Source organism: Bariatricus sp. HCP28S3_F11 (genome assembly GCF_052065395.1).
GTDB lineage: Bacteria > Bacillota > Clostridia > Lachnospirales > Lachnospiraceae > Allocoprococcus.
Window position 1 is genome coordinate 1 of record NZ_JBQHUC010000001.1, and the last position, 57,671, is coordinate 57,671.

The 57,671-nt window shown below is 45.8% G+C and carries 49 protein-coding genes and 2 tRNA genes (1 of these 51 running past the window's edge); 43 read left to right on the plus strand and 8 right to left on the minus strand.

Translation table 11 applies throughout. The annotated features are described in order from the left end of the window. Positions 1-315 precede the first annotated feature (315 nt). The 8 genes from ACTNBR_RS00005 to ACTNBR_RS00040 all read left to right on the plus strand — a co-directional run bounded on the left by ACTNBR_RS00005 (position 316) and on the right by ACTNBR_RS00040 (position 9,427). Positions 316-1,149 (plus strand): NifB/NifX family molybdenum-iron cluster-binding protein, encoded by an 834-nt coding sequence (locus tag ACTNBR_RS00005; RefSeq protein WP_427806481.1) that lies wholly within the window; start codon positions 316-318, stop codon positions 1,147-1,149. A 155-nt stretch (positions 1,150-1,304) separates the two neighbouring features. Continuing rightward, positions 1,305-2,072, plus strand: a complete 768-nt coding sequence (locus ACTNBR_RS00010; protein ID WP_427806480.1) for an ABC transporter ATP-binding protein — start codon at positions 1,305-1,307, stop codon at positions 2,070-2,072. After that, positions 2,062-4,149 (plus strand): ABC transporter permease, encoded by a 2,088-nt coding sequence (locus ACTNBR_RS00015; protein ID WP_441015860.1) that lies wholly within the window; start codon positions 2,062-2,064, stop codon positions 4,147-4,149. The genes ACTNBR_RS00010 and ACTNBR_RS00015 overlap by 11 nt, the downstream gene beginning before the upstream one ends. An 18-nt stretch (positions 4,150-4,167) precedes the next feature. Next, on the plus strand, positions 4,168-4,845 hold the full coding sequence (locus ACTNBR_RS00020; RefSeq protein ID WP_441015863.1) for a response regulator transcription factor: 678 nt from the start codon (positions 4,168-4,170) through the stop codon (positions 4,843-4,845). Beyond that, the gene (locus ACTNBR_RS00025; protein ID WP_441015866.1) at positions 4,842-5,852 is read left to right on the plus strand and encodes a sensor histidine kinase; all 1,011 of its coding nucleotides are present in this window, start codon (positions 4,842-4,844) and stop codon (positions 5,850-5,852) included. The genes ACTNBR_RS00020 and ACTNBR_RS00025 overlap by 4 nt, the downstream gene beginning before the upstream one ends. 152 nt (positions 5,853-6,004) lie before the next feature. Further along, on the plus strand, positions 6,005-6,328 hold the full coding sequence (locus tag ACTNBR_RS00030; RefSeq protein WP_427806475.1) for a hypothetical protein: 324 nt from the start codon (positions 6,005-6,007) through the stop codon (positions 6,326-6,328). A 325-nt stretch (positions 6,329-6,653) separates the two neighbouring features. Next, a complete protein-coding gene (gene leuS, locus ACTNBR_RS00035) occupies positions 6,654-9,056 on the plus strand; it encodes a leucine--tRNA ligase (protein WP_441015869.1) in 2,403 nt (800 codons plus the stop codon). A gap of 113 nt (positions 9,057-9,169) precedes the next feature. Beyond that, a complete protein-coding gene (locus ACTNBR_RS00040) occupies positions 9,170-9,427 on the plus strand; it encodes a P-type ATPase (RefSeq protein ID WP_427806473.1) in 258 nt (85 codons plus the stop codon). A 47-nt stretch (positions 9,428-9,474) separates the two neighbouring features. Here ACTNBR_RS00040 and ACTNBR_RS00045 read toward each other — a convergent pair whose 3' ends face one another. Next, entirely contained in the window at positions 9,475-10,347 is an 873-nt protein-coding gene (locus ACTNBR_RS00045; protein ID WP_441015872.1) for a DegV family protein, read from the minus strand. 180 nt (positions 10,348-10,527) lie between these two features. Between ACTNBR_RS00045 and ACTNBR_RS00050 the strand changes: the two genes are divergently transcribed. The 3 genes from ACTNBR_RS00050 (at position 10,528) to ACTNBR_RS00060 (ending at position 14,268) form a co-directional block, all read left to right on the plus strand. Further along, positions 10,528-11,097, plus strand: coding sequence for a TetR family transcriptional regulator (locus ACTNBR_RS00050; RefSeq protein ID WP_427806471.1), 570 nt, complete (start codon positions 10,528-10,530; stop codon positions 11,095-11,097). 319 nt (positions 11,098-11,416) lie between these two features. Further along, entirely contained in the window at positions 11,417-13,687 is a 2,271-nt protein-coding gene (locus ACTNBR_RS00055; RefSeq protein ID WP_427819108.1) for an AMP-binding protein, read from the plus strand. 149 nt (positions 13,688-13,836) lie between these two features. After that, entirely contained in the window at positions 13,837-14,268 is a 432-nt protein-coding gene (locus tag ACTNBR_RS00060) for a MarR family winged helix-turn-helix transcriptional regulator (protein WP_441042650.1), read from the plus strand. Positions 14,269-14,457: 189 nt separating this feature from the next. Here ACTNBR_RS00060 and ACTNBR_RS00065 read toward each other — a convergent pair whose 3' ends face one another. Next, positions 14,458-15,042, minus strand: coding sequence for an AAA family ATPase (locus ACTNBR_RS00065; RefSeq protein ID WP_441015878.1), 585 nt, complete (start codon positions 15,040-15,042; stop codon positions 14,458-14,460). 4 nt (positions 15,043-15,046) lie between these two features. Next, positions 15,047-16,102, minus strand: coding sequence for an MATE family efflux transporter (locus ACTNBR_RS00070; RefSeq protein WP_441015881.1), 1,056 nt, complete (start codon positions 16,100-16,102; stop codon positions 15,047-15,049). A 539-nt stretch (positions 16,103-16,641) separates the two neighbouring features. Here ACTNBR_RS00070 and ACTNBR_RS00075 point away from each other — a divergent pair. From ACTNBR_RS00075 to ACTNBR_RS00100, 6 genes are all read left to right on the plus strand, one after another. Next, entirely contained in the window at positions 16,642-17,403 is a 762-nt protein-coding gene (locus ACTNBR_RS00075; RefSeq protein ID WP_427806467.1) for a class I SAM-dependent DNA methyltransferase, read from the plus strand. Between the two features lie 44 nt (positions 17,404-17,447). After that, positions 17,448-18,326 (plus strand): Hsp33 family molecular chaperone HslO, encoded by an 879-nt coding sequence (hslO, locus tag ACTNBR_RS00080; protein WP_427806466.1) that lies wholly within the window; start codon positions 17,448-17,450, stop codon positions 18,324-18,326. Between the two features lie 10 nt (positions 18,327-18,336). Beyond that, positions 18,337-20,247: an NAD(+) synthase gene (locus tag ACTNBR_RS00085; RefSeq protein WP_427806465.1), complete on the plus strand. Its 1,911-nt coding sequence runs from the start codon at positions 18,337-18,339 to the stop codon at positions 20,245-20,247. A gap of 68 nt (positions 20,248-20,315) precedes the next feature. Further along, on the plus strand, positions 20,316-21,674 hold the full coding sequence (locus tag ACTNBR_RS00090) for a spore germination protein (RefSeq protein ID WP_427806464.1): 1,359 nt from the start codon (positions 20,316-20,318) through the stop codon (positions 21,672-21,674). 122 nt (positions 21,675-21,796) lie between these two features. Beyond that, the gene (locus tag ACTNBR_RS00095; protein ID WP_441015884.1) at positions 21,797-23,167 is read left to right on the plus strand and encodes an MATE family efflux transporter; all 1,371 of its coding nucleotides are present in this window, start codon (positions 21,797-21,799) and stop codon (positions 23,165-23,167) included. Positions 23,168-23,186: 19 nt separating this feature from the next. Beyond that, positions 23,187-24,053, plus strand: coding sequence for a DegV family protein (locus ACTNBR_RS00100; RefSeq protein WP_427806462.1), 867 nt, complete (start codon positions 23,187-23,189; stop codon positions 24,051-24,053). A 124-nt stretch (positions 24,054-24,177) separates the two neighbouring features. On the opposite strand, the gene ACTNBR_RS00105 is transcribed toward ACTNBR_RS00100, so the two are convergent. Beyond that, a complete protein-coding gene (locus tag ACTNBR_RS00105) occupies positions 24,178-25,533 on the minus strand; it encodes a sodium-dependent transporter (protein WP_427806460.1) in 1,356 nt (451 codons plus the stop codon). A 333-nt stretch (positions 25,534-25,866) separates the two neighbouring features. Between ACTNBR_RS00105 and infC the strand changes: the two genes are divergently transcribed. The 8 genes from infC (at position 25,867) to ACTNBR_RS00145 (ending at position 31,594) form a co-directional block, all read left to right on the plus strand. Continuing rightward, positions 25,867-26,361 (plus strand): translation initiation factor IF-3, encoded by a 495-nt coding sequence (gene infC / locus ACTNBR_RS00110; RefSeq protein WP_427806458.1) that lies wholly within the window; start codon positions 25,867-25,869, stop codon positions 26,359-26,361. Positions 26,362-26,394: 33 nt separating this feature from the next. Then, the gene (gene rpmI, locus ACTNBR_RS00115; RefSeq protein ID WP_427806457.1) at positions 26,395-26,592 is read left to right on the plus strand and encodes a 50S ribosomal protein L35; all 198 of its coding nucleotides are present in this window, start codon (positions 26,395-26,397) and stop codon (positions 26,590-26,592) included. 32 nt (positions 26,593-26,624) lie between these two features. Next, positions 26,625-26,981: a 50S ribosomal protein L20 gene (rplT, locus tag ACTNBR_RS00120; protein WP_427806455.1), complete on the plus strand. Its 357-nt coding sequence runs from the start codon at positions 26,625-26,627 to the stop codon at positions 26,979-26,981. Between the two features lie 375 nt (positions 26,982-27,356). Then, a complete protein-coding gene (locus ACTNBR_RS00125; RefSeq protein WP_441015887.1) occupies positions 27,357-27,983 on the plus strand; it encodes an HD domain-containing protein in 627 nt (208 codons plus the stop codon). 101 nt (positions 27,984-28,084) lie between these two features. Further along, positions 28,085-29,992 (plus strand): BMP family ABC transporter substrate-binding protein, encoded by a 1,908-nt coding sequence (locus ACTNBR_RS00130; protein WP_441015890.1) that lies wholly within the window; start codon positions 28,085-28,087, stop codon positions 29,990-29,992. Positions 29,993-29,999: 7 nt separating this feature from the next. Further along, on the plus strand, positions 30,000-30,620 hold the full coding sequence (locus ACTNBR_RS00135) for a metallophosphoesterase family protein (protein WP_427806452.1): 621 nt from the start codon (positions 30,000-30,002) through the stop codon (positions 30,618-30,620). A gap of 15 nt (positions 30,621-30,635) precedes the next feature. Further along, a complete protein-coding gene (gene lgt, locus ACTNBR_RS00140) occupies positions 30,636-31,391 on the plus strand; it encodes a prolipoprotein diacylglyceryl transferase (protein ID WP_441015893.1) in 756 nt (251 codons plus the stop codon). Then, a complete protein-coding gene (locus ACTNBR_RS00145) occupies positions 31,388-31,594 on the plus strand; it encodes a maltose acetyltransferase domain-containing protein (RefSeq protein WP_427806450.1) in 207 nt (68 codons plus the stop codon). Before lgt ends, ACTNBR_RS00145 begins: the two co-directional genes overlap by 4 nt. Before the next feature lie 56 nt (positions 31,595-31,650). Here the strand turns inward: ACTNBR_RS00145 and ACTNBR_RS00150 are convergent. Next, positions 31,651-31,735, minus strand: a tRNA-Leu gene (locus tag ACTNBR_RS00150). Positions 31,736-31,888: 153 nt separating this feature from the next. Continuing rightward, positions 31,889-31,973: transfer RNA gene (locus ACTNBR_RS00155), tRNA-Leu, on the minus strand. 283 nt (positions 31,974-32,256) lie between these two features. On the opposite strand from ACTNBR_RS00155, the gene pap reads away from it, so the two are divergent. From pap to ACTNBR_RS00190, 7 genes are all read left to right on the plus strand, one after another. Continuing rightward, the gene (gene pap / locus ACTNBR_RS00160; protein ID WP_427806449.1) at positions 32,257-33,747 is read left to right on the plus strand and encodes a polyphosphate:AMP phosphotransferase; all 1,491 of its coding nucleotides are present in this window, start codon (positions 32,257-32,259) and stop codon (positions 33,745-33,747) included. A gap of 42 nt (positions 33,748-33,789) precedes the next feature. Continuing rightward, the gene (locus ACTNBR_RS00165; RefSeq protein ID WP_427806490.1) at positions 33,790-34,794 is read left to right on the plus strand and encodes a deoxyguanosinetriphosphate triphosphohydrolase; all 1,005 of its coding nucleotides are present in this window, start codon (positions 33,790-33,792) and stop codon (positions 34,792-34,794) included. A 99-nt stretch (positions 34,795-34,893) separates the two neighbouring features. Then, positions 34,894-36,669: a DNA primase gene (dnaG, locus tag ACTNBR_RS00170; RefSeq protein ID WP_441015896.1), complete on the plus strand. Its 1,776-nt coding sequence runs from the start codon at positions 34,894-34,896 to the stop codon at positions 36,667-36,669. A 39-nt stretch (positions 36,670-36,708) separates the two neighbouring features. Next, complete coding sequence (rpoD, locus tag ACTNBR_RS00175) at positions 36,709-37,824, plus strand: RNA polymerase sigma factor RpoD (RefSeq protein ID WP_427806447.1); 1,116 nt, start codon at positions 36,709-36,711, stop codon at positions 37,822-37,824. Positions 37,825-37,832: 8 nt separating this feature from the next. Further along, positions 37,833-38,537: a tRNA (adenine(22)-N(1))-methyltransferase gene (locus tag ACTNBR_RS00180; RefSeq protein WP_427806446.1), complete on the plus strand. Its 705-nt coding sequence runs from the start codon at positions 37,833-37,835 to the stop codon at positions 38,535-38,537. A gap of 12 nt (positions 38,538-38,549) precedes the next feature. After that, entirely contained in the window at positions 38,550-39,320 is a 771-nt protein-coding gene (locus ACTNBR_RS00185) for a Nif3-like dinuclear metal center hexameric protein (protein ID WP_427819121.1), read from the plus strand. Between the two features lie 44 nt (positions 39,321-39,364). Next, the gene (locus tag ACTNBR_RS00190; protein WP_441015899.1) at positions 39,365-41,032 is read left to right on the plus strand and encodes a nucleoside kinase; all 1,668 of its coding nucleotides are present in this window, start codon (positions 39,365-39,367) and stop codon (positions 41,030-41,032) included. 40 nt (positions 41,033-41,072) lie between these two features. Here ACTNBR_RS00190 and ACTNBR_RS00195 read toward each other — a convergent pair whose 3' ends face one another. Beyond that, the gene (locus tag ACTNBR_RS00195) at positions 41,073-42,014 is read right to left on the minus strand and encodes an RluA family pseudouridine synthase (protein WP_427806443.1); all 942 of its coding nucleotides are present in this window, start codon (positions 42,012-42,014) and stop codon (positions 41,073-41,075) included. 17 nt (positions 42,015-42,031) lie between these two features. Beyond that, the gene (gene aroC / locus ACTNBR_RS00200; RefSeq protein WP_427806442.1) at positions 42,032-43,135 is read right to left on the minus strand and encodes a chorismate synthase; all 1,104 of its coding nucleotides are present in this window, start codon (positions 43,133-43,135) and stop codon (positions 42,032-42,034) included. Positions 43,136-43,369: 234 nt separating this feature from the next. Here aroC and ACTNBR_RS00205 point away from each other — a divergent pair, with 234 nt between their 5' ends. From ACTNBR_RS00205 to ACTNBR_RS00255, 11 genes are all read left to right on the plus strand, one after another. After that, positions 43,370-45,259 carry a L,D-transpeptidase family protein gene (locus ACTNBR_RS00205; protein WP_441015901.1) on the plus strand — a complete coding sequence of 630 codons (1,890 nt, stop codon included), beginning with the start codon at positions 43,370-43,372 and terminating at the stop codon, positions 45,257-45,259. A 71-nt stretch (positions 45,260-45,330) separates the two neighbouring features. After that, positions 45,331-46,464: a tRNA guanosine(34) transglycosylase Tgt gene (gene tgt, locus ACTNBR_RS00210; protein ID WP_427806439.1), complete on the plus strand. Its 1,134-nt coding sequence runs from the start codon at positions 45,331-45,333 to the stop codon at positions 46,462-46,464. 110 nt (positions 46,465-46,574) lie between these two features. Further along, positions 46,575-46,853: a preprotein translocase subunit YajC gene (yajC, locus tag ACTNBR_RS00215; protein WP_427806438.1), complete on the plus strand. Its 279-nt coding sequence runs from the start codon at positions 46,575-46,577 to the stop codon at positions 46,851-46,853. Between the two features lie 105 nt (positions 46,854-46,958). Further along, entirely contained in the window at positions 46,959-48,446 is a 1,488-nt protein-coding gene (malQ, locus tag ACTNBR_RS00220; RefSeq protein WP_427806437.1) for a 4-alpha-glucanotransferase, read from the plus strand. Between the two features lie 28 nt (positions 48,447-48,474). Further along, on the plus strand, positions 48,475-49,500 hold the full coding sequence (locus ACTNBR_RS00225; protein ID WP_441016012.1) for a LacI family DNA-binding transcriptional regulator: 1,026 nt from the start codon (positions 48,475-48,477) through the stop codon (positions 49,498-49,500). A 179-nt stretch (positions 49,501-49,679) separates the two neighbouring features. After that, entirely contained in the window at positions 49,680-50,765 is a 1,086-nt protein-coding gene (gene leuB / locus ACTNBR_RS00230; RefSeq protein ID WP_427806488.1) for a 3-isopropylmalate dehydrogenase, read from the plus strand. 65 nt (positions 50,766-50,830) lie between these two features. Then, a complete protein-coding gene (gene ilvD, locus ACTNBR_RS00235) occupies positions 50,831-52,498 on the plus strand; it encodes a dihydroxy-acid dehydratase (RefSeq protein WP_427806436.1) in 1,668 nt (555 codons plus the stop codon). Positions 52,499-52,526: 28 nt separating this feature from the next. Next, positions 52,527-54,218, plus strand: coding sequence for a biosynthetic-type acetolactate synthase large subunit (gene ilvB, locus ACTNBR_RS00240; protein ID WP_427819127.1), 1,692 nt, complete (start codon positions 52,527-52,529; stop codon positions 54,216-54,218). Positions 54,219-54,246: 28 nt separating this feature from the next. After that, on the plus strand, positions 54,247-55,329 hold the full coding sequence (gene serC, locus ACTNBR_RS00245) for a 3-phosphoserine/phosphohydroxythreonine transaminase (RefSeq protein ID WP_441015904.1): 1,083 nt from the start codon (positions 54,247-54,249) through the stop codon (positions 55,327-55,329). A 2-nt stretch (positions 55,330-55,331) separates the two neighbouring features. After that, on the plus strand, positions 55,332-56,492 hold the full coding sequence (locus ACTNBR_RS00250) for a phosphoglycerate dehydrogenase (protein WP_441015907.1): 1,161 nt from the start codon (positions 55,332-55,334) through the stop codon (positions 56,490-56,492). 207 nt (positions 56,493-56,699) lie between these two features. Then, positions 56,700-57,671 carry the 5' portion of a polysaccharide deacetylase family protein gene (locus ACTNBR_RS00255; protein ID WP_441015910.1) on the plus strand. It continues 507 nt past the right edge of the window, so 972 of the gene's 1,479 nt are visible here — the first part of the coding sequence; its start codon is at positions 56,700-56,702; its stop codon lies beyond the right edge, outside the window.

Here is a 57,671-nt window from a genome sequence, read left to right on the forward strand (position 1 = left end):
AAACGTCCGCGACTTGGTACAATAAGAAAGAATCACATTCAGAGCAGTTCTATTTTTTCCAGAACTGCTCTTTTATTATCTGCTCTGAATCTGATACTTTCCTTAAGAATTATAGCAACATATGGATGCGTTTTCAAATCATTTACCTGAATGTGTAAGCATTTTTCAACGGATCAAATCATTTTGATTATAGTGTAATAGAAAAAACACAAGAAAAATGGAATATTAACAAAGAAAGTTCATTTTGCGGTAGAGAAATCCCGGGATTTGTGATAGGATGAATCAGGATGTAAAAAAATACTGGAGGTATTGAAAATGAAAATTGCGGTAACTTACGATAACGGGAATGTATTTCAGCATTTTGGAAAAACAGAAAATTTTAAAGTATATGAAGTAGAAGCGGAAAAGGTTGTTTCCAGTGAAATCATCGCTTCAAATGGTACCGGTCATGGCGCACTTGCAGGACTTTTGGCAGAAGCAGGAATTCATGTCCTGATCTGTGGCGGTATTGGAGAAGGTGCACAGGAAGCACTTGATGAAGCAGGAATTGAAGTAGTATCAGGCGCAGAGGGAAATACGGATGAAGCTGTTGAAGCATATTTAAAAGGCGAACTGATTTCTACAGGAGTGAATTGCGATCATCACGACCATGAAGAAGAACATTCCTGTGGCGGCAATTGCGGAAGCTGCGGAGGCTGCGGCGGTCATCGGGTTATGCTTGAAGGAAAAAATGCAGGAAAGATCTGTAAAGTACATTATAAAGGTACATTCAACGATGGTGCTCAGTTTGATTCTTCCTATGATCGTGGAGAACCATTGGAATTTATCTGTGGAGCAGGCATGATGATCAAAGGATTTGATGCAGCAGTCGTTGATATGGAAGTAGGACAGGTTGTAGATATCCATCTTATGCCGGAAGAAGCATATGGCATGCCGGATCCGAATGCAATTATGACATTTGAGATTGAGCAGCTGCAGGGATCAGAAGATCTTACAGTTGGTCAGCAGGTTTATCTGTCAAATGCAATGGGACAGCCATTCCCGGTAAAAGTAGTAGAGAAAGATGAAAAGACAATTACTCTTGATGCAAATCATGAAATGGCAGGAAAAGAACTGAACTTCAGGATTGAACTGGTTGAAGTAAAATAAGGATGAGAATCGACAGACTGGTCCCAAATTGCGGGATCGGCCTGTCTTTTTTGTGTAAAAGTATCGGAAGCCTGATAACCTTACATTGACTGTAAGTGTTATTTTCTGGCAGCCTATGTTATCATGAAGCCAGAAAACAACAGGAGGTAATTCTTATGGAACCGATTTTGAATATTGAAAACTTAACCAAGACCTACGGCAATGTGCCGAACCAGACCAGGGCGCTGGACGGAATCACTTTTCAGGTGATGCCCGGAGAATTTCTGGGGATCATGGGCAGCAGTGGCTCCGGAAAGTCCACACTGCTTAACTGTATTGCGACGGTGATCAAGCCTACCGGCGGCAGTATCGTGATGGAGGGCAGGAATCTGCAGTCACTTGGCGGTAAGGAACTGGCACAATACCGGGGGAAAACAGTGGGCTATCTGTTTCAGAATTTTGAATTGCTGGATAATCTGACTGGCCGGGAAAATGTCTTACTGCCGACTTCCCTGCATGATGTGACAGAAAAGGAGAGTTCTCTACGTCTGGAGCAGCTTGCGGAATATCTGGAAATTACAGATGTACTGGATAAATTTCCCGCACAGATGTCCGGTGGACAGCGTCAGAGAGTGGCGGCGGCTAGAGCCATGATTCTCCACCCGAAACTGATTCTTGCGGATGAACCGACTGGCGCACTGGACAGTAAGAATGCGAAGAATATCATGGAAAAGCTTTCCGGATTAAACCGGGATGAAGAGGCCACGATTCTGATGGTGACCCATGATTCCAACGCAGCCAGCTTTTGCAAACGAATCCTGTTCATTCAGGACGGGGTGATTTTCCATGAGCTTCGCCGCGGCGATGAAAGCCAGCAGGATTTCTACCAGAGAATTCTGAAAGTCATGGCTCAATTGGGAGGAGGCAGCTTAAATGTTCTCTAATTTAATTCTAAGAAATAGTAAACGCAACCGCAAAAAAAACGGGCTGTTTTTCGGTTCATTGATTATTTCCATTGTTGCTTTTTATATCATCCTTTCGCTCTCCAAACAGGATGTGATGGTCTTTCTTGCGAAAATGGAAAGTGATGCGGTAAATAAATTGTTGCTGATGATTCCGGTTTTCTATGGGATGACGTTGGGAATTCTGTTTTTTCTGATTTATTTTGCCTGTAAATATCAGCTGGAGCGCCGCAGAAAAGAGTTTGGTGTCTATCTGATGATGGGAATGCGGAGAAGTAAGCTCTTTATCATGCTTCTTGCGGAGGATCTTTTGAGCAGTATTCTGGCTCTGGTGATCGGACTTCCGATTGCGGTGCTGCTTTCGGAACTGATCAGTCTGGTTACAGCCAAGCTTGTGGGGATGGGTATCATCGGCCATCAGTTTACATTTTCACTGTCAGCTGTTTGCTTTACCGTTACAGGATTCCTCGTTATCAAGCTGGCGGCGTTTCTGATCCTCAGTGGGAAAATCAGTCGGCAGGAGATCGGCACGCTTCTGGCTTCTTTCTCCGAAAAAGAAAAAAAGCAAAGGCCGGCATTTGTCTATGGGACTTGTACCGTTTCAGGCGTGATCATGCTGGCTGCCGCCTATGCCATGGCGATTCAGGGAATTGCATGGTATGCCCCGGATAAAATGCTCCTGACCCTGCTTCTCGGGCTCTTGGGAACGATTTTTCTGTTCTATGGAATGCGGGCATTGATCGCCTTACTGGTAAAGGCGGGAAAAGCAAATCGAAAACTTCATGTATTTTCATTCCGCCAGATTCAGGAAAATGTCATGCATCAGTCTACCTCCATGGCCATCAGTTCGCTGCTGATTCTGGCAGCATTGTGCTGTTTTGGCGCCGGCATCGGTATTGCCGGTACCAGCCGGCAGGCGGAGGAGCATGTGATGGATTATACATTTCAGGATTATGGTGCAGAGAGTTCACAGGATGCCCTTTCTCATCTGAAGACTGTGCTGAAGGAAAATGATCTTGAAAGTCAATTTTCCCAGCTCTTTGAAATGCGGATCGGCAACGTACGGAATGGGGAGAATGGCAATCATGTGTTTCAAATGGATTCTGTTATGGAGTCTTTGGAAGGTTTCACACAATCCGAGGATCGGGATGTCCTGTTGAACAATCTGGGCTATGTTGATTATCCGTATTTGATCTGTTTGTCAGATTACAACCGTCTGTTGGAGGCCGCCGGTAAGCCTGCTCTGGTACTGGAGGAAAATGAGGCTGCCGTGTATCAGGATTATGATTTTACGACTGAGAGCAGAATGGATATACTCAACCGTATTCTTTCCGAACATCCGGAGACTCTGCTGAATGGTAATTCTGTTTATCTGACCGGCAAGAGTCAGTCGGTGGATCTGGTGACCGACAGGTCGATTACTTTATCGTTTGCACTGATTCTGCCTGATGAGCAGTTTTTACAATATACAAATGGAGAATATGAGGTTTATATCAATGGCATTTTGAAACGGGAAGCAGGAAAGTCCGGAAGCCTGATGACTGCGATTTCTGATATGAACGTACGGTTGGATGAACTTTGCCTTGAAGATATGGGGATTGAGTATGAAAGCTTTCTGCAAAATATCGGACGTCAGCTTTTTTATATGGTTGCGGCCAGCTACATTACCATCTATCTTGCCATTATCTTTCTGGTGGTTGCCAATACCATTATGGGGGTTCAGTTCCTGATGAATCAGCAGAAGACAGGACGCAGATATCAGACGCTGGTGCATCTGGGCGCTACTTATAAAGATATTTGTCTATCTGCCCGGAAACAGATCAACTGGTTTATGGGACTTCCCGTCTTTGTCGCTGCAATCAGCAGTATCTTTGGAGTCAAGGCTCTCTTTGCGGGACTTCTTTCATCCGGAACAAATGGAGCAGAGTGGGAAATGCTTCTGGTGTCTTCCGCTATGATTTTACTGCTTTGTGTGGTAGAATACATCTATGTAACTATAATTAAGCGTTCCAGTGACCGATATTTGCTGACGCTCATGCAGCCGCAGAGAGAAGAATAGCCGGGAAGGAGGACTGTCATGAAGAAAATCGCTGTTGTAGAAGATGAAGTTTATACACGGGAAGAGCTTTGCAATATGCTGGAGAAGGCAGGATATTCTGCTTTGGAAGTGACTGTATTTGAAAATGCCGCAGAGCAGCTGACAGCCCTCGCTCCTGATCTTGTTATCCTGGATCTTAATCTGCCGGAGATCAGTGGATTCCAGATTTGCTGGGACCTCAAGCAGAAAACATCCATTCCGGTTCTGGTCTTGACTTCCCGGGACCAGATGTCCGATGAATTGCAGGCGCTCCGTCTTGGGGCGGATGAATATTTGACAAAGCCCTGCCGCAAAGAGCGGCTGTTGGCCAGAATCGCCAACATTCTCAAACGATTCGAAGGCCGTTCCAATCTTCTGGAAGGGCAGGGATTCTTGTTGGATCGGGGAACTTACACGTTGTACATCAATAACACTTCCGTGATCCTTCCCAGAAATCAGGGTAAGCTTCTGGAAGCATTGCTTGCGGGTGGAAATCAATTAGTGACTTCGAAGCAGCTATGCAGGGCACTCTGGGATACGACGGAGTTCATTGATGAAAATGCTCTGCAGGTCAATTTGACCCGTCTGAAAAAGACGATGGCGAATTTGGGCATGAAGCAGAAAGTCGTGGCTGTCCGTGGATTGGGCTACCGGCTGGAAAGGGAGGATACACCGTGAAACAGTTCTGGAATACGTTAAAACGATATGCCCCGTGGCTCATTTTACTGCTCATTATTGATTCTTTTTCTTCTCTGCTCCTATGGCTTTCCAGTGCACAGGCATTCGCAAGCCTTGTCGTGACGATTGCACTGGCAAGCCTTGTTTTGTTTTCAGTAATCGTTCTGTACGTTTATTTCAAAGAGCAGCATAAACGTGCGATTTTTCGAGCTTTTCTAATGGAACCGGACGAGGTGAACACGGAAAAACTTCTATGTGCAGTGAGTCAGCAGGAGCGGGAACAGCTTCGGGTTCTGGTCTCTGTTCTGGAGAAAAAGCAAAGCCGGATTCAGGAGACTGAGGAAGCCCTCCGGGATTATGAGGAATACGTGGAGGGGTGGGCGCATGAAGCCAAAACACCGCTTTCTTTGCTTACTATGATTTTGGATAACCGGGCCGATGAGATCCCGCCTCCTCTGCACGCCAAATTGGACTATGTGCGAAGTCAGCTTCAGGAGGATATTACCCAGATGCTCTACTACGCCCGGCTTGGGAGCAGCACGAAAGATTATCGGTTTGAGACTGTGGAACTTAGAGATGCCATAGAAGAGGTTCTTGAAGATTATGCACCTTTGCTGGAGGAAAAGCAGTTTCTCATTGAAAACAGATTACAAGACGAAACCGTCTATACTGACCGACGGGGATTTCAATTCATGATTGGCCAGATCATCAGTAACTCCATCAAATACAGTGGAGCTGAGCCGAAACTCACTGTGTCCCTGAAGCACACCGGCGAGACGGATATTTTGACCATAGCTGATAACGGTATTGGGGTTAAGAATTATGACCTGCCCTATATTTTTCAGAAGGGCTTTACAGGGGATTCTACCGACAGCCGGAAGAAAGCTACCGGTATGGGGCTGTATTTGACAAAAAAGATGGCAGATGATCTGAACCTGAAAATAGAGGCTGAATCCCGGTGGGGAGAAGGGGTGACGATTTCGATTGCTTTTCCAAAAGTGAAGTAGATTTGAGCAGTATTGGGGACAGATATGTATTAGAAGAGGAGGATACCTGGTTCGTTTCAATATACAGAAAAGAAGACGGATCTGCGCAATGGGGAGCCTTATGAATTGGAAATTTACCATAAAATGATAAGTTATCTTTAGGACATTGACTTGTGTACCAAGATTATGTGAAAGAACTTTCTGACTCGGAACTGGTTTATATGCTTTCCGGCGGTACAACAAAAGGTGTCCTTCTTTATATCTTTGTAGTTGCAGCTTTGGAGAATGGATTTGACCTTTTGATAGATGAAGTAGAAAATCATTTCCATAAAACATTGGTTGAAAACATAATCAGTTTATTTAAAGATAAGACGGTTAATAAGAAATCTGCAACACTTAATTTAGCAAAGAAAATATTGTATATAATCGTAAACATTATGATAACAGTACAGCGTTTTATCGTGATTACTACGGAGAACGCATTGAATTGCTTGTAGATACAATTAAACGATATAAGCAATTAAAAGGAAAACACCAGAAAGATGAATTCTATCTTGCAGATTTGTTGAAATCATAAATCCAGTAAATGAAATAGGAGATTATATGACGGATGAGTATGCAGTGAGCGGACTCGGTTACTTTTCGCATAGTAGCTAGCATTTACTACACCACTGGTTGATTGCGGCGTTCGGATTTTCGGTTACTTTTCGCATAGTAGCTAGCATTTACTGCTTCCTTATACTGGCGAAATAACATTGACAAACCGTTGTCATTGAATTAAAATAAACCTTTAGAGATAATGTTTGTGGAGGAAGCGCAAAGATGAGATACAATTTTAAAAGGATAGAGCCCAAGTGGCAGGAGCGGTGGGAAGAGAGCAAGATCTTCGAAGCTCAGGACAACAGTGATAAACCAAAGTTTTACGGACTGGTAGAATTCCCGTACCCGAGCGGTGCCGGTATGCATGTCGGACATATTAAGGCATACTCAAGTCTTGAGGTAATCAGCAGAAAGCGCCGTATGGAGGGGTACAACGTACTTTTCCCGATCGGATTTGATGCATTTGGTCTGCCGACGGAAAACTATGCGGTTAAGACAGGCACACATCCGCGTGTGATTACAGATGAAAATATTAAAAAATTCACGAACCAGCTGAAGAAAGTAGGATTTTCTTTTGACTGGAGCCGTGTGATCGATACGACGGATGAGGATTATTATAAGTGGACTCAGTGGATCTTCCTGAAAATGTTTGAAAATGGTCTTGTGTTCAGAGACAGAACGCTGGTAAACTATTGTCCGCACTGCAAGGTTGTTCTTTCCAACGAAGACAGCCAGGGCGGCAAATGTGATATCTGCCACAGCGATGTGGTTCAGAAATCCAAGGACGTATGGTATCTGAGAATCACCGAATATGCGGACAAGCTTCTGGAAGGTCTGAATGATGTGGACTATCCGGAAAATGTAAAGCAGCAGCAGATCAACTGGATCGGCAAGTCAAAGGGTGCGTTCGTGGATTTTGCAATTGATGGATTGGACGAGAAGTTAAGAATCTATACGACCAGACCGGACACGCTCTTCGGTGTTACCTTTATGGTTATTGCGCCGGAACATCCGATTATTGATCAGTATTGCGATAAAGTGACCAATATGGATGAAATCATTGCATACCGCAATGAATGTGCGAAGAAGACGGAGTTTGAAAGAACCCAGCTTGTGAAGGATAAAACGGGTGTAAGAATCCAGGGACTGGAAGCAATCAATCCGATCAACGGTAAAAAGATTCCGATCTACATTGCAGACTATGTAATGATGGGCTACGGTACCGGAGCGATCATGGCAGTGCCGGCACACGATCAGAGAGACTATGATTTCGCAAAGAAATTTGATATTGATATTATTGAAGTAATTAAAGGCGGAGACATTTCCAAAGAAGCTTATACGGGTGACGGCGAGATGGTGAACTCCGGATTCCTGAACGGATATACCAATAAGCATGATTCCATCGAGCGCATGCTGGAAGAGCTGGAGAAGACCGGCGTGGGCGAGGCTGGTGTCCAGTATAAGATGAAAGACTGGGCATTCAACCGTCAGAGATACTGGGGAGAGCCAATTCCGCTGATTCATTGTCCGAACTGTGGTGTTGTGGCAGTTCCTTATGAAGAACTTCCGCTCCGTCTGCCGAGAGTGAAAGATTTCGAACCGGGTGAAGACGGACAGTCACCGCTTGCCAAGATCGATTCCTTTGTAAACTGCACCTGTCCGAAATGCGGCGCAGCAGCGAAACGTGAGACAGACACCATGCCTCAGTGGGCAGGATCATCCTGGTATTTCCTGAGATATATTGACCCGCATAATGAAAATGCACTGGCAGATATGGACAAGCTGAAATACTGGATGCCGGTTGACTGGTATAACGGTGGTATGGAACATGTGACCAGACATATGATCTATTCCAGATTCTGGCACCATTTCCTGTATGATATCGGAGTAGTCAACACACCGGAGCCGTATGCAAAGCGATCCATTCAGGGACTGATCCTAGGACCGGATGGTGATAAGATGAGTAAATCCAAAGGAAATGTAGTCGATCCTCTGGATATTGTTGAGGAGTATGGTGCAGATACGCTTCGTACCTATGTGCTTTTCATGGGAGATTATGGGGCAGCCACACCGTGGAATGACAGCTCCGTAAAGGGCTGTAAGAAGTTCCTTGACCGTGTTGCGGGTCTGACAGATCTGGTTTCCGATGAACCGGTTTCCGATGAGCTGGAAATGAAGATCCATCGTACGATCAAGAAGGTATCTTCTGATATTGAGAGCTTGAAATTTAATACGGCCATCGCGAGTCTGATGACCTTGATCAACGATATCACGGCAGAAGGACATTTGAGTAAGGATGATCTGATCATCTTTATCAAGCTGCTGAGCCCGTTTGCTCCGCATCTTTGCGAGGAAATCTGGGAGTTCTTGGGTGGAGAAGGATTTGTCACTGTTTCTCCGTGGCCGGAATATGATGAGGGAAAAACCGTTGCCAAGACCATCGAAATCGGTGTTCAGGTAAATGGTAAGGTCAGAGGAACCATCGTCATTCCGACAGACTGTGACAAGGAAGAGGCGTTTGCGATTGCAAAGGCGGATTCCAGAATTGCTTCTTTCCTGGAAGGAAAGAATCTTGTGAAAGAGATTTATGTACCGAATAAGATTGTTAACTTTGTTGCAAAATAATAAAACAGAAAGAGAGGCCGGATCACTTGGATCACGGTCTCTTTTTAAACTTGGAATTCTTTATTGTTCACGCTTGTTAGATTCAGGCGGTTCTCTCGTAAATGATATAGAATATGAGCAAGTCTCTCTTCGAGACTCTGATTCCCGTTGATAAAGGGATAGGAGAAGCAGTTATCTGTGGGACGATCAATCGGTTCGGTACCATTGACATCCGCGCAACGGAGGTGGGACAGGATAGTTCTTTGCAGAAAATGATACATATGGTGCAGGAAGCGGAGGAGAAGAAGGCTCCCATGGCAGCAATCGGTCAGGCGACAAAGCACGGTGTGATCATCAAATCCGGGGAAACAAAAGATTTCAACACAATATAATGAGGGAATGCTTAAGAAAATGTAATGTATTTCTGTGGCTGCAAGCGCTATTTACGCTTTGCAGTCACAATGGCTCCTAGCCCGGCGGCATTGATTCCGACATGGCAGGCAATACTGCAGGACAGAGGTGAATAGTAGACCGGATGATCCGGAAATGCGGATTGTACCAGGTCTACCCAACGTTTTGCGTCTTCTTCCTTTTCAAAAGTTCCGGCAGTCGCGATCTGGAGTCTGTCTGACGGAACATCCAGGAAACGGGATGCGATGTCCGCTTTCAGTGCCTCGATCAGCTTCTTTTCACTTTGCCTGCTTCCTCTTACTTTGGCAAAGAGATCCAGTTTTTCGCCCTGTATGGTAAGCAGAGGTTTGATATTGAGAATATTGGCAATGGCGGCAGCGGAGGATGTGATTCTTCCGCTTTTTTTTAGGTATTTCAGCGAATTTACAGTCAGGAAAATGCTTGCCTGATAGGCAGTTTCTTCCAGATACTTTCTGATTTCTACTGCAGATTTTCCCTGGTCGGCAAGGAATTTTGCATCATAGACGGATTCCATTAAGGTGACAGAAATCCGATGGTTGTCTACGACCTGGACTTTGGAATCATAGTCAAGAGCGAGCTGTTTCGCTGTCTGGCAGGAACCGCTGAGTCCGCTTGACATGGGAATGTGGACGATCTCATCGTATCCGCTTTCTAATACACGGTTCCAGAGATCCATGACATCTCCCGGTGAGGGCTGTGAGGAAGAAAGATTCTTGTCAGCCGTCATTGCCTGGTATAAATCTTCATTTGTGATATCGACTCCTTCCAAATAACAGTGTTCTTCTATAATGACAGGCATGGGAAGAACAAAAATATCGGATTGTCTGCCTTCTTCTACCGTGATTCCACTGTTGGTATCTGTTACGATTGCTGTTTTCATAAGTAGTTTCTCCTTGCTATTGACAAATCAAATTATATAGATAAAATAATATGAAACAACTGTATCACATCTGGAATGATTCAACAAGGGATAAGAGTGATACAAAATGAAGAAAATTGTAACATGTTGATTCACTGTAATGATTTTTGACGGAATTGCAGGGTAGAAGTGGGAGTAGATATGGATAAACGAAAAGAAGCAAATATGCGTGTGAAGGATAATATTACAAAGTCACTGTTTGATTTAATGCACAAGAAAAGTTTTTCGAATATTTCTATTACAGAGCTGATACAGACTGCCGGTGTGGCCCGGGTCTCATTTTACCGGAACTATGATTCCAAGGAGGACGTACTTGTGAAGCTGATCGATGATGTTCTGGAAGAGTATCGCAGTGAGATTGACTGGAGCGGACCGGATTATTATACGGAGCAGAATATCTGCAGGAGTTTCGCTTGCTTTAAAAAATACGGTGAATTTGTGCTGGATCTATGTGAGTTTGGCTATGGATCGATTCTGCTGGAAAAATTGAACCGGTTCCATGAAGAGATAGCGGGAAACATGCCAAACAGTTCGATGGACAAATATTATCTTTATATGTTTATAGGAGCCTTATTTAATACTTCAATCGTTTGGCTTCAGAACGGAGCAAAAGAAGATGAGAGTGAAATTACAGCGACGTTCTGCACCATCTGCGGTATATTCATGAAAAAAAAGAATTGTTCATTTCCTATAGAAGAGCATACAGTATAGAGTAGAGAATGCGCTTGCAATAACAAAATGTTGAATGCTTGGAATCAATGTGACAGGGTATTTTACATTTGTGAAAAAATGTGATTCACATTGACAAAGCGGTTCGCTTTATTGACAAAGAAATTATTGGGGCGTATACTTTCGGAGTATTCTTTGTTTTGGATTTGAAATCAGAAGATCTTGTATATATGGCGTGAATACGATTTTATAATCTGATGAAGATATGAAAGTGTGGTAAAGCGATGAGTTCAAATTGAATTTCCGATTTACTGATATTGATATTCTGGTTAAATGAAAGTACGAAAGAGTGGGTAAGGAAATGAATTTAGAAACAACAGGATTAACAGGGAAAGCAAGTGTAGATAAGCCTTGGCTGAAATACTATCCGGAAGAACTTCGGGATTTGAAAGTACCGAAAATGACAGTAGAAGCATTTTTGAAAATGAAAAACCCGGATGAGAACAAATACGCATTTGAATATTATGGCACGAAGATAACGTGGAAAGAATTTTGGCAGGAGGTTGAAATTGCCGCTAAGGCATTAAAAGTGCTGGGATTTGATGAGGGAGACAGAATTCCTGTTTTCTTACAGGCAGTACCATCGCATTTTATCCTGCTTCTGGCAGCAGAAAAAATCGGGGCGACCATGATCTGCCGTGATGATACTCCTGAGGAACTGTGTTTTGCAATACGTAAATCAAAAGCATCCACAGCTTTTGTTCATGACTATACATCAAAAGAAGACGAGAAGCTATTCAGAGCAACGACACCTATGACACGTATGATCAAGGTTTCACCTTTTGAATATGCGGATAAGAATTGTATACCGGATTATATCATGAAGGAAATTGAATCCCGTTATTCTGCAGAGACAGGATCAAGTGAAGGTGATCTTACATGGGATGAATTCATGAATCTGGGAAGAAACTATATCGGAGATTTTGCGGCATCCGTGAATCCGAACAGGCCATTATTCGGAGCATATACCAGTGGATCTACGGGAATTTCAAAACTGGTTATTCATTCGGGAGCTAATATCGTGGCTGTTGCGTTCCAGATGTCAATCTTCCTTCCGCCAACAGAGGTACAGGAGACATGGTGGATTCCGATTCTGACACCGGCTCTGGTAGCGGTAACTGTAGCCATGGGAGTATTCCCGCTGTCCGCAGGACTTAGAGTGAATCTGGATCCGTTCTGTCCGGTCAATGATATTGATATCCGGTTTATGGAATTAAAACCGAACTACTGGGCACTGATTCCGATGATGTGCGAGATTATGATGAAGAGCACCAGAATTCCGGATGATTATGATATGTCACATCTGAGAACGATCGGACCGGGCGCAGAAGCTATGAACGAGAGAAAATGTCGTGAAGTTGAAGACTTCTTCCACAGACATAATTGTATGGCTACGTTAAGTGCCGGTTACGGTCAGAGTGAAGGTGGTTCCTGCTTTACACTTCCGAACCCGATGTTCCCGCTGAAAGACGGATGTGTAGGTATGCCGATGCCCGCAACCACCTTAGCAATCTTCGATTCAGAGACCCTGGAAGAGAAGGGATATGGAGAAATCGGAGAACTGTGCATGAATGGTCCGACAAAGATGCTAGGATACAGCGGCTATATGGGTGAGGAAATGACAGATCGTACACTGATTGCCCATCCGGACGGTGAAATCTGGCTGCACACAGGTGATATCGGATATATCACAGAGCAGGGTATTGTTCACGTTCTCGGCCGTGGGTTTACGGAACGTTTTGGCGGTGGACATCTGTTCGTGATGAGAATGGAGAGCCGTGTGGTTGAGGCAGAAGGTGTGAAGGATGCTTTCTTCTGTTTAGTTCCGGATCAGGATCATGAGGGATATTTTGTACCATATTTATTCGTTGAACTGGATGAAGGCAAGACATTAGAAGAAGTAAGACCGGCAATCCTCGCAACACTGGAAGAATACGAATACCCGGCTGATATCACAGTGATCAAGGAAAGACCATATTTCCATTTTAAAACAAACAGAAAAGAATTAACGGCAGCCATCGTTGCAAGACTGGCAGAAAAAGGAACCGGAAAAATGAAGGTTGTATGGACAGAGAACGAGATGGCTTCCGGATATCAGATCTGCTACAGTACAAACAGTGCGTTTAACGGAAGCAAATCCATCGATGTTCCGTCTACTCAGAAGCTTCAGGAAGTGATTGGCGGACTGAAGAAGGGAGACCGTTACTATGTCAGAGTCCGTGCTTTCAATTCTGCCGGCTCTACAACCTACTATTCAGCATGGTCAGAGACCGAGTCCATCATTCATACTTCAATTGATTTGAAGAATGCAGTGGATGGTATTGAAGTTTCATGGACTAAAGTGAATGGGGCAAGCGAGTATCGCATTTATCGTAAGAAATTCGGGGAAAGTAATTTTGCCAGAATTGCAGTGATTAAAGATGACAATCTTTATCTTGATGATGAAGTGGAAAACGGAGCACGTTATTGCTACTATGTGGTACCGCAGGTTCAGGGTGTGAAAGCGACAACTAATATCGCGGCACAGATGTATTTGGCTGTTCCGAAGATTGAAAAATTGTGGAATAATTAATAAATATAGGAAGTTGTTTAGAGGGAACAGTGTTTTGACACTGTTCCTTTTGTAATCTAAGCAACGGATTATGTATTTTACCCATGACGGATTGGAAAGAATGTGCTAAAATTCTGGTAGGAATATTTTGGATAGGAGCAGGTGATAAAATGGATGTTCAAATGGAGATGATTCTGAAAGGCGGGCAGTTTAAGAAGCTGATGGAAGAGCAGAGCCTTGAACTGCGTCAGAAATATGATATGAAAAAGGCGGAACTGGAAATTTTATATTTTCTCTCTCATAGTGGGATGCATGATACTTCTACCGACATTCATCAGCAGCTGCTGATGAACAGAGGCCACATTTCCCAGGCGGTCGACAGCCTCTGCAGGCGCCGTTATATCATTGCGATTCCGGATACGAATGACCGGCGATATGTTCATTATAAGATTTCGGATTCTGCCAGAGAGATCGTGGTTGAGCTGACGAAAAGAAGAGAGGAGATGAACCAGAAGATTCTGGAAGGAATCTCGGAGGAAGAATTGAGAGTTTTCCGGCAAGTTTCTGAGAAGATCAGGAAAAATATCGAGAATCTTTTGTAAAAGCAGAGGAAAAGATGAAGCACAGTATGAAAAATCAATATAATAAGACAGTGACCGCATCAATCTGGACCGATTTATGATTTGGCCCGGAACCTTCAGCAAAGCATCCGCGGCGCTTCCGAAGGGCGGAACTGCGATGTTCGCGCTTTTGGCGCTTGGAGGCGATCTGGGATGTGCAGGAGTATGGATTTATTCCATACTTTTTTTTATGAGTTCCATACAGGTTTCATATCCGAGGATACTGCTGTTCATGCATAAGGCATAGTTGCGTGTCTCTCCCCATTTTTGCTCTGTATGGTAGGCGTAGTTGATCGATCTTTTCTTGTCCGTATCCTTCATCATGGCAAGCGCTTCTTTTCTTGATTTCTCATAGAGTTTCATGATTCGCTGGCATTTTTCTTCTTCATTTCCGTGGATAAATACATTCAGCACGTCGGTTCTGTCCTGTAAGATATAGTCGGCACATCTTCCGACGATGACACAGTTTCCTTTTTCTGCAATATTGCGGATAATATTGCGCTGTTTCTGGTAAATATAATCATCTACAGAGCCGCCTTGTGCATTTCTTCCAACGAATGCATAAGAAAAACGGTTGTGGGTCGGAGCATATTCCCCGCGCTCGGCGATGTATTCTTTGGAAAATCCAGTTTCTTTTGCCACCTGTTCGATGATATTCTTGTCATAGAATGTAAAATTCAGTTCCTTTGCCAGCGTTTCTCCGATGAAACGCCCGCCGCTTCCGAACTCGCGGCTGATTGTGATGATCGTTTTCATAGGTTTATCCCTCCAGTTTTGAAATGACGTTATGGTTGATTCTTTTCATAAAAACGGTTGCGATGATGCAGGATAATGTCTCGGCGATGATAAATGTCAGCCACACGGTCCAGATCAGATCGGGTGATTCTCTTGCAAATAAGGAAAATACCCAGGCAACCGGCAATACAAATAAAAATTGTCTCAGTACAGAAATAATCAAGGATTCCAATCCACTGTCCAGGGCCTGGAAGATTCCCTGATAAGCGATGTTCATTCCTGCGAAAATAAAACTGAGTGAGATGATTCTCATCGCGCTGATGCAGATATCCTGTGTGGTTCCGGATAATCCGAAAAGGGATGAAAACGGTACGGCGAGCAGCTCGATCGCTGCAAGTCCGATGATCATGATCAAGATTGTGTAGAGCATTCCGTATTTGACCCCTTCTTTTACACGGCGTTTACTGCGCATACCATGGTTGAAAGAAACGATCGGCGTGATCGCATCTCTGAGACCGAAGGCCGCAAAGAGAATAAACTGTTGTACTTTATAGTACAGACCATAGGCTGTAACAGCAGACTCGCTGATGCTTCCGAGAATAATGTTCATTCCGTAGGTCATGACAGACATCAGCGCCTGCGCGATAATGGCCGGAAGACCGATGGAATAGATTTCTTTGATTTCCGGATTCAAAGTCTGACTGGAAGCGTAAACGCCGACGCCGAAAATTCCAAATAATAGAAACAGAATATAAATGACGAATCCCAGAAACAGAGAATTTCCCGCTACTTTGCTTGCCTTTTTGTAATCACCCTGCCCAATACTTTTGGAAAGAAGGGCATTGGTGCCGACTCCGGTGCCGATTCCGATTGCCACCATCAGCATCTGCACCGGGAAAGCAAGAGTCAGTGCGTTTAGTGCCATTTCTCCATTTACGGGCATGTTGGAAACGAAAGCGCTGTCAACGATATTATAAACCGCCTGGAGCATCATAGAAAGTATCATTGGAATCCCCATTGACAGCATCAGCTTGCTGATTTTCATCGTTCCTAATTTGTTCATAGATAGTTCTTCGTTCATATGAACCTCCTTCGTGTTTTTTAGGAGACTTTTTTTAATTAGTACACTGACGCATTGATATTTAGACAAAGCTCCTTGACGATGGGAAATGATTCTACGGAGTTTTATCAGATATCAACGTGTCAGCCCACTAGGAAAGCTGCCATAACCTGTATTATGTGTATGGCCGGTGTGCGCGGTTGCATCACAGTTTCGCAAAAGAAAAAAGGTGTAAATCCAGCAATCTGGATTTACACCTTTTATGGCCACACGACATAAAACATGATAGCAGTTTTTAGGAATAGATGTCAAGTCAAATATTTTGGAAGCAAATTAAAAAAGAATAATCCGCTTTTGATTGAACACATCCTGAGAGGGGCAAATCATTATCTGAGAATCCTGGATATGAAAGAGCAAAGAAAGGAGTGTGACTGCAAATAGCCGGTGAATAGATTTTTGCAAGGACTTTCGTATGCGGCAAAAAATTGGGTTGTCAAAGTGCGTTCCAAAGGATACAATATAGGGAGTGAAAAGGGCTATTTAGACGGGAGATAAGATTTATGGATGCATATACAAGTTTTGCCCGCGTTTACGATACCTTCATGGACAATATTCCATACGAAGAGTGGGCGGTATACCTGACAGGGCTTTTAAATGAGTACGGTGTGAACGACGGTCTGGTTCTTGATCTTGGCTGCGGGACCGGAAATATGACGGAGCTTCTGGCTAAGGAAGGGTATGATATGATCGGCGTGGATAATGCAGAGGAAATGCTGGAGATCGCGATGGAGAAGCGGGAAAAATCCGGCCATGATATCTTGTATCTTCTGCAGGATATGCGTGAATTCGAGCTTTACGGCACGGTGCGCGCAGTGGTAAGTGTCTGTGATTCGGTGAATTACATCGATGAGGAAGAAGATCTTACGGAGGTGTTCCGTCTGGTAAATAATTATCTGGACCCGGGCGGCGTGTTTATTTTTGATTTTAATACGCTATATAAATACCGTGAGATTTTGGGAGACCGGACGATCGCTGAAAATCGCGAAGACTGCAGTTTCATCTGGGATAATTATTACTATGAAGAAGAACGGATCAATGAGTACGAGCTGAGTATTTTTATCCGTGAGAAAGAAAATCTGTTCCGCAGATACGAGGAGACACATTTTCAGAGAGGCTATACACTGGATGAGATGATACGCATGATCAAAGATTCGGGGTTGGAGTTTGTGACGGCCTATGACGCATTTACCCGCGAAGCGCCGAAGGAAGACAGCGAAAGAATCTATGTGATTGCAAGAGAAAAAGGGAAAATCAAGAAATAAATTTCTGGTTTTGTGGAAAAATATACAGACAGGAGAGTTAAAATATGAAGGATTATATTGTAAGAGCAACAGCAGGAGATGGGCAGGTGCGTGCATTCGCAGCGACGACGGGAAATCTGGTCGAGGAGGCGAGAAGGCGCCATAATACCAGCCCGGTGGCAACGGCTGCTCTTGGGCGTCTTCTTACGGCAGGCGCTATGATGGGAAGTATGATGAAGAATGACACGGATGTTCTGACGCTGCAGATCAAGGGAGATGGGCCGCTTGGGGGCATCACCGTCACCGCAGATGCAAAAGCGAATGTGAAAGGATTTGTGGAAAATCCGGATGCCATGCTGCCGCCGAAGAACGGGAAGCTGGATGTAGGCGGAGCGGTGGGAATCGGTCTTTTGAATGTGATTAAAGATATGGGAATGAAGGAACCCTATGTGGGTCAGACAATCCTTCAGACCAGCGAGATCGCGGAGGATCTGACCTATTATTTTGCGACCAGTGAGCAGGTGCCATCTTCCGTAGGACTTGGTGTGCTGATGAACAAAGACAATACGGTGCACTGCGCCGGTGGGTTTATTGTGCAGGTGATGCCGTTTGTGACAGATGAGGTGCTCAGCCGTCTGGAAGAAAATATTCAGAAAATCTCATCCGTGACACAGATGCTGGATGACGGCCATACACCGGAACAGATGCTGGAACGGGTCCTTGAAGGGCTGGACATCGAGATCACCGATACCATCCCGGCAAATTTCTTCTGTAATTGTTCGCATGAGCGAATTGAAAAGGCGATCATCAGCATCGGGAAAAAGGACATTCAGAGTATGATCGATGAAGGAAAAGAAGTGGAGGTAAAATGCCATTTCTGCAACACGGCATATAAGTTCAGTGTGGAAGAACTGAAGGAGATTCTGAAGCACGCAAAGAGATAGGAGAAAAGACATGAAGCATGGATTTATCAAAGTGGCGGCAGTGACGCCGGATATCCGGGTGGCGGATGTGTGGCATAACTGTGAGGAAGTTCGCAGGAAGATTAAAGAGGCCGAGCAGGAAGGTGCGAAGATCATTGTATTTCCGGAGCTCTGCCTTACCGGTTATACCTGCAGCGATCTGTTTACACAGGATATTCTTCTAAAAGAATCTGAAAAAGCAATTCAGTTCATTGCAAAAGAAACGAAGGAAGGAAACAGTCTTGTATTTGTAGGAATGCCGCTTTCGGTGGACGGGGAGCTCTATAATGTGGCTGCAGCGCTTAATAACGGGGAAATCCTGGGATTTACGACTAAGTCGTTTCTTCCAAACTACGGAGAATTCTATGAGATGCGTCAGTTCCGTCCGGGACCAAAGAAAGTACGGATGATTTCGTTTGGTGGGAAAGAAATTCCGTTCGGACCGCAGATCCTTTACCAGGCAGCGGAGATGAAGGAGCTTGTTGTATCCGCGGAAATCTGTGAGGACGTCTGGTCACCGATTCCACCGAGTATTGATGCGGCAAGGGAAGGAGCGGTGATCCTGGTCAACTGTTCGGCAAGTGATGAGACCATCGGCAAGGACAGTTACCGGGAGGAATTGATTAAAGGACAGTCCGCACGTCTGATCGCAGGGTATGTCTATGCCAATGCGGGGGATGGTGAGTCGACGACCGATGTTGTGTTCGGCGGCCACAATATCATCGCGGAAAACGGAACGATTTTAAAAGAAGCAAGACGTTTTGCGAATGAAATGATCCTAAGTGAAATCGATATCTGCAGGCTTTTAAGTGAGCGCAGAAAGAATACTACCTTCCTGACGAAGGAAGAGCGGATCCTGCCAAGGATTCTATTTACGATTCCGGTGGAAGAGACGGATCTCACCAGAGAATTTTCTCCGGCGCCGTTTGTGCCGCAGAATCAGTCTGAGAGAGACCGGCGCTGTGAGGAAATTCTGATGATCCAGGCGATGGGGCTGAAGAAGCGGCTTGTACACACCAATTCCAGAACGGCAGTTGTGGGAATTTCCGGAGGATTGGATTCAACGCTGGCACTTCTGGTGACTGCCAAGGCATTTGACATGGCGGGGAAGAAAAGGGAGGATATCATTGCGGTGACGATGCCCTGCTTTGGCACGACCGACAGAACTTATCAAAATGCATGCCGGATGTCAGTGAAGCTGGGAGCAACATTAAAAGAAGTGCGGATCGCGGATGCGGTGCAGACCCATTTCCGGGATATCGGGCACGATGAAGAGGTGCATGATGTGACCTATGAAAATTCTCAGGCAAGGGAGAGAACCCAGGTTCTGATGGACATTGCCAATCAGGAATGGGGGATGGTTATCGGTACCGGAGACATGTCGGAGCTGGCACTCGGATGGGCTACCTATAATGGCGATCATATGTCCATGTACGGAGTCAACGCTTCTGTGCCGAAGACGCTCGTGCGGCATCTGGTACAGTATTATGCGGATACCTGCCGGGATGAGGAATTAAAGGCAGTGCTTCTGGATGTGCTGGATACACCGGTCAGCCCGGAACTTCTGCCGCCGAAAGACGGAGAGATCGCGCAGAAGACGGAAGATCTGGTGGGTCCGTATGAGCTGCATGATTTTTATCTCTACTATGTATTGCGATTCGGATTTGAACCGTCCAAGATTTACCGGCTGGCAAAGCTGGCTTTTGCGGGTGTGTATGAGGACGAGATCATACTGAAATGGCTGAAGACGTTCTACAAACGGTTCTTTGCACAGCAGTTTAAACGATCCTGTCTTCCAGACGGACCGAAGATCGGTACGGTGGCACTTTCACCGAGAGGAGACTGGCGTATGCCGAGTGACGCCTGTGCCGCAGTATGGATGAAGGATCTGGAGCGGCTGTAAAACAGAGAAAATATCGTATAATTTCACCTTCTGACGGGAAGAATGATTCCATATGGAGGAATTTCAATATGGAAGATTTAGAGGTAAGTAAAAAACTGGAGGATAATATCCGAAAGATATCTGGCATTCTTCCCGTGCAGGAGAGCTTTGACATCATACAACGGAATATGGAAATCGGAGGACGGAAGGGAACGTTCTATTTTATTGACGGTTTTACAAAAGATGAATCGATGCTGAAAATCATGGATTCATTTTTTCATATCAAGCCGGAAGATATGCCCGATGATGCAACCGCATTTGCAGAGAAAAATGTGCCTTATGTGGAGGTAGACATCCTTGGAAATTTTGATGAGATCGTGAAAAATATCCTGTCGGGGGTGACCTGTCTTTTTATTGAAGGTTATGAGGCGTGCGTTGCGATCGACTGCAGAACCTATCCGGCCAGGAGCGTGGAAGAGCCGGAGAAAGACAAATCCCTGCGTGGATCAAGAGACGGATTCGTGGAAACGATCGTGTTCAACACAGCGTTGATGCGGCGCAGGATCCGGGATGAGAATCTGATCATGGAAATGTCTGAAGTGGGCAAAAGCACCCGAACGGATGTAGCGATTTGCTACATGGCGGATCGGGTGGATCAGGAAATGCTCCAGAATATCCGGAAGAAGCTTGCGGATATTCATGTGGATGATCTTCGCATGAATCAGCAGAGTCTGGCGGAAGCACTGTTCAAGAGGAAATGGTTCAATCCTTTTCCGAAGTTCAAATTTACAGAGCGTCCTGACACAGCTGCAGCCTGCCTTCTGGAGGGGAAGATTATTCTTCTGGTTGACAATTCGCCGTCTGCGCTGGTTGTTCCGACTTCGATCTTTGATATGATCGAGGAGGCGAATGATCACTATTTCCCGCCCATTACAAATATTTATTTGAAGGTCTCCAGAGCGATCATCACCGTGCTGACCATCTTCGTGGTGCCGCTTTTTCTTCTGTTGATGCAGAACCCTCAGTGGGTGCCGAAGGCTTTTGATTTCGTCGTTGTAAGGGATACGGTCAATGTCCCGCTGATTTACCAGATCCTTATCCTGGAACTGGCGATCGACGGATTACGTCTCGCTGCGCTGAATACGCCAAGCATGTTAAGTACGCCGCTCAGTGTGATCGCAGGTATTGTTATGGGCGAGTTTTCGGTGCAATCAGGATGGTTCAACTCCGAAGTGATGCTTTACATGGCGTTTGTTTCCGTTGCCAATTACACACAGCCGAATTTTGAACTGGGTTACGCACTCAAATTCATGCGTCTATTGCTTCTGATTCTGACCGCAGTCTTTAATCTGGTTGGATTTGTTATCGGATGCGTGATCGTAATCTGGTGTATCTGTGTCAATAAAACACTGTCTGGAAAAAGTTATTTGAATGTCAAACTACCTTAAATGAGAGATTATTTTTTACAAAAACTGTAAAAAGAATCTTAAGATGATCTGGGAACGCTTGTGAAAAAAGGAAAAGCATATTATAATCTATCTGTTGAAATTATGAGAAAGCAGGTTATAATATGGAGAAAAAACAGGATGAAAGGCTGGGCACGGAGCCGCTTGGAAGGTTGATTGTAAGTCTCGCGCTTCCGGCGGTTGCGGCCCAGCTGATTAATGTACTCTATAATATCATTGACCGGATTTACATTGGTCATATTGAAGGGTACGGCGATATGGCGCTGACAGGTGTGGGAGTGACGTTCCCGATTATTATGATTATCTCGGCGTTCAGTGCATTTGCAGGTATGGGAGGTGCACCGCTTGCTTCAATTGAACTCGGCAAGAAGAATTACGAGCAGGCAGAAAAGATTCTGGGGACTTGTACGGCACTTCTTATTACGTTCTCGATCGCGCTTACGGTTATTTTCCTGATCGTGAAGACGCCGGTGCTTTATATGTTCGGCGCGACGGAAAATACCATTACTTATGCCAGCGAGTACATTACCATTTACCTTCTGGGAACGATATTTGTACAGTTTGCGCTGGGACTGAATACGTTTATCAGTGGACAGGGGAATGCAAGGACAGCGATGCTGTCGGTCCTCATCGGAGCAGTGATCAATATTATCCTGGATCCGATTTTTATTTTCGTTTTGAAAATGGGAGTCAGGGGTGCGGCATTTGCAACAATCCTTTCACAGGCGGCGAGCGCAGTATGGGTTGTCAGATTCCTGACTTCTAAAAAGAGTGTGGTTCGCATTCGCAAAGACTATGTACGGCTGGACGGAAGAATGATCCGCCATATTGCGGCACTCGGCATTTCGCCCTTTATCATGCAGAGTACCGAATCGCTGGTGATGATTACACTGAACAGCAGGCTGAAGATTTATGGAGGTGACCTTTATGTGGGCTCCATGTCGATCCTGACCAGTGTCATGCAGCTGATCTCTGTTCCGGTACAGGGACTGAATCAGGGAATGCAGCCGATCATCAGCTATAATTATGGAGCAGGCAATAAAGAACGGGTACTCGGCACCTTTAAACGTATGGTGACGATCTGCCTGACGGTGACACTGGTGATGAGTGGGATTGCCATCCTGCACCCGCAGGTGTTCAGTGGGCTTTTTACGAATAAAGAAGAGCTTCTTACAGTTACCAATCAGGTTATGCCGGTCTATTTCCTCGGAACGACATTGTTCGGGATACAGATGGCATGTCAAACTACATTTATCGCCCTGGGACAGGCAAAAGCTTCATTGTTTATCGCTCTTTTGCGTAAAGTGATCCTTTTGATCCCGCTGGCTATGATCCTGCCGCGGTTTTTCGGTGTTATGGGCGTATATTATGCAGAACCGGTGGCAGATATCCTTTCGGTACTTACGACGATCGTTCTTTTTACAATTACAATCAGGAAAGTCCTGAAGAACTGGGAAACAAATGAAACAAGATAGTATTACAGGAGGGTTTCAAATGAGTGAATATATAATTATGACAGACAGTACGGTAGATTTACCAAAAGAGTATCTGATAGAAGAGCTGCAGGTGCCTTATATTCCGTTGTCCTACATTATGGATGGCGTTACGTATGAAGATATGAGCGGGCTCAGCGGAAAAGAATTCTTTGACAAAATTAGAGCCGGTTCTCTTCCGACCACTTCCCAGGTGAATCCGGAGCAGGCAAAAAAAGCACTGGAACCGTATGTGAAGGAAGAAAAGGACATTCTGTTTATCGGATTTTCTTCTGCACTCAGCGGAACATTTAACAGTATCCGGATGGCTGCTGAAGAACTGATGGAGGAATACCCGGAGCGTAAGATCATTACGGTGGATTCCTTGTGCGCCTGCTTAGGAGAAGGACTTCTGGTTTATAAAGCAGTCCAGTTAAAGCGCGCCGGAAAGAGCCTGGAAGAAGTGGCAAAATGGACCGAAGAAAACAAACTGCACATTTGCCATAATGTCGCGATCGATGACCTGAACCACCTTCACAGAGGCGGAAGAGTGTCCAAAACGGCGGCTATCATGGGAACGATGATCCAGATCAAGCCGATCATTCATATGAATGACAACGGAGAGCTTCAGGTGATCGGAAAACAGCGGGGACGCAAAAAAGCACTTCAGCATATTGTGAACATGGCAGTGGAGCAGTCCAAAGGATGGGAGAATGATATCATCATGATCACCCATGGCGACTGCGAAGAGGATGCCCAGTATGTGGCAAAGCTGGTCAGAGAGAAGATGGGGATCGAGAATATCCTGATCAACTGCATCGGAAGCGTGATCGGAAGCCATACCGGCCCGGGCGTGGTGGCAGTGTTCTGTATGGGAGAAAAGAGATAAATTTAGAAAGAATCATGAAAATAAGGGGCGTGACCTGCTGACAGGTTACGCCCCTCTGTTCTTCTAAAATGAAAAATATCCGTTTTTCTGTTTCCATGAAAGAGTTGCAATTAAAGTGCAGGATCTACAGCGCGAAAATCCCCAGAGCACTTGCAATCGAGCTTACGAGAATTGCAGCCAGAAACCATGGCGCAATCCATTTAATCATGAACGAAAACATTTTTTCGGATTTAAATGTCCCATCTGTTTCTTTCACTTCGTCGACGATCGTTTTCGGTTTTATGATAAAACCGACGAACAGACAGGTAAGAATTGCGACAATCGGCATCAGAATACTGTTGCTTATGAAATCCATCATATCGAGGATCGACATTCCACCCAGGGAAATGTGCTTCAGCCTGCCGAATCCCAGAGAGGAGGGAATGCCCAGCGCAAAGGAAAAAGCAGTCACGATCAGGCTGGACGCGGTACGGTTCAGATGAAAACGGTCCATGATAATGGAGACGATCGTTTCCATCAGGGAAATGGCAGATGTGAGTGCCGCTAAAAGTACCAGCAGGAAGAAAACAGCTCCGACCAATTGCCCCATAGGCATGCTGTTAAATACTTTCGGAAGCGTGATGAACATCAGTCCCGGCCCGGCGCTGAGCGCAGAGCTGTCACCGCCGGAAAAAGCGAACACAGCCGGAACGATCATCAGTCCGGCCAGAAAAGCAATTCCCGTGTCAAAAATCTCAATCTGACGGACGGCACTTTCCAGATGATTTTCTTTCTTCATATAAGAACCATAAGTGACCATGATCCCCATAGCAAGTGACATAGAATAAAACATCTGTCCCATGGCAGCGAGGATTGCTTTGACAGAAAAATGCTGCAGGCTCGGCTTCAGATAATAAGCGACCCCTTCCATGGCACCGTCAATCGTACAGGAATAAACTGCGATAAACAGTGTCAGGATGACGAGGACAGGCATCATGACTTTGCTCACTTTCTCGATCCCTTTTTCGACACCCAGCATGACGATAACTGAGGTCGCAAGTAAAAAAATACTGAACCACACGATCGGACCGCCGGTTTCGCCGATAAAATCCGGAAAATAATTATTGTCCGCAGCAGCCGTTATCTCACCGGAAAGAAACGTAAAAAGGTATTTGGTCACCCATCCGCCGATGACAGAATAATAAGGAAAAATAATGACCGGCACGATAGAAGCGAGGATCCCCAAAAATCCGAAACGCCTGTCAAGTGCCTGAAATGCGCCGATGGCGCTCAGCCCGGTCTTACGTCCAAGCGCAGTCTCGGCGATCATGAGCGTGAAGCCGAATGTGACTGTAAGAATCAAATAGACCAGAAGAAAGCTGCCTCCTCCATATTTGGCAGCCAGATATGGGAAACGCCAGATGTTGCCGAGTCCTACCGCAGAACCGGCAGCGGCCAGAACAAATCCCAGTTTGTTGGAAAAATTACTTCTTGTTTGCATGAAAAACCTCCTTGTATGATATGCAATTAGTATGATTATGACATGATGATGGAAATAAATCAATTATTTTATGGTTATATTGAGGAAATTAATAAACAAACAAAAATAAAGAAATAACTGTTGACACGGGATAAGAAATGTGTTAGATTAATATTTGCGTGAAGCGAAAAAGAAAGCAGAGTGTCCACTCTCACCTTAGCGCAATCGAGCGACTAATGGTTTGATATCGATGACAGTATACCGTGAAAGGGTGTTTTGTGCAATGAGAAGTGGATGGTCTGAGAACTATTCACTTATTTTTATTTATGGAGGTGCACAACAATTAGCGATTTAATGATCAACGAACAAATCCGCGACAGAGAGGTGCGTGTCGTTAGCGAGAGTGGGGAACAATTAGGAATTATGTCAGCAAAGGAAGCAATGAAGCTGGCACAGGAAGCGGAACTCGATCTGGTTAAGATCGCTCCGACAGCAAAGCCGCCTGTATGTAAGATCATCGATTATGGTAAATACCGCTACGAACAGGCGAGAAAAGAAAAAGAAGCAAAGAAAAAGCAAAGGACTGTCGAAGTTAAAGAAGTGCGTCTTTCACCGAATATTGATACGAATGATATGAATACCAAGATGAATAATGCGAAGAAGTTCATTTTGAAAGGTAATAAAGTCAAAGTTACACTTCGCTTCAGAGGTAGAGAAATGGCCCATATGCAGCAGAGTAAACATATCCTTGATGATTTTGCAGATATGCTGAAAGATGTTGCTGTTGTTGAAAAACCGGCCAAACTGGAAGGCAGAAGTCTGAGCATGGTTTTAACTGAAAAACGTTAAAAATAAACATTTTATATTAAGGAGGAAATCATCATGCCAAAAATTAAAACAAATAGAGCAGCTGCAAAGCGCTTCAAAAAAACTGCAACAGGTAAGTTAAAAAGAAATAAAGCTTACAAGAGCCATATCTTAACTAAGAAATCTACAAAGAGAAAAAGAAATCTTAGACAGTCAACTATCACAGATGCTACTAACGTAAAGAACATGAAGAAAGTATTACCATATCTCTAAGATAGGGTTAACGATAGAAGGAGGAGTAAGAAATGGCAAGAATTAAAGGCGGCATGAACGCTAAAAAGAAACATAATAGAACTTTAAAATTAGCGAAAGGATACAGAGGAGCACGTTCTAAACAGTACAGAGTTGCAAAACAGTCTGTTATGAGAGCTCTTACATCTTCCTACGCTGGAAGAAAGCAGAGAAAGCGTCAGATGCGTCAGTTATGGATCGCACGTATCAACGCTGCTGCAAGAATCAATGGTTTATCATACAGCAAGTTAATGCACGGCTTAAAAGTAGCTGGTGTTGACATGAACAGAAAGATGCTTGCTGAGCTCGCAGTTAACGATGCAGCAGGATTTGCAGCAATCGCTGACGTAGCAAAGAAAGCACTTGCATAAGATAAGACGATTTGCTTAACGCTTGAGAGAGAAGAGGGAAGCCCCGCGGAGAAATCTGCGGGGTTTTTTGATAATACCAGGGCATCAAAGACATGAGTTTCATGCTCGCATGAAAACTCATGTCCTTGATGCCCGCTCAATCATGAGAAAGTAGCCCGACAGGGCGGATTTCGAATGATTGGAGGGCACTGGATGTCCAGTGGACATCCGTATAGCGCCGACCGAAGCGGAGCGAAGATGTGGGAGCACGAAGTGCGGAACAATCCGTGGGTATTATCAAAAAACAAAACGACACACCCCACAAACTTCCATTCGAAACAGCCCGACAGGGCGCCTTTCGAATGTCCCACCCCCCAAAAGAAAGGAGTTCCCCTTATGAATACCAAAAAAATCACCCCATCCCACCCGGAACAATCCCGCCTGGATCAACAATTCGATTTTATCCGTGAAATTGACAAAGAAAAGTTCATCGGCCGCCAGACCTATCTCACAGGCGCTGCCAGAAAGGAAAATGATGCAGAGCATGCATGGCACATGGCACTGATGACGATTCTCCTTAGTGAATATTCCAATGAGCCGATCGATGTGCTGAAAACAGTTACCATGCTTCTGATCCATGATATCGTGGAGATTGATGCCAGGGATACCTATGCCTATGATGAAGCCGCGAAGGCAACCCAGAGTGAAAGAGAGGAAAAAGCTGCGGAACGCATTTTCGGACTTTTGCCGGAGGATCAGGGGAAGCGTCTGCGAGAACTTTGGGAGGAATTTGAAGAGAGGAAGACACCGGAAGCCAGATTCGCAAGAACCATGGATAATGTCCAGCCGATCATGCTGAATGCGGCGACGGACGGGAAAGCATGGGAAGAACATCAGGTGAAGCTTTCGCAGATTTTAAAGAGAAATGAACGGACGGCAGAAGGTTCGGAAGAGTTGTGGGAATACTCATGGAAGAATTTTATTGAGCCGAATCTGGAAAAAGGCCGTATTATCGGGGAGTAAAATATTTTACATGGAAAGGCTTGATTTCCAATAGAGAAGAAGGTATCCTTGTATAGAAAGTAATGATATGGAACAGTAAATTCTCAAAGGAGGATATTATTATGTCATCAGAAGAATATATCAAAGCATATAAAGCCGGAAAACGTGATTATCAGTCCAGAATGCTTCGGGGAGTCAGACCGACACTGCCTGTCCTTGATGATATACTCCCGACAAAGGGAACATTTTCAGAAGTTCCGCTTGGATTGGTTCAGATTCCGATGGATCGGATCGTGGGTACGAGACATGGTGGAAGAAGTAATGCATTTGCCGGAAATTTTATGCCGATTTTGAGGGAAAATACAGAGTTTGCGCAGAAATGGGCGACCTTAAGTACTATTCATGAAAATGAAGGCTTGAGGGATCCGATCAAGGCGTATGAATTTATGAATAAATTCTATGTAGAAGAAGGAAATAAGCGTGTCAGTGTCATGAAATATTATGGTGTTACGTCTATTCCGGGTACGGTAACGAGGATTATACCAAAACGTACCGATGAAAAAGAAAACAAAATATATTATGAGTTTCTCGATTTCTATGACTTGTCTAAGATCAATTATATTTGGTTCAGTCAGGAAGGTAGTTTTAAAAAGCTGCAGGAGGCTGTCGGAAAAGGCACGGATGAGGTGTGGAGTGAGGATGAAAAGCTGACGTTCAGTTCGGCTTATTCAAGATTTACTGCTGAATTTAAAGCAAGAGGCGGAGAGAAACTCCCGGTTACGGCGGGGGATGCATTTCTGGCTTTCATTAAGCTTTACGGTTATCAGACACTGGAAGAAAAGACCAGCAGTGAGCTGAAAGAAATGATTACCAAGAGCTGGGAAGAATTTGAGCTGATCGGTGTCGATAAAGAAGTGGAGCTTAAGATGAATCCGACAAGCGAGAAGAAACCACTTCTGAGCCGTCTTCTCCCGTTGAGTTCGCCGAAGCTTAAGATTGCCTTTATATATGAAAAAACGCCGTCATCTTCCGCATGGACATATGCCCATGAGCTTGGAAGACTGCATCTGGAGCAGACGTTCCCGGACGAAGTTACGACCGTGTATTATGATAATGTCACGCCGGAGACAGTAGAAGACGTGATAGGTGAGGCAATCCAAAATGGATGTAATATCGTATTTACGACGACACCGGCCTTTACACAGGCCAGTGTGAAAGCGGCGATCGCAAATCAGGATATCCGGATTCTGAACTGTTCTTTGAATACTTCTCATCGTTATATCCGGACTTACTACGCCCGTATGCATGAGGCGAAATTCCTGATGGGAGCGATTGCAGGCGCGATGGCTGAGAATAACAAGATCGCATATCTGGCCGATTACCCGATCTTTGGTGCTATTGCCAATATCAATGCATTTGCGCTGGGAGCGAAAATGATCAATCCGAGAGCACAGGTCTATCTGGAATGGTATAAGAAAAAAGATAGTGATGCGCTTGAAAATATCCGGAAATCAGGGGCAAACATTATTTCCGGTATGGATATGGTGATTCCGGAAGAGTCCTCCAGATATTTTGGTATTTACCGGATGGAAGACGGGTATCCGAGAAGTCTTGCCATGCCTCTGTGGCACTGGGGAAAATTCTACGAACAGCTGATTCGGACGATTATGGACGGAACATGGAAATACGATGATAAATCTACGGAACTGAAAGCAATCAATTACTGGTGGGGAATGTCATCCGGCGCGATCGATGTTATTTGCTCAGACAGCCTGCCGATTGGCACCAAACGTTTGGTTGAGCTGCTGAAGAAAACAATCAGTAGTGGAGAGTTTAATCCGTTCTCGGGAGTGCTCTATTCTCAGACTGGAATTGTACAGTCAGATCCTTCCAGAGATCTGACGCCGGAGGAAATTGTGACGATGGACTGGTTGGCGGAAAATGTGATCGGAACGATTCCGAAAGCAGATGAAATGCTTGAAGAAACCAAGCCCACGATCCAGCAGCAGGGAATAGAGAAGAAAGGCTAAAGAGATTATGAGGATACTTGCGATTGCAGACGAAGAATCTGCATATTTATGGGATCATTTTGAAAAAAGTAAACTGCAGGGAATTGATTTAATCATTTCCTGCGGTGACCTGGATCCTCATTATCTTTCGTTCCTTGCAACATTTACATCAGCACCGGTACTCTATGTGTGCGGAAATCACGATGATAAATATGCGCAGATTCCGCCGGAAGGATGCATCTGCATCGACGATCAGATTTATGTGTACAAAGGGGTCCGGATCCTGGGGCTGGGCGGTTCTATGCGCTATAAACCGGGAGAGCATCAGTATACAGAGCGCGGCATGAAAAAACGCGTACACAAACTCTGGTTTCAGCTGCTCAGAAGGAGGGGATTTGATATCCTTGTGACGCATGCACCGGCTTATGAACTGAATGACGGGAGAGATCTTCCGCATCAGGGATTCCGGGTGTTCCTGAATTTGATGGAAAAATATCGCCCGAAGTATTTCCTGCACGGACATGTACATATGTCCTACGGAAGACAGCATAAACGATACGACAAATACCAGGATACGCATGTGATCAATGCGTTTGAACGGTGTGTGTTCGATTTTGAGGATGAAAATCCCGGAGAACATATCAGATAGAAATGAGGATAGAACATGAAGACAGACATTTTAACAATTGGAAAAATCACGATCCACGGTTACGGATTGATGATAGCGATCGGCATTTTATGCTGCATTGCAATGGGCATGTACCGAGCTAAAAAATACAAGCTGAATCCGGAAGCGGTCATCGATATTGCACTCTACGGAGTACTTGCCGGTTTTCTCGGAGCGAAGCTTCTCTATGTGATCGTGGAATTCCCTGCATTTATCAAAGATCCTCTCAGCGTTCTGGGATCAGAAGGATTTGTGGTGTACGGCGGAATCATTTTAGGAGTATTGGCAGCCATTATATACTGCAGGATCAAAGGAATTGTTTTTCTGGAATATTTTGATCTGTGTGCACCTTCTATTTCACTGGCTCAGGGATTCGGACGGATCGGTTGTTTTCTGGCAGGCTGCTGTTACGGAAGAGAGACACAATCCTTCCTGGGAGTAGTTTTCCCGGCCAACAGCATGGCACCGGCAGGTGTCAAGGTATTGCCGACACAGCTCTTTTCGTCAGCGGGCGATTTCCTGATCACGGCAATTCTTCTTCTTTATTATAAAAAGATCAAGCATACCGGAGACGGCGGAGCATTATATATGATGCTTTACGGTGTCGGAAGATTCTTGATGGAATTTTTGCGGGCAGATGACAGGGGAAATATAGGAATGCTTTCTACCTCGCAGATGATCTCGATCGTGATCGTGGCGGGGGCAGTGGTTCTGCTCTGGCAGAACAGAAGAAGAGACAGAGAGTTGTTATGAACGAATTAGAAAAATGTATGGCTGGTGAATGGTATGACTGTCACAATGCAATTTTTTTGGAGTATAAAAATAATGCAAGAAATTTGTTGTCGCAGTATAATTCTTTTGCATATAACCAGACAAGAGAAAAGACAGAAGTTTTGAAACAACTCTTTGGAAGCATAGGGGAAAATGTTTCGGTAGGAATTCCTTATTATCAGTAATCAAAAAGAACAAAAAATGGGAAGCCTCGAATCAAGGCTTCCCACTTAATTAAAAATGCGGAAGATGGGACTTGAACCCACACGACTGCAATAGTCACAAGATCCTTAGTCTTGCTCGTCTGCCAGTTCCGACACTTCCGCGCGACTGCTTTATTATATATTAAATAAATGGATTTGTCAATAAGAAAAAAGTTTTTTATGATAATTGCTATGGATTATAAAGTGTTTGTTTCTGTGTTTAATGGAGCAAAAGAAAAACCCTTGAAAATTCAAGGGCTTTTTCTTAAAAAATAATGCGGAAGATGGGACTTGAACCCACACGACTGCAATAGTCACAAGATCCTTAGTCTTGCTCGTCTGCCAGTTCCGACACTTCCGCATACCAGCTATTTTGTTTATGTTTTGCTGACAACAGCTATAATACATGATTATATGGGGAAAGTCAACATAATTTTCTTAAAAAAATATATTCGCAATATTAATAATTAAAAAGGAAATAGAAACAAAATTCGATATTTAACAAATACTCTTTCTAATTGAGAGAAAATATAGTAAAATAATAAATAATTGAGCGGTTTATTTATGCGTTTTTTCAATCAATGCCAGACGAATTGAGATGAGAAGAAGAAAAAATGGCGAAACGGATGTCAGGAGGTAGCCGTATGTTAGAAAAAGTAGATTTAACAAAGAAAATGAGCAAGGAAGAATACAAGGAGAAGATGGAGACGCTGGAGCTGGAGCTTGGGCATCTGCAGCGGGAATGCAAGGAACAGAAAATTCCGGTGATGATCGCCTTTGAAGGGTACGGAGCTTCGGGAAAAGGCCTGCAGATCGGACGTCTGATCCAGGGATTGGATCCGAGAGGATTTGAGGTACATGCGGTTAAGAAAGAAACGGAAGAGGAACGGATGCACCCTTTCATGTGGCGTTTCTGGACGAAGACACCAGAGCGGGGAAGAATTGCGATCTACGATACGAGCTGGTACCGCAGAGTACAGATCGACCGGTTCGACGGCAAAGTGTCGGAAGAAGAACTGCCGGCAGACTATGAATCGATTCGTTCTTTTGAAAAGCAGCTTACAGATGACGGAATGGTCATTGTGAAATTGTTTCTTGCGATCGATCAGAAAGAACAGAAAAAGCGGTTCAAAAAGCTGATGGAATCGAAGGAAACGAAGTGGAGAGTCAGCGAGGGCGATCTGAAGAGAAATAAGGAATTTGCACGATATGAGCAGATGAATGAAGAGATGCTTCGGAAAACAGATACGGATTATGCACCGTGGACGATCATTGAAGCGACGGATAAGCGGTATGCAACAGCGAAGATCTTCACGACAGTGATCCATGCAATGCAGATGGCGCTGGAGAAGGTGAAGATGCCGGAGGAAGCACAGGAAGAGAGAAGAAGCGGTGGAGAGAGAGAATTCCAGGAATCGCTGCTTGCGAAGGCGGATTTGTCCAAAAAGCTCAGCAAGAAGCAGTACAAAGAGCAGCTTAAGGAACTGCAGGGCAAGATGGAACGTCTCCACGGTGAACTGTACCGCAGAAGAATTCCGGTGGTGCTCGGCTTCGAGGGCTGGGATGCCGGAGGCAAGGGCGGCGCGATCAAGCGTCTGACGGAACACATGGATCCGAGAGGATATGTGGTAAATCCGACTGCATCCCCGAATGATATTGAGAAAGCACATCATTACCTGTGGCGTTTCTGGAGAGCTATGCCGAAAGCGGGCCACATTGCGATCTTCGACAGAACCTGGTACGGTCGTGTGATGGTAGAACGAATCGAAGGATTCTGTACGACGAAAGAATGGCAGAGAGCCTACAAGGAAATCAATGATATGGAGCAGGATCTGGTGAATGCCGGCGCTATCGTGCTGAAATTCTGGATGCAGATTGATAAAGATGAGCAGGCAGCAAGGTTTAAGGCGCGCCAGGAAAATCCGGAAAAACAGTGGAAGATCACCGATGAAGACTGGAGAAACCGTGAAAAATGGGATCAGTACGAAGAAGCAGTCAATGAGATGCTGATTCGTACTTCCACACCGCATGCACCGTGGGTCGTAGTGGAAGGAAACTGCAAGTATTATGCAAGGATCAAAGTGCTTGAGACGGTGGTTCATGCCATTGAAGAACGTCTGAAAGAAGAAAAATAATGAGAAGTTCGCATGAACAGATCGCTGAAAGGGAGCAGGAATATGACGATCAGAGAGCAGATGGAACAGCGGGAAAAAGAATATTTAAGTGCGTATGCGACACTAAGCGTCAATACGAGAGGAAGAAAAAGAGAAGAGGCGCAGTGTGATATTCGGCCGGTCTTTCAAAGAGACAGAGACCGGATCCTGCACTGTAAATCGTTTCGCAGGCTGAAACAGAAGACACAGGTATTTCTGCTTCCCAAAGGGGATCATTATCGCACAAGGCTGACACATACTCTGGAGGTTTCACAAAATGCGCGGACCATCGCGAAGGCGCTGCGGCTGAATGAAGATCTGGCAGAAGCGATCAGTCTGGGGCATGATCTCGGGCATACGCCCTTTGGTCATGCCGGAGAGCGGGCTCTGAACGGAGTGTGTCCGGGCGGATTCAAACACAACGAACAGAGCGTGCGCGTGGTGGAAGTGCTGGAAAAGGACGGACAGGGGCTGAATCTCACATGGGAAGTCATCGATGGGATCCGCAATCACAAGAGTGTGGGAAAACCGGCAACTCTTGAGGGGCAGATCGTGAGGCTGTCGGATAAGATCGCCTATATCAACCATGATATTGACGATGCGATACGTGGAGGAATCCTTACTGAAGAGGATATACCGCTCCGGTTTCGAGAGGTGTTTGGAACCGGGATGCGTTCACGGCTGAACACGATGATCCATGATGTGATCATAAGTAGCATGGATCAGCCGGAGATCCGGATGTCGGAGGAAATCGAAGAGGCGATGCGTGATCTGAGAAAGTTTATGTTTGAGCATGTCTACCAGAATCCCCGTGCAAAGGGAGAGGAAACGAAGGCGATCCATATGATCGAAAATTTGTATTTTTATTATGAGGATCATCTGGAACTTCTTCCGGAACAATACCGGATTCAGATGGAGAAAGGCGATTCGGCGGAGCAGGTGGTGTGTGATTATATTGCCGGCATGACGGATAATTATGCCGTAAAAAAATTTGAGGATATTTTTATTCCGGAAGCGTGGAAAAATTAAAGGAAATCAAAAAGTTTTGTCGAATATATTAAATGTGAGGGCTTTTTACTACTGGAAACTTTTGGTTTTGCTTTCACACCAGGAAGGTGTAAAGATTTCATGTATTATTCGGATGAGATTATAGAAGAAGTTAGAATGAAAAATGATATTGTGGACGTAATATCGGGATATGTGAAGCTTCAGAAGAAGGGAAGCTCCTATTTCGGGTTGTGTCCGTTCCACAATGAGAAATCGCCGTCGTTTTCCGTAAGCCGGGATAAGCAGATGTATTATTGCTTTGGCTGCGGTGCGGGCGGCAATGTGTTTACATTTATTATGGAATATGAGAATTACTCTTTTACGGAGGCACTGAAGTTTCTCGCCCAGAGAGCGGGGGTGGAGCTTCCAAAGGAGGAGTATTCCAAAGAGGCGAAGGAGCGGGCGGATCTCAGGGCGACCCTGCTGGAGATGAACAAGCTGGCTGCAAAGTATTACTATGCGCAGCTGAAGGCGCCTGGAGGAAAGATCGCGCATGATTACCTGACGGGACGCAAGCTTAGCGAGGAGACGATCACCGCGTTCGGACTCGGGTATTCAAACAAGTACAGCAATGATCTGTATCAGTATCTGAGATCGAAAGGTTACAATGACGATCTGATCATCAAGGCCGGGCTGGTAAATGTAGACGAGCGAAACGGAATTTATGACAAATTCTGGAATCGTGTCATGTTTCCGATCATGGATGTGAATAACCGTGTCATTGGTTTCGGCGGACGTGTGATGGGAGACGGAAAGCCCAAATATCTGAACTCTCCGGAGACGATGATATTTGACAAGAGCAGGAATCTCTACGGACTGCACCGGGCACGGACATCAAGAAAACCATATTTTCTGATTTGTGAGGGATATATGGATGTGATTTCTTTACATCAGGCAGGTTTTACGAACGCTGTGGCATCGCTGGGAACGGCGCTGACACCCGGACATGCCGCTTTGATCAAACGGTATGTGAGTGAAGTGTACCTGACGTACGACAGTGATGAAGCCGGAACGAAGGCGGCACTCAGGGCGGTGCCGATTCTGAAGGACGCCGGCATCACCGCAAAAGTGATCCGTATGGAACCTTATAAGGATCCGGATGAATTTATCAAGAACCTCGGAGCGGAAGCATTTGAGGAGCGGATCGCAAAGGCCAGAAACGGATTTATGTTCAGTCTGGAGATGATGGAGAAAGATTATGATATGACTTCCCCCGAAGGCAAGACAGAATTTCTGCGGATGGCATCCAGAAAACTTGCAGAATTTGAAGAAGAGATCGAAAGAAATAATTATATTGAAGCAGTTGCAAAAGCGTATCGTGTCGGATATGAGGAACTGAAGAAGCTGGTCGTAAAGACGGCGATTCAGAGTGGACAGGCAATACCGGCGGTAAGGCCGAAGCAGACGCAGGATAAGACCGTTCCAAAAGAGGACGGGCATATGAAGTCGCAGAAGATCCTGCTGACCTGGCTGATCGACCATGAAGAACTGTTCCCGCAGATCAGCCGCTATATCACGCCGGAGGATTTTACAACGGATCTGTACCGGCAGGTGGCGGAGCTTTTGTTTGAACAGTACGAACAGGGCGATGTGAATCCGGCAAAGATCATGAACCATTTTACAGAAGAAGCCGATCACCGAGAAGCGGCGTCCCTTTTCCACACCAGGATCAAGGAACTGACGACAAAGCAGGAACAGGAGAAGGCGATCAAGGAGACGATCATCCGCGTGAAGGCGTACAGTATTGAGGAGGCAACGAAGAAGCTGGATTCCACGGACATCCAGGGACTTCAGCGGCTCATGAATGCAAAGAAGGCTTTGCAGGATTTGCAGAAACTGCATATTTCCATCAATTAGGGATAAAATATAAACAAGCAATGAGAGGAAGGACACGACATGGTAGAGAACGTGGCAAAATTTGAAGAAAAATTAAAGAGTCTGGTTGCGCTTGCCAAAAAGAAAAAGAACATTCTTGAAATCGGTGAGATCAACGAAGTGTTCCATGATATGGAGCTGGAACCGGATCAGATGGAAAAGGTGTTCGAGTATCTGGAATCGTCTGGAATCGACGTACTTCGCATCAGCGGAGATGTGGACGACACAGATGATGATCTGGAGATCATCCTGTCTGACGAGGATGAAGTGGATATGGAGAAAATCGATCTTTCTGTACCGGACGGAATCAGTATCGAAGATCCGGTCCGTATGTATCTGAAAGAGATCGGTAAGGTTCCGCTTCTGAGTGCGGAGGAAGAGATAGAACTGGCAAAGAGAATGGCGGAAGGCGATGAGGACGCAAAGAAGCGCCTGGCTGAGGCGAACTTGAGACTGGTTGTTAGTATTGCAAAGCGATATGTGGGAAGAGGTATGCTGTTCCTGGATCTGATTCAGGAGGGAAATCTCGGACTGATCAAAGCAGTTGAAAAATTTGATTATCAGAAAGGCTTTAAATTCAGTACTTATGCAACCTGGTGGATTCGTCAGGCAATCACGAGGGCAATTGCGGATCAGGCAAGAACCATCCGTATTCCGGTTCATATGGTAGAAACCATCAACAAACTGATTCGAGTGTCCAGACAATTATTGCAGGAGCTGGGACGGGAACCCACGCCGGAAGAGATTGCGGAAGAATTGGACATGCCGGTTGAACGTGTGCGTGAGATTCTGAAGATCTCGCAGGAGCCGGTTTCCCTGGAAACTCCGATCGGCGAGGAGGAAGACAGCCATCTTGGTGATTTTATTCAGGACGACAATGTTCCGGTGCCGGCGGAAGCAGCAGCACAGACGCTTTTGAAGGAACAGCTGGATGAGGTTCTTGATACACTTACCGACAGAGAGCAGAAGGTACTCAGACTCCGCTTTGGTATGAATGACGGAAGAGCGAGAACGCTGGAGGAAGTAGGTAAGGAATTCGATGTTACCCGTGAGCGTATTCGTCAGATCGAGGCTAAAGCGCTCCGTAAACTCCGCCATCCGAGCAGAAGCAGAAAATTAAGAGATTATCTGGATTAGAGGACGAGATGGAATTATCAAAGAGACTTAAGGCTGTCGCGGAGCTGGTAACGCCCGGGATGCGGCTGGCAGATGTGGGGACCGATCATGGGTATATTCCTATTTATCTGACCGAGGCGGGTGTGATACCGTCGGCGATTGCCATGGATATTAATAAAGGTCCTCTTGAAAGGGCAAAGGAGCATATCCGGGAGCACGGACTGGAAGGAAAGATCCAGACGCGGCTGTCGGACGGGCTTAAAAACTTACAAATGAATGAAGCAGACTGTATGATCGCCGCCGGTATGGGCGGCGGTCTTGTCATACGGATTCTTTCCGAGGAAAGAGATACGGCAGGATCGCTCAAAGAACTGATTCTGCAGCCGCAGTCGGAGATTGACAGCGTCAGAAAATACCTGACCGAAGAAGGATACCGGATCGTGGCCGAAGACATGGTCTATGAGGATGGAAAATATTATCCGATGATGAAGGCAGTTCCATGCATGGCAGGTGCCGGGGAAATACCGTATTCCGAAGAAGAACTGGAATTTGGACGGGTGCTTTTGCAGCAGGCACATCCGGTTCTCGGACAGTTTCTTGAACGGGAGATGGAAATCCAGAACAGAATTTTATCTGCGCTCGAAAGTCAGGAATCCGTGCGTGCGAAGAAACGTATGGAAGAGATTTCCTATAGAATCGAATGGATCAGGGGAATTCTGAATACGTATTATTAGGAGGTACATAGCGTGATTTGCAGGGAGATAATTGATACCATTGAAAAACGTTATCCGAAAGAATGTGCGATGGAATGGGATAATGTCGGACTTCTGGCGGGAAGATATGAGAAAGAGGTTGGGAAGATCTATATTGCGCTGGATGCGACCGATGAGGTGATTGAAGATGCGGCTTCATGGGGAGCAGATATGCTGGTTACTCATCATCCTATGATTTTTAAAGCGTTAAAAAAAATCAATGATCAGAGTTTTATCGGACGCAGGGTAATCCGACTGATCCGAGAAGATATTGCATATTATGCTATGCATACAAATTATGATGTGATGGGAATGGCGGATCTTGCCGGAGAATTTATGGAGATGAAGGATCCTGAGATACTGGAGGAGACTTACCCGGACGAGGGGATCGGCAGAGTAGCTGACCTGAAGGAAGCGATGACTCTGGAGGAGTGCTGTGGTTTTGTCAAAGAACGTCTGGCACTGCCGAGTGTGAAAGTCTTCGGAGATCCGAAGAAAACGGTGAAGAGGATGGCTGTATCTCCGGGATCCGGAAAGAGCATGATCGGCCCTGCTCTGGCGAAAGGGGCGGATGTGCTTGTGACCGGTGATATCGATCATCATGAAGGAATCGATGCGCTGGCTCAGGGACTGGCAATCATCGATGCCGGGCATTATGGAACAGAGTATATTTTTATAGCAGATATGGAACAGTTTCTGAAAGAGCATTTTCCGGAGGCCGAGATCAGGACGGCTCCGGTCCGTCATCCGTTCTGGGTTATGTAACGATCGGGAAACAGTTTTTTATGTCAATAAGGAGGTGCCGGAAGGTGGAGACGAAGCGTTATCAGGTTGAAATAAACGGTGAGAAAAGAGCGTATCCTGAGGGAACGACGTATCTTGAAATCGCAAAAGAATATCAGGATCAGTATGACAATGACATCGTGCTGGTATTTGTGAACGAAAAACTTCAGGAGTTGCGCAAGAAGGTGACGAAGGACTGCAGACTTCGGTTTGTAACAACCGGAGAGGAGCTGGGCAATATGGCCTACAGGCGCGGAGTCAGTTTTCTCCTCATAAAAGCGGTCTACGATGCAGCCGGGCATGAAAATGTGAAAAAAGTAAGGATCCATTATTCAGTCGATAAGGGATTTTATTTTACGCTTAAAGGGAACCTGTATCTGGATCAGGAGTTGCTTGACAGAATCGAGAGCAGGATGCGCCAGATGGTGGAGATGGATCTGGAAATCGGAAAGCAGGGAATCCATACCGACGATGCGATCGAAAAATTCCACGAGTACGGTATGAAAGATAAGGAGAAGCTTTTCCATTACCGCCGGGTATCCCGGGTCAATCTTTACAGCATCAATGAATTTGAAGACTATTTTTACGGATATATGGTACCGTCTACGGGATATCTAAAATATTTCAAACTGTTTCTATACGACGAGGGATTCGTGGTACAGATGCCGGAAAAGGAAAACCCGAAGCTGGTTCCTCCTTTTAATCCGCAACACAAGCTTTTTCAAGTATTAAAGGAATCAACACAGGGCGGAGATCGGATGGGAATCGAGACAATCGGAGATCTCAACCATTTTGTGACCAGAGGAGATCCACAAGAGCTGATCCTGGTGCAGGAGGCACTTCAGGAGAAAAGAATCGCACAGATCGCCGAGCAGATCGCCTCCCGGCCTGAGAAAAAGTTTGTTCTGATCGCAGGCCCGTCATCTTCCGGTAAGACCACATTTTCACACCGGCTTTCGGTGCAGCTTCGTGTCAACGGACTGGTGCCGCATCCAATTGCGGTGGATAATTATTTTCTGAATCGCTCGGAAACGCCGCTGGACGAGGAAGGAAAGCCGAATTATGAATGCCTTGAGGCAATCGATGTGGCGCAATTCAATCTGGATCTTCAGGCTCTTCTGAATGGGGAGCGGGTGGAAATCCCATATTTCAACTTCAAGACCGGAAAACGAGAATATAAAGGAGATTACAAACAGCTTGGGGAAAATGATATTCTGGTGATTGAAGGAATTCATTGTCTGAATGATGCACTTACCAGAGAGCTTCCGAGAGAGCATAAATTCAAAATTTATATCAGCGCACTTACGCAGCTGAATATCGATGAGCACAATCGGATTCCGACGACGGACGGACGGCTTCTTCGAAGAATGGTGAGGGATGCGAGAACCCGCGGTACTTCTGCAAAGGATACGATCGCGATGTGGAAATCGGTGCGAAGAGGCGAGGATAACAACATTTTCCCGTATCAGGAAGAGGCGGATGTGATGTTTAACTCAGCATTGCTTTATGAGCTGGCGGTGCTGAAGGCTTATGCAGAGCCGATCCTGTTCGGAATTGATAAAAACTGCGAGGAATACCTGGAAGCCAAGAGGCTGCTTAAGTTTCTGGATTATGTTGTTGGGATCGGAAGTGAAAATATACCGCAGAACTCGATTTTAAGAGAGTTCATTGGCGGAGGATGTTTCGAAGTATAGAAAATAGGAGTGAGAAAAAGAAACGGGAGGCGTATTGCATTTATTGATGCGATACTGCCTCCCGAAATTCATGACAGAGGACCATATCGTCCGGGAGCGGAGAGCGGAAATCCATCTTGGTTCCGGTAATCGGATGACGGAAGGTGAGGCGATAGGAATGGAGAGCCTGGCGGCCGATCACGGAATAATCCGGATTGTACAGAAAATCACCGGGGAGAGGATGCCCGATGTGTTTCATGTGTACCCGGATCTGGTGGGTCCGTCCGGTTTCCAGCGACAGGGCGGCAAGTGAATACTCTTTACCGGTTCCGGGAACGGTCGTATGGGCAAGCCGTTTAAAATGTGTACGCGCAGGCTCTCCGTTTTCGACATTTACTTCGCGCTCAATGGTGGAGCCTTCACAGCGCCCGATCGGGGCATCAACGGTTCCACATTCGGGAAGCAATCCTTCCACAACCGCGCGGTATTCGCGGTGGATTTCACGTCTGGCGACCATGGCGGACAGAAGCGAAGCGCTGTACATGTGGCGGGCCAGAATCAGCAGCCCGGTCGTATCGCGGTCCAGTCGGTTAATGCAGCGGTAGGTGAAGGGTTCGTTTTTTTGAGAAAAATACCAGGCACAGGCATTTGCCAGCGTATTGTCGTAATTTCCCTGGGAGGGATGGATCGGCATGTTGGCAGGCTTATCGATCACGAGCAGATCCTCATCTTCGTAGACAATGGAAAGCGGAAGCGGAACCGGAAGGATGTTTTGGGAAGAAGTGTCTTCCGTGAGCTGAATGGTCAGCATATCGCCCGGCATGAGGGGATCGTGAATATGTGCCCAGGTTCCGTTTCGGCAGATCCCGTTTTCTGTTTCTTTCAGATGGCGGATGACAGCAGAAGAATACCCATGGGCTTTTAAAAACCCATGGATATGATTGGCATTTTTTGTCTGTAATGTTGTTTCTGTAATCTGATATTCAAGAATTCGTTTCCACATAGAGAAAATGCTCCCTTCTACCTTTGGTAGAACTCACTGATTTTGTCCATCCGCGCGCACATATTGGTGAAGAGCAGATCAACGATTGTGATGGCTGCCATTGCCTCAACCACAACGACGGCACGCGGTACAATGACCGGGTCATGGCGGCCGGTTATGGAGAGAGAGACATTTTCCCCATCTTTATTTACAGACTGCTGTTCACGAGAAATCGAAGGGGTCGGCTTTACGGCAGCGCGGAAAAGGATTCGGCTTCCGTCGCTCATGCCTCCAAGCGTGCCGCCTGCGTGGTTGGTAAGTTTGGTAAGGGCTCCGTTTTCATCGTAACGGAACGGGTCGTTATTTGTACTTCCGTTTGATTCGGAAACAGAGAAACCGTCTCCGATCTCAAAGCCTCTGACAGCACCGATGGAGAGGATGCTCTTCGCAAGATTGGCCTCCAGCTTATCGAATACGGTATCTCCGATTCCTGCAGGCATTCCGGTAATAGAACATTCAATGATGCCGCCGGCAGAATCCTGATCCTCCATGCATTTTGAAAGATATTCGGAAGCCTTTGAAGCATAGACGGCATTGGGCATGTAGAGCGGGTTCTCGAAAACCTGGTTAAAATCATATTCCGCTTCGGGAATCATATAAGGGCCGATTGCCTTTGTGTAAGCATGCACTTCGATTCCAAGAGTATTCAGAATTTTGCAGGCTACGGCGCCTGCCGCCACACGTCCTGCGGTCTCCCGCCCGGAAGAACGTCCGCCGCCGCGATAGTCACGGAAGCCGTATTTGGCATCGAAAGTGTAGTCCGCGTGTCCGGGACGGTATACGTTCATGATATTACCGTAATCACGGGAGCGTTGGTCCTGATTGCGGATCTCGATGGAAATCGGCGTCCCGGTCGTCTTTCCCTCGAATACACCGGATAAAATTTCTGCGGTATCGCCCTCATTACGTTTCGTTGTGAATTTACTCTGCCCCGGTTTTCTTCTATCTAAATAGATCTGAATGTCTTCTTCAGAAAGCGGAAGTCCGGCGGGACATCCGTCGATCACGACGCCGATCCCCTTTCCATGTGATTCGCCCCAGGTTGAGATCTGAAATAATTTACCATAAATGGAACCTGCCATTTGATACACCAAGCCTTTCTTTTTGAGTATGTGAATACGGGAAAAGGATATTCCCAATATTGTTTTTTGGTTTGACGGGCGGGGCCTGTCTACATGACAGTATAATGGAAGAAAAGTTGGGACGCAAGCAATCTTAATAATTTATTAAGGAAAAAAGGGAGTTTTGTATTGTATTTGGGAATGAGTTCGTATTATAATAACCACATATTGAGTTTAGAGGGAGCAATTATCTGAATGGGTGATAAGGATATGAAAATGACAGAAGAGAATACAGAGAAGAACGCAGAGCTTATCATGGAAGAGACGATGAAAGAAATCTACGATGAGGTGAACAGGAATGAAGAAGAGGGGTCTGTCCGGCAACATAAAAAAGTGGAAAAAGCGGGCAAAACGAATCGGAAGAAAGCATCGGATCGCTCAGGCAGCCATTTATCTGTGGATGACCTGGGTTCTTCGCAGACCGCAGGTCGGGATAAGAAGGCTGATAAGAAGAATGAAGAAGACTCGTTAGAGGTGAAGTACAAGGCACAGCGTGGCCGGAAGGTGAAGAAAGAGAAAAGAAAACCACTTCCGGAGGAGGAATATGAGGAAGAACTCCTGCTGGATGCAAAGGACGGCGAAGAGCTGGAGCCAGTATTGAATGCGGAAGATGGAGAAGCTTTTGAAGAGGAGTTTGACGACAGCTTCGATGAGGAAGAAGAAACCGATGAGGAGAAGGCTGAGCGCCGCAGAAAGCGGAAGAAGGTCGCAAAGATCGTGCTGGCGTCGATCCTGGGAGTTACAGCGGCTGTTTATCTGGGGTTTGCGTTCTTTTTCATGAGTCATTTTCAGTTCCAGACCACGATTAACGGAACAGACCACGCACTTGAATCCGTCAGCGATGTGGAAAATTACATGAAGGAACAGGTGGCGGGCTACACGCTTACATTGCATGAGTCTGACGGAGATACGGAGACGATCAGTGGCAGCGAGATTGATCTTACTTATAAAAAAAGTGAAGAACTGGAGAAGCTTCTGAAAGAACAGAATGCCTTTTTGTGGCCGATGAGCCTCTGGAAAGCGCCTGAGATCACAGCTTCAATCGGGGTGGAGTATGACAGCGCGAAGCTGACCGGGGTTCTGGACGGACTTGCGTGCATGAAAGAGGAAAATCAGCAGGCACCGGTTTCCGCGATTCCGGAATACAATGGGACAGAATTCGTGGTTAAGAAAGAAGAAACAGGATCTCAGATTAACCGTGAAGTATTTGAGGTAAAGGTCAGCGAATATATTGCCGGTTTTCTTCCGGAGATGGATATGACGGAAGAAGAGTGCTATGTGAAACCGCAGTTTACGGAGCAGTCCCAGGAAGTCATTGATGCATGTTCGGCGATGAATAAATATCTGACTGCAAATATTACCTATACATTCGGTTCTTCAACCGAAGTGGTCGATAAAGAACTGATCTCACAGTGGGTGAAGGTGGATGGGAATATGGCCGTCACCTTTGACACGGATCAGGTGGCTGAATACATCAAGGGGCTTGCAAGTAAATATAATACGTATGGAAGACAGCGTACGTTTACGGCGGGAAATGGAAATACAGTCAATGTAGAAGGCGGAGATTACGGATGGTCGATTGACCGGGATGCGGAATATGAGGCACTTGTTGCCAGTATCCAGAAGGGAGAGACTGTGACGAAGGAGCCTGCATACAGGACAACGGCGGCGACACACGACGGCCCTGACTGGGGGAATACGTATGTGGAAGTGGATCTCACAAACCAGTATTTGTATTTGTTCGTTAACGGAGCGGTCGTAACCCAGGGACCGATTGTTACGGGACTTCCGAGCAGGGGCGATGCGACGCCGCAGGGAGTTTATTACATTAAGTATTGCCAGAAAAATGCGACGCTTCGAGGACCGAAGCAGCCGGACGGCACATACGAGTGGGAATCACCGGTATCTTTCTGGATGCCGTTTAACGGAGGAATCGGGCTGCATGATGCACCGTGGCAGGCTGCGTTCGGAGGAACCCGCTATCTGACACACGGTTCAAGGGGATGTGTGAACCTTCCGTACAGTGTAGCGGAGACTGTATTTAACAACGTGTCAGCTGGGACACCGGTCGTGTGTCACTATTAAAACAAAATCATATGAAATGAATGGATTCAGGACGACAGGAATGCCGTCCTGATACGTTGAAAGAGGGTATTATGTACGAATTAATAAAAAGAGACGGTCTTGCCAAAAGAGGAAGACTCCACACGGTTCACGGAGTGATCGAGACTCCGGTGTTTATGAATGTCGGTACCGTGGCGGCTATCAAGGGAGCAGTGTCTACAGCGGATCTTCAGGAGATCGGAACGCAGGTGGAACTTTCGAACACTTATCATCTGCATGTGCGTCCGGGGGATCAGGTGATCCGGAAGCTTGGAGGACTGCATAAATTTATGGTATGGGACAAGCCGATCCTTACGGATTCCGGTGGATTTCAGGTGTTTTCGCTGGCAGGTCTTAGAAAGATCAAAGAAGAGGGCGTGTATTTCCAGTCCCACATCGATGGAAGAAAGATTTTCATGGGGCCGGAAGAGAGCATGCAGATCCAGTCGAATCTGGCATCCACGATCGCGATGGCATTTGACGAATGTCCGTCGAGTGTGGCGACAAGAGAATATATTCAGGCTTCTGTGGACCGGACAACGAGATGGCTGGCGCGCTGTAAGAAGGAGATGGAGCGTTTGAATTCCCTTGAGGATACGATCAACCGGCAGCAGATGCTGTTCGGGATCAATCAGGGAGCCATTTATGAGGATATCCGGGTGGAACACGCGCAACAAATCGCCGAAATGGATCTGGATGGGTATGCAATCGGCGGACTTGCAGTCGGTGAGTCTCATGAAGAGATGTACCGCATTCTTGACGCAGTCGTTCCGCATCTTCCGCTTAACAAGCCGACCTATCTGATGGGAGTGGGAACTCCGGCCAATATTCTGGAAGCGGTGGACAGAGGAGTGGATTTCTTTGACTGTGTCTACCCGAGCAGAAACGGAAGGCACGGGCATGTTTATACCAGACATGGAAAATTGAATCTGTTTAATGCGAAATATGAGCTGGATACCCGGCCGATTGAAGAGGGATGCCAGTGCCCGGCGTGCCGGAAGTATTCAAGAGCATATATCCGTCATCTGTTGAAAGCAAAAGAAATGCTGGGAATGAGGCTTTGCGTTCTGCACAATCTGTATTACTATAATCACCTGATGGAGCAGATTCGGGATGCCATCGACGAAGGAAGATACAGCCAGTTTAAGGCCGAAACGCTTCGTGCGATGGAAGAGAAAGAAGACTAAATGATAGTAAAATCAGAAAAATCCGGATGAAATTGTGAAAATCACTTGATGAAATCCAAGTTATTGTGTATGATAGCAATAGCGTTTATGAAGATTTAGGAGGAAGTAACATGAATAATTTAGTAATTATTGCAGTTTATGCATTGTTCTTTGGTGGGCTCTGGTTCCTGTTGATCCGTCCTCAGAAGAAAGAGCAGAAGAGAGTACAGCTTATGCTTTCAGAACTTGAAGTAGGAGATACGATTCTTACAACGAGTGGATTTTACGGTGTTGTGATTGATATTACCGAGAATGATGTGATTGTTGAATTCGGAAGCAACAAGAACTGCCGTATCCCGATGCAGAAGCAGGCTATTATGCAGGTTGAAAAGCCGGGAGCAGCTCAGTAGTGCTGTAAGGGTGAAAAAAGCATTGCATGTTTATGCAGTGCTTTTAAAATATATTAATTGGAAACGTTACCGATAACGTTTCCGGAAAGAGTAAGAGGTGCAGATATGAGAGCAAGTGGTATACTGATGCCGGTGGCAAGTCTTCCGTCAGAATATGGAATCGGGGCGTTTTCAAAAGAAGCCTACAAATTCGTTGATATGCTTAAGAAAGCCGGTCAGCGTTACTGGCAGATTCTTCCTCTGGGACCGACCGGATATGGGGATTCGCCGTATCAGTCTTTTTCAACGTTTGCAGGGAATCCGTATTTTATCGATTTGAATACGCTGGTTAAAAAGGGCTGGCTTAAGAAGAAAGAATGCCGTGCCTGTGATTTCGGAAATGACAGCCGCTATATCGATTATGAGAAGATCTATTTGAACCGTTTTGAGATCCTGAAGAAGGCATTTAAGAGAAGCGGGATCGAAAGCGCTCCGGAGTTTCAGACATTTTGCAAAGAAAACGAGGAATGGCTGGATGATTATGCCCTGTATATGGAGCTGAAGCAGGCGAATGGCGGAAAGAGCTGGAGCGAATGGGCGGATCCATATCGTTTGAGAAATGCTGAGGCATTGGAAGCGTTCAGAAAAGAGCATAAAAAAGGGATCCGTTTCCAGAAGTTCCTGCAGTTCGAATTTCTGGAAGAGTGGAAAGCATTGAAAGATTATGCAAATCATAAAGGTATCGAGATCATCGGAGATATTCCGATCTACGTGGCATTTGACAGTGCGGATGCGTGGGCACATCCGGAATTGTTCCAGTTTGACGAGAACAGAATGCCGGTCGGGGTTGCGGGATGTCCGCCGGACGCCTTCAGCGCAACCGGGCAGCTCTGGGGCAATCCACTCTATGACTGGGCGTACCACAAAGAGACGGGATTTGAGTGGTGGATCAAACGGGTCGCGCACTGTCAGAAGTTGTATGATATTATACGAATCGACCACTTCCGAGGATTTGATGAGTATTACTGGATCCCGGCGGCAGATGAGACGGCTGAATTCGGTCACTGGGAGAAAGGGCCGGGCATGGATATTTTCCGGGCCGTGGAAGAAAAACTTGGAAAGCTCAGGATCATTGCGGAAGATCTGGGCTTCCTTACGGATTCCGTGCTGCAGCTTGTGGCTGATTCCGGATTCCCGGGAATGAAAGTTCTGGAGTTTGCGTTTGATTCCAGAGAACCGAGCGATTACCTTCCGCATAATTATACCAGAAATTGTGTGGTTTATACGGGCACTCATGATAATGAGACGCTTGCGGGATGGTATCGTGAACTGAATGAGAAAGACAAACGCCTTGCACTGAAATATATGGGATATAAAGAACTGGAAGAGCAGGATGCCGTCTGGGCGGTTATCCGCCTGGCACAGGCAAGTGTGGCCGATACCTGTATTATTCCGATCCAGGATTATTTGTGTCTGGGAAATGAGGCGCGAATCAATCAGCCTTCCACGCTTGGCGGCAACTGGATCTGGCGCCTTCAGAAAGAAGAGGTTAGCAAGGAACTTATTAAGAAGATCCGGAAGATGACGAAGCTCTACGGAAGACTGCCGGAATAATTGACGAGAGGACTGTTGAACTTTGGGAATGACGATCAAGGATATTGCAAAGAAATGTGGTGTTGGCATCAGTACGGTATCGCGTGCGCTGAACGATCATCCGGATATCAATCCGGAGACGAAAGAGAGAATTCTGAAGACCGTGGCAGAATCGGATTTTGTGCCGAACAACAGTGCCAGAAATCTGAAACGGACCGATGCGCAGGCGATTGCGGTGATGGTTAAAGAGATTGATGATCCGTTCTTTGCTACTATGATGCAAGTCCTGGAGCGTGAGATACGGAAGAGACATTATGCTTTTTTCATCCGGCATATGACTCGTGGAAGAGACGAGCTGGAGGAAGCGGCCGAATTGATCGCGGAGAAGCGGCTGAGAGGCCTGATCTTTCTCGGAGGAAGCTTTGAGAATAAGATGGACCGCCTGAAGAAAATTAAGGTTCCTTTTGTGGTTTGTACGGCTTCTCTGACTGCGGTTCCAGAAGGAAGACTGGCATCCTGGGTCGCCACAGATGACTATCATGCAAGCAGGGAGATCGTAAATTATCTCTGTGAAACAGGCAATAGAAATATTGCAATTCTGGCTTCGGATAAGAATGACAGCAATGTGGGTTATCTTCGGATGAAAGGGTATGAGAAGGCACTTGAGGAACATCAGATTCCTTTGCGGGACGAACTGATCTGCTATCTGGATGAAACGGATACAGCTTATTCTATGGAAAACGGATATCGGATGATGCAGAAGCTGCTCAAAAGAAAATGTGGATTTACAGCTGTTTTTGCAATTTCGGATCTGATGGCAGTCGGGGCGATCCGGGCTTTGCGAGAAGCCGGAAAGCGAATCCCGCAGGATGTGGCGGTTGCGGGATTTGACGGTCTTGCATTTGCAGAGTATTTTGAACCACCGATTACAACGATGGTGCAGCCTGTCGAAGAAATTGCAAAAGAGTCGGTGGTGATCTTATTTCAGATGATTGAAACACAGAAAAGTTGCGAGGGGAGAATTCTGCCGGCGAAGCTGGTTGTCAGAAAATCGACAGAGAGGGGACATATCTAACAGATAGGTCCCTTTTTCATTTTGTTTGATGCCAAAAACAGAGAGCACTCTAATTTTTGCGCTTTTACGAATTAAAGGCTTGAAACTATGAGGAAAATAGGATATTATAGTGTTTAACAGATTTTGAGGGGACGATGGTCTGACCTCTGAACCGGAGATTAACGGAAGGAATGAATAAGATGAATCTGAATATTGGTGTGATTAAGGGAGACGGAATCGGTCCGGAGATCGTGACCGAGGCAATGAAAGTTCTGGACAAGACCGGAGAAATATATGGTTTCCGGTGTACATACGAGCAGCTTCTGATGGGAGGAGCATCGATCGATGTGCATGGAGTGCCGCTGACAGATGAGACGATTGCGAGAGCAAAGGCAAGTGATGCGGTTCTGATGGGATCGATCGGCGGGGATGCGAAGACATCTCCATGGTACCAGCTGGAACCATCAAAAAGACCGGAAGCCGGCCTGCTTAAGATTCGTAAAGCGCTGAATTTGTTTGCAAATCTGCGTCCGGCAGTTCTCTATGAAGAACTTGCAGCCGCTTGCCCTTTGAAAGAAGAGATAACAGAGGGCGGATTCGATCTGATGATCATGCGTGAACTGACCGGCGGATTGTATTTCGGAGAGAGAAAAACAGTTGAAGAAGAAGGAGTCAGAACAGCTTATGATTCTTTGACATATAATGAGAATGAAATACGCAGGATTGCCGTGAGAGCGTTTGATATAGCTATGAAGAGAAGAAAGAAAGTGACCAGCGTTGATAAAGCAAATGTACTGGATTCTTCCAGACTCTGGAGAAAGGTTGTCGAGGAAGTCGCGGCGGATTACCCGGAAGTGACGCTGGAACACATGCTGGTGGATAACTGTGCAATGCAGCTTGTAAGAGATCCGAAGCAGTTTGACGTCATTCTGACTGAGAACATGTTCGGTGATATTTTGTCGGATGAGGCCAGTATGGTAACCGGATCAATCGGAATGCTTGCGAGCGCAAGCCTGAATGAGACGAAGTTCGGTCTTTATGAACCGAGCGGTGGGTCCGCACCGGATATTGCCGGTAAGGGAATCGCGAATCCGATTGCGACGATTTTGTCTGCAGCAATGATGCTTCGGTTTAGCTTTGATCTTGACAAAGCAGCGGATGCAATTGAAGCAGCTGTTTCGCAGGTACTGAAGGACGGCTATCGTACCGGTGATATTATGTCGGAGGGATGCACGAAAGTCGGAACTGCACAGATGGGGGATTTGATCTGTGAACGGATTCATTAGGAAGTCTTGCTTGGCTGAAGTCAGTATAAAGCATACATAGAGGATATTCAGGAGGATACATAGAAATGAAAAGCGATAATGTTAAAAAAGGGATGCAACAGGCACCACATCGGTCCCTGTTCAACGCATTAGGGTATACCAAAGAGGAGCTGGATCGTCCATTGGTCGGAATCGTCAGTTCTTACAATGAGATCGTTCCGGGACATATGAATCTGGATAAGATCGTGAACGCAGTAAAAATGGGAGTTGCCATGGCAGGAGGAACACCGGTTATGTTCCCGGCGATCGCTGTCTGCGATGGAATTGCGATGGGACATATCGGAATGAAATACTCTCTGGTAACCAGAGATCTGATTGCAGATTCCACCGAGGCAATGGCACTGGCTCATCAGTTTGATGCACTTGTTATGGTTCCGAACTGTGACAAGAATGTGCCCGGACTTCTGATGGCAGCAGCACGAATCAACGTGCCTACTATATTTGTCAGCGGTGGCCCGATGCTTGCCGGTCATGTAAAAGGCCAGAAGAGAAGCCTTTCCAGCATGTTTGAAGCAGTTGGTTCTTATGCTGCAGGCACGATGACAGAAGAAGATGTATGTGAATTTGAAAATAAAGTATGCCCGACCTGTGGTTCTTGCTCCGGTATGTATACCGCGAACAGTATGAACTGTCTGACAGAAGTACTCGGTATGGGACTTCCGGGCAATGGAACCATTCCGGCAGTTTATTCAGAGCGTATCCGTCTTGCAAAGCATGCAGGCATGCAGGTAATGGAACTTTACAGAAAGAATATCCGTCCGAGAGATATTATGACAAAAGAAGCGATCCTGAATGCCCTCACTGTAGATATGGCTTTGGGATGCTCTACCAACAGTATGCTGCATCTTCCGGCTATTGCTCATGAGATCGGCATGGATTTCGAGATCGATTTCGCAAACGGAATCAGTGCAAAGACTCCGAATCTTTGCCATCTTGCACCGGCAGGCCCGACTTATATGGAAGATCTGAATGAGGCCGGTGGTGTCTATGCAGTGATGAACGAATTGAATAAGAAGAACCTTCTGAATACAGAGTGTATGACCGTAACCGGTAAAACGGTGGGAGAAAATATTGCGGGATGTGTTAATAAGAATCCGGAAGTTATCCGTCCGATCGACAATCCATACAGCCAGACAGGCGGCCTTGCAGTATTGAAAGGAAATATCGCGCCGGACGGAAGTGTTGTAAAACGTTCGGCAGTTGTAGAAGAAATGCTCGTCCACGAAGGACCGGCCAGAGTATTTGAATGCGAAGAGGATGCAATCACAGCCATCAAGGGCGGACAGATTCATCCGGGAGATGTTGTCGTAATCCGTTATGTCGGACCGAAGGGTGGACCGGGTATGCCGGAAATGCTGAATCCGACTTCTGCAATCGCAGGAATGGGACTTGGCTCATCGGTTGCTCTTATCACCGACGGGCGTTTCAGCGGAGCTTCCAGAGGCGCATCTATCGGACATGTTTCGCCGGAAGCAGCAGTAGGCGGCCCAATTGCACTGATCGAAGAAGGAGATATCATTGAGATCGATATCCCGAATCTGAAACTGAATGTCAGAGTTTCGGATGAAGAACTGGCAGCGAGAAAAGAAAAATGGCAGCCGAGAGAACCGGAAGTTACAACCGGTTATCTTGCACGATATGCATCAATGGTAACATCCGGAAACCGCGGTGCGGTGCTGGAGATACCGCGTTAAGAATAAAGTACAAAGGGGAATGCACAACATGCGGTTAAATGGTTCTGAAATATTGATAGAATGTTTAAAAGAACAAGGCGTTGATACCGTTTTCGGATATCCGGGCGGGGCAATTTTGAATGTATATGACGAATTATATAAGCATAGTAATGAAATTAAGCACATTCTGACTTCTCACGAGCAGGGCGCGTCTCATGCAGCAGACGGTTATGCCCGCGCCACCGGAAAAGTCGGTGTATGTTTTGCAACAAGCGGTCCGGGAGCCACCAATCTGGTAACCGGAATCGCAACAGCATTTATGGATTCGATTCCAATCGTGGCTATCACATGTAATGTCGGGGTGCCGCTTCTTGGAAAAGACAGTTTCCAGGAAATTGATATCACTGGAATCACCATGCCGATCACAAAATATAATTTTATCGTGAAAGATGTCAATGAGCTTGCAAAGACGATCAGAAAAGCATTTGCCATCGCACAGTCAGGAAGACCGGGGCCGGTTCTGATCGATATCCCGAAGGATGTTACCGCAAACATGGCAGAGTATGAACCGATGAAGATCGAGCCGGTGAAGAAGTACAAAAAAGATATTTGTATGGAAGATGTAGAACAAGCGTTACAGATGATTCGTGAAGCTCAAAAGCCTTATATTTTCGTCGGAGGCGGGGCGATCCTCTCTGATGCAAGTGAGGAATTAAGAGCGTTTGTAGAGAAAGTTCAGGCGCCGGTATGTGATACTCTGATGGGAAAAGGAGCATTTCCGGGTACAGATGAACTGTATACAGGAATGCTTGGTATGCATGGAACCAAAACTTCGAATTTTGGTGTCAGCGGATGTGATCTTCTGATCGTAATCGGTGCGAGATTCTCAGATCGTGTTACAGGAAATGCAAAAAGGTTTGCGGAAAAGGCCAAGATCCTTCAGATCGATATCGATGTAGCAGAGATGAACAAAAATGTTATGATTGATTGTGGTGTCGTAGGCGATATCAAGGAAGTACTTACCTTGATCAATGAGAGACTTCCGAAGCAGAATCATGATGAATGGATTCGGAAGATTCAGGAGTACAAACAGAAATATCCACTGACTTATCATCCGGATATTCTGACGGGACCTTTTGTTGTCGAAGAGATCTACAGACAGACAAAAGGGGAGGCACTGATCGTCACAGAGGTCGGACAGCATCAGATGTGGGCGGCACAGTATTATAAATATACCAAGCCGAGAACCCTGCTGACTTCCGGAGGACTCGGAACCATGGGATATGGACTTGGTGCATCCATTGGTGCCAAGATGGGATGCCCCGAGAAAACGGTTGTTAATATTGCGGGAGACGGCTGCTTCCGTATGAATATGAATGAGATCGCCACAGCTGCCAGATATCAGATTCCGATCATCCAGGTGGTAATCAATAATCACGTACTCGGAATGGTGCGTCAGTGGCAGAATCTGTTTTATGGTCAGCGTTATTCAGCGACGGTACTGAATGATGCAGTGGATTTTGTAAAACTTTCAGAAGCTATGGGAGCGAAGGCAATTCGCGCAACGACGAAGAAGGACTTTGAAGCCGCTTTTCAGTCGGCGCTTGCGTGTGACGGTCCGTTCGTAATAGATTGCCAGATTGATTGTGATGATAAGGTATGGCCGATGGTGGCACCCGGAGCTGCAATCAGCGAGGCGTTTGATGAAGGAGACCTGCAGGCAGAAAAACAAGAACAATAATTTTAAAGCAGGAATGGAGGAAAAGACTATGAAAAGAGTTTACAACTTTTCAGCAGGACCGGCAGTGCTGCCGGAAGAAGTGCTTAAAGAAGCAGCAGAGGAAATGCTGGATTACCAGGGAACAGGGATGTCCGTTATGGAGATGAGTCATCGTTCCAAAGCTTTTGAGAAAATTATCACAGAAGCGGAACAGGATCTTCGTGATCTTATGAATATTCCGGACAACTATAAAGTATTATTCTTACAGGGCGGAGCAAGCCAGCAGTTTGCAATGATTCCGATGAACCTGATGAAGAATAAGGTTGCTGATTACATTATCACAGGTCAGTGGGCGAAAAAGGCTGCCGCTGAAGCTGAGAAATACGGAAAGGTAAACCGTATCGCATCTTCTGCAGATAAGACATTCAGCTATATTCCGGATTGCTCTGATCTTTCGATTGACGACGATGCAGATTATGTTTATATCTGTGAGAATAACACAATTTACGGAACAAAATACAAAGAACTTCCGAACACCAAGGGAAAACTTCTGGTAGCTGATGTATCTTCCTGTTTCCTTTCTGAGCCGGTTGATGTGACAAAATACGGCATCATTTACGGTGGCGTTCAGAAAAATATCGGACCGGCAGGTACCGTAATTGTGATCATCAGAGAAGATCTGATTACAGAGGATGTTCTTCCGGGAACTCCGACCATGCTGCAGTATAAAACACATGCAGATGCGAAATCACTTTACAACACACCTCCGGCATATGGCATTTACATTTGCGGAAAAGTGTTCAAATGGCTCAAGAAGATGGGCGGTCTTGAAGTGATGAAAGAGCGCAATGAGAAGAAAGCGAAACTTCTCTATGATTATCTGGATCAGAGTAAGCTATTCAAGGGCACCGTTGAGAAGAAGGATCGGTCTCTTATGAACGTACCGTTCGTAACAGGCAGTGATGAACTGGATGCCAAATTCGTAAGAGAAGCAAAAGAAGCAGGCCTTGAGAACTTGAAAGGTCATCGTACAGTCGGCGGTATGCGTGCAAGTATCTACAACGCAATGCCGTACGAAGGCGTAGAAGCACTGGTTGCATTTATGAAAAAATTTGAGAAGGAGAATCTGTAGTTATGTATAAATATTATTGCTTAAATCCAATCTCAAATGTAGGTCTTGATAAATTCACAGATGAATATGCACCGGCAAGCGATGCAAAGGGAGCAGACGCCATTCTGGTAAGAAGTGCGGCAATGCATGAAATGGAATTTGACAAAAGCCTGAAGGCAATCGGCCGTGCAGGAGCCGGCGTAAATAATATCCCGTTGGAAAAATGTGCAGAACAGGGAATCGTCGTATTTAATACACCTGGAGCAAATGCGAACGGTGTAAAGGAACTTGTGATTGCAGGTCTTCTTCTTGCATCCCGTGATATCATCGGAGGTATTAACTGGGTTCAGGAGAATGAAGAAGATGGAAATATCGCAAAAGACGCCGAAAAAGCTAAGAAAGCTTTTGCGGGATGCGAGATCGAGGGCAAGAAGCTCGGAGTAATCGGACTTGGCGCAATCGGTGTTCTTGTTGCAAATGCGGCAACTAATCTCGGAATGGATGTTTACGGATATGATCCGTATGTTTCTGTAGATTCCGCATGGAGACTTTCCAGAAGCATTCATCATGCCAAAAGCGTAGATGAACTTTATAAAGAATGTGATTATATCACGATTCATGTACCGGCACTTCCGGATACCAAAGGCATGATCGATAAGAATGCGATCGATTTAATGAAAGATGGTGTTGTTGTGCTGAATTTCGCAAGAGATGTTCTTGTGAACAGTGAAGCGATGGTAGATGCTCTGATCAGTGGCAAAGTAAAGCGTTATGTGACCGATTTTCCAACACCGGAGATCGCAGGCGTGAAGAATGCGATCGTTATCCCACATCTGGGCGCTTCTACAGAGGAATCTGAAGACAACTGTGCGAAGATGGCTGTTCAGGAACTGAGAGATTTCCTTGAAAATGGAAATATCAAAAATTCTGTCAATTATCCGTCCTGTGATATGGGCGTGAAAGACAAGACCCGTATCACGATCATGCACAGAAATATTCCGAACATGATCGGTCAGTTTACCGCATTGCTTGCAAAAGACAATGTCAATATCGATGACATGACGAACAAGAACAGCGGTGCATATGCATACACTATGATGGATGTGGATTCTGAAGTCGGTGCTGAGGTTGTGGATGGACTGGAAGCAATCGAAGGAGTACTCAGAGTCAGAGTGATTGAATAGAGAAACGATAAGAATAACAGTGGGCTGCGCAGGATATGCGCAGCTCTTTTCGTGTGAAAGAAGAGTTCGGGCATATATTACAAATATTACAAATTCTACTCTGATTTTTAATATATCTTAAGAAAATCTTCCATTGTATACGGAGTTACTATGCCTTATAATGTAGATGAAAACAAGAAAAAATATAGATATTGTGGGGTAATACGAATGAAGAAGAAAGACATGAGAAGGGCGCGTGCAAGAGCAAGAGCAGCCATAAAACGTAGAAATAAAAAGAAACACGGCAAAGTTTCCACAATCAGTATTCTGGGAGTACTGATGGTATGCCTGGTATCGGCATTACTGCTCAGCCATGGAGCTGTCGCAGGAGGACAGCAGGAAATACCGATTACGCTGAAGGTGGATGACATTTCTGTTGTGCAGGGAGAGGAAAGGCCGCTTCTTACAGCAAAAGCCAGCTGCGACGGAGATGTGGAGACGGTCCTGGATGAAGATACGGGGTATACGATCCAGGATCTTGTGGATGAGTTGAACCGTGGTATCGGCTTCACGCTGGAGTGCGATGGAGACGGAAGTACGGAAGGAAAGTTTCCAATCAAGGCAGAACTTACCAGTGAGATCACTACGCCGCTTTATGCAGAGTGGTTTGGTAAAGTGAAGGTTGATGTTGAGGATGGTGTCTTTGAAGTTAAGAACCAATACGGAGAATGGGATGACAGTCGATTCAAACGCTGGGACGGTACATATGTTGCAAATGATTTTATCACTTATCATGGCAGGACCTATTATTTTGGAGAGGACGGCAAGAAAGTAATTGGATGGCAGGAAATTGCTTCGGCCCGTTATTATTTCGATAAAAAGGGCGTCATGCAGACCGGCTGGTATGAAGAAGACGGCGCAAAATACTATTTTGACGATACGGGAATGATGACGGTCGGATGGCTGACACTGGATGATAATAAGTATTATTTTGATCAGGAAGGTAAGATGCTGACCGGAGAACAAAAAATCGGTGTGAGAAAATGCGTCTTTTCCGAAGACGGAGTTCTGGAATCTGAGGAAGGCGGCGTAGATCCGAACGCACCGATGGTTGCACTCACATTTGATGACGGACCGGGGCCAAGAACTGCTGAGCTGCTGGATGTTCTGGCGGAATATGATGCAAGAGCGACATTTTTC

Bases quoted from the DNA above. Each gene is read 5' to 3' on its own strand.
- ACTNBR_RS00005 (WP_427806481.1), top strand. From the start codon at position 316: ATGAAAATTGCGGTAACTTACGATAACGGGAATGTATTTCAGCATTTT.
- ACTNBR_RS00010 (WP_427806480.1), top strand. From the start codon at position 1,305: ATGGAACCGATTTTGAATATTGAAAACTTAACCAAGACCTACGGCAAT.
- ACTNBR_RS00015 (WP_441015860.1), top strand. From the start codon at position 2,062: ATGTTCTCTAATTTAATTCTAAGAAATAGTAAACGCAACCGCAAAAAA.
- ACTNBR_RS00020 (WP_441015863.1), top strand. From the start codon at position 4,168: ATGAAGAAAATCGCTGTTGTAGAAGATGAAGTTTATACACGGGAAGAG.
- leuS (WP_441015869.1), top strand. From the start codon at position 6,654: ATGAGATACAATTTTAAAAGGATAGAGCCCAAGTGGCAGGAGCGGTGG.
- ACTNBR_RS00040 (WP_427806473.1), top strand. From the start codon at position 9,170: ATGAGCAAGTCTCTCTTCGAGACTCTGATTCCCGTTGATAAAGGGATA.
- ACTNBR_RS00045 (WP_441015872.1), bottom strand. From the start codon at position 10,347: ATGAAAACAGCAATCGTAACAGATACCAACAGTGGAATCACGGTAGAA.
- ACTNBR_RS00050 (WP_427806471.1), top strand. From the start codon at position 10,528: ATGGATAAACGAAAAGAAGCAAATATGCGTGTGAAGGATAATATTACA.
- ACTNBR_RS00055 (WP_427819108.1), top strand. From the start codon at position 11,417: ATGAATTTAGAAACAACAGGATTAACAGGGAAAGCAAGTGTAGATAAG.
- ACTNBR_RS00060 (WP_441042650.1), top strand. From the start codon at position 13,837: ATGGATGTTCAAATGGAGATGATTCTGAAAGGCGGGCAGTTTAAGAAG.
- ACTNBR_RS00065 (WP_441015878.1), bottom strand. From the start codon at position 15,042: ATGAAAACGATCATCACAATCAGCCGCGAGTTCGGAAGCGGCGGGCGT.
- ACTNBR_RS00070 (WP_441015881.1), bottom strand. From the start codon at position 16,102: ATGAACGAAGAACTATCTATGAACAAATTAGGAACGATGAAAATCAGC.
- ACTNBR_RS00075 (WP_427806467.1), top strand. From the start codon at position 16,642: ATGGATGCATATACAAGTTTTGCCCGCGTTTACGATACCTTCATGGAC.
- hslO (WP_427806466.1), top strand. From the start codon at position 17,448: ATGAAGGATTATATTGTAAGAGCAACAGCAGGAGATGGGCAGGTGCGT.
- ACTNBR_RS00085 (WP_427806465.1), top strand. From the start codon at position 18,337: ATGAAGCATGGATTTATCAAAGTGGCGGCAGTGACGCCGGATATCCGG.
- ACTNBR_RS00090 (WP_427806464.1), top strand. From the start codon at position 20,316: ATGGAAGATTTAGAGGTAAGTAAAAAACTGGAGGATAATATCCGAAAG.
- ACTNBR_RS00095 (WP_441015884.1), top strand. From the start codon at position 21,797: ATGGAGAAAAAACAGGATGAAAGGCTGGGCACGGAGCCGCTTGGAAGG.
- ACTNBR_RS00100 (WP_427806462.1), top strand. From the start codon at position 23,187: ATGAGTGAATATATAATTATGACAGACAGTACGGTAGATTTACCAAAA.
- ACTNBR_RS00105 (WP_427806460.1), bottom strand. From the start codon at position 25,533: ATGCAAACAAGAAGTAATTTTTCCAACAAACTGGGATTTGTTCTGGCC.
- infC (WP_427806458.1), top strand. From the start codon at position 25,867: ATGATCAACGAACAAATCCGCGACAGAGAGGTGCGTGTCGTTAGCGAG.
- rpmI (WP_427806457.1), top strand. From the start codon at position 26,395: ATGCCAAAAATTAAAACAAATAGAGCAGCTGCAAAGCGCTTCAAAAAA.
- rplT (WP_427806455.1), top strand. From the start codon at position 26,625: ATGGCAAGAATTAAAGGCGGCATGAACGCTAAAAAGAAACATAATAGA.
- ACTNBR_RS00125 (WP_441015887.1), top strand. From the start codon at position 27,357: ATGAATACCAAAAAAATCACCCCATCCCACCCGGAACAATCCCGCCTG.
- ACTNBR_RS00130 (WP_441015890.1), top strand. From the start codon at position 28,085: ATGTCATCAGAAGAATATATCAAAGCATATAAAGCCGGAAAACGTGAT.
- ACTNBR_RS00135 (WP_427806452.1), top strand. From the start codon at position 30,000: ATGAGGATACTTGCGATTGCAGACGAAGAATCTGCATATTTATGGGAT.
- lgt (WP_441015893.1), top strand. From the start codon at position 30,636: ATGAAGACAGACATTTTAACAATTGGAAAAATCACGATCCACGGTTAC.
- ACTNBR_RS00145 (WP_427806450.1), top strand. From the start codon at position 31,388: ATGAACGAATTAGAAAAATGTATGGCTGGTGAATGGTATGACTGTCAC.
- pap (WP_427806449.1), top strand. From the start codon at position 32,257: ATGTTAGAAAAAGTAGATTTAACAAAGAAAATGAGCAAGGAAGAATAC.
- ACTNBR_RS00165 (WP_427806490.1), top strand. From the start codon at position 33,790: ATGACGATCAGAGAGCAGATGGAACAGCGGGAAAAAGAATATTTAAGT.
- dnaG (WP_441015896.1), top strand. From the start codon at position 34,894: ATGTATTATTCGGATGAGATTATAGAAGAAGTTAGAATGAAAAATGAT.
- rpoD (WP_427806447.1), top strand. From the start codon at position 36,709: ATGGTAGAGAACGTGGCAAAATTTGAAGAAAAATTAAAGAGTCTGGTT.
- ACTNBR_RS00180 (WP_427806446.1), top strand. From the start codon at position 37,833: ATGGAATTATCAAAGAGACTTAAGGCTGTCGCGGAGCTGGTAACGCCC.
- ACTNBR_RS00195 (WP_427806443.1), bottom strand. From the start codon at position 42,014: ATGTGGAAACGAATTCTTGAATATCAGATTACAGAAACAACATTACAG.
- aroC (WP_427806442.1), bottom strand. From the start codon at position 43,135: ATGGCAGGTTCCATTTATGGTAAATTATTTCAGATCTCAACCTGGGGC.
- ACTNBR_RS00205 (WP_441015901.1), top strand. From the start codon at position 43,370: ATGGGTGATAAGGATATGAAAATGACAGAAGAGAATACAGAGAAGAAC.
- tgt (WP_427806439.1), top strand. From the start codon at position 45,331: ATGTACGAATTAATAAAAAGAGACGGTCTTGCCAAAAGAGGAAGACTC.
- yajC (WP_427806438.1), top strand. From the start codon at position 46,575: ATGAATAATTTAGTAATTATTGCAGTTTATGCATTGTTCTTTGGTGGG.
- malQ (WP_427806437.1), top strand. From the start codon at position 46,959: ATGAGAGCAAGTGGTATACTGATGCCGGTGGCAAGTCTTCCGTCAGAA.
- ACTNBR_RS00225 (WP_441016012.1), top strand. From the start codon at position 48,475: ATGACGATCAAGGATATTGCAAAGAAATGTGGTGTTGGCATCAGTACG.
- leuB (WP_427806488.1), top strand. From the start codon at position 49,680: ATGAATCTGAATATTGGTGTGATTAAGGGAGACGGAATCGGTCCGGAG.
- ilvD (WP_427806436.1), top strand. From the start codon at position 50,831: ATGAAAAGCGATAATGTTAAAAAAGGGATGCAACAGGCACCACATCGG.
- ilvB (WP_427819127.1), top strand. From the start codon at position 52,527: ATGCGGTTAAATGGTTCTGAAATATTGATAGAATGTTTAAAAGAACAA.
- serC (WP_441015904.1), top strand. From the start codon at position 54,247: ATGAAAAGAGTTTACAACTTTTCAGCAGGACCGGCAGTGCTGCCGGAA.
- ACTNBR_RS00250 (WP_441015907.1), top strand. From the start codon at position 55,332: ATGTATAAATATTATTGCTTAAATCCAATCTCAAATGTAGGTCTTGAT.